Annotated in this window: 65 protein-coding genes and 2 pseudogenes (1 of these 67 running past the window's edge); 15 read left to right on the plus strand and 52 right to left on the minus strand. The window is 40.8% G+C overall.

What is annotated here, in order from left to right; all coding sequences use genetic code 11:
• Nucleotides 1–302: 302 nt before the first annotated feature.
• From ACFWE9_RS00705 to ACFWE9_RS00725, 5 genes are all read right to left on the minus strand, one after another.
• Complete coding sequence (locus ACFWE9_RS00705) at nt 303–1,178, minus strand: superoxide dismutase (protein ID WP_230156902.1); 876 nt, start codon at nt 1,176–1,178, stop codon at nt 303–305.
• A gap of 123 nt (nt 1,179–1,301) precedes the next feature.
• Nucleotides 1,302–1,787 (minus strand): YpuI family protein, encoded by a 486-nt coding sequence (locus tag ACFWE9_RS00710; RefSeq protein ID WP_230156901.1) that lies wholly within the window; start codon nt 1,785–1,787, stop codon nt 1,302–1,304.
• A 22-nt stretch (nt 1,788–1,809) separates the two neighbouring features.
• Nucleotides 1,810–2,226 (minus strand): hypothetical protein, encoded by a 417-nt coding sequence (locus tag ACFWE9_RS00715; RefSeq protein WP_230156900.1) that lies wholly within the window; start codon nt 2,224–2,226, stop codon nt 1,810–1,812.
• Nucleotides 2,227–2,266: 40 nt separating this feature from the next.
• Complete coding sequence (gene scpB / locus ACFWE9_RS00720; RefSeq protein ID WP_230156899.1) at nt 2,267–2,848, minus strand: SMC-Scp complex subunit ScpB; 582 nt, start codon at nt 2,846–2,848, stop codon at nt 2,267–2,269.
• Nucleotides 2,835–3,602, minus strand: coding sequence for a segregation/condensation protein A (locus tag ACFWE9_RS00725; protein ID WP_230156898.1), 768 nt, complete (start codon nt 3,600–3,602; stop codon nt 2,835–2,837). The genes scpB and ACFWE9_RS00725 overlap by 14 nt, the downstream gene beginning before the upstream one ends.
• 216 nt (nt 3,603–3,818) lie before the next feature.
• Here ACFWE9_RS00725 and ACFWE9_RS00730 point away from each other — a divergent pair, with 216 nt between their 5' ends.
• Together ACFWE9_RS00730 and ACFWE9_RS00735 are read left to right on the plus strand one after the other, a co-directional pair.
• The gene (locus ACFWE9_RS00730) at nt 3,819–3,911 is read left to right on the plus strand and encodes a YjcZ family sporulation protein (RefSeq protein WP_230156897.1); all 93 of its coding nucleotides are present in this window, start codon (nt 3,819–3,821) and stop codon (nt 3,909–3,911) included.
• A gap of 164 nt (nt 3,912–4,075) precedes the next feature.
• Complete coding sequence (locus ACFWE9_RS00735; RefSeq protein WP_230156896.1) at nt 4,076–4,609, plus strand: DUF309 domain-containing protein; 534 nt, start codon at nt 4,076–4,078, stop codon at nt 4,607–4,609.
• Between the two features lie 28 nt (nt 4,610–4,637).
• On the opposite strand, the gene ACFWE9_RS00740 is transcribed toward ACFWE9_RS00735, so the two are convergent.
• Nucleotides 4,638–4,982: a GNAT family N-acetyltransferase gene (locus tag ACFWE9_RS00740; RefSeq protein ID WP_230156895.1), complete on the minus strand. Its 345-nt coding sequence runs from the start codon at nt 4,980–4,982 to the stop codon at nt 4,638–4,640.
• A gap of 581 nt (nt 4,983–5,563) precedes the next feature.
• Here ACFWE9_RS00740 and ACFWE9_RS00745 point away from each other — a divergent pair.
• Nucleotides 5,564–6,433 (plus strand): DUF1002 domain-containing protein, encoded by an 870-nt coding sequence (locus tag ACFWE9_RS00745; RefSeq protein ID WP_230156894.1) that lies wholly within the window; start codon nt 5,564–5,566, stop codon nt 6,431–6,433.
• Between the two features lie 37 nt (nt 6,434–6,470).
• On the opposite strand, the gene lysA is transcribed toward ACFWE9_RS00745, so the two are convergent.
• The 5 genes from lysA to ACFWE9_RS00770 form a co-directional block, all read right to left on the minus strand.
• Nucleotides 6,471–7,799, minus strand: a complete 1,329-nt coding sequence (gene lysA / locus ACFWE9_RS00750; protein ID WP_230156892.1) for a diaminopimelate decarboxylase — start codon at nt 7,797–7,799, stop codon at nt 6,471–6,473.
• Nucleotides 7,800–8,086: 287 nt separating this feature from the next.
• Nucleotides 8,087–9,553: a spore germination protein gene (locus ACFWE9_RS00755; RefSeq protein WP_377355333.1), complete on the minus strand. Its 1,467-nt coding sequence runs from the start codon at nt 9,551–9,553 to the stop codon at nt 8,087–8,089.
• Entirely contained in the window at nt 9,534–10,139 is a 606-nt protein-coding gene (spoVAEA, locus tag ACFWE9_RS00760; RefSeq protein ID WP_230156890.1) for a stage V sporulation protein SpoVABEA, read from the minus strand. Before spoVAEA ends, ACFWE9_RS00755 begins: the two co-directional genes overlap by 20 nt.
• Nucleotides 10,140–10,182: 43 nt before the next feature.
• The gene (locus ACFWE9_RS00765) at nt 10,183–10,605 is read right to left on the minus strand and encodes a stage V sporulation protein AB (RefSeq protein WP_063233148.1); all 423 of its coding nucleotides are present in this window, start codon (nt 10,603–10,605) and stop codon (nt 10,183–10,185) included.
• Entirely contained in the window at nt 10,595–11,218 is a 624-nt protein-coding gene (locus ACFWE9_RS00770; RefSeq protein WP_377355324.1) for a stage V sporulation protein AA, read from the minus strand. The genes ACFWE9_RS00765 and ACFWE9_RS00770 overlap by 11 nt, the downstream gene beginning before the upstream one ends.
• Before the next feature lie 315 nt (nt 11,219–11,533).
• Between ACFWE9_RS00770 and ACFWE9_RS00775 the strand changes: the two are divergent.
• Nucleotides 11,534–11,725 (plus strand): annotated as a pseudogene (locus tag ACFWE9_RS00775) (IS5/IS1182 family transposase); the annotation flags it as partial.
• A gap of 275 nt (nt 11,726–12,000) precedes the next feature.
• Here ACFWE9_RS00775 and ACFWE9_RS00780 read toward each other — a convergent pair.
• The 12 genes from ACFWE9_RS00780 to spoIIM form a co-directional block, all read right to left on the minus strand.
• On the minus strand, nt 12,001–13,290 hold the full coding sequence (locus ACFWE9_RS00780; RefSeq protein WP_230157093.1) for an NCS2 family permease: 1,290 nt from the start codon (nt 13,288–13,290) through the stop codon (nt 12,001–12,003).
• A 308-nt stretch (nt 13,291–13,598) separates the two neighbouring features.
• Nucleotides 13,599–14,366, minus strand: a complete 768-nt coding sequence (gene sigF / locus ACFWE9_RS00785) for an RNA polymerase sporulation sigma factor SigF (protein WP_034308137.1) — start codon at nt 14,364–14,366, stop codon at nt 13,599–13,601.
• A gap of 13 nt (nt 14,367–14,379) precedes the next feature.
• Complete coding sequence (gene spoIIAB, locus ACFWE9_RS00790) at nt 14,380–14,820, minus strand: anti-sigma F factor (RefSeq protein ID WP_034308139.1); 441 nt, start codon at nt 14,818–14,820, stop codon at nt 14,380–14,382.
• 1 nt (nt 14,821) lies between these two features.
• A complete protein-coding gene (gene spoIIAA / locus ACFWE9_RS00795; RefSeq protein WP_057914308.1) occupies nt 14,822–15,172 on the minus strand; it encodes an anti-sigma F factor antagonist in 351 nt (116 codons plus the stop codon).
• Between the two features lie 131 nt (nt 15,173–15,303).
• A complete protein-coding gene (locus tag ACFWE9_RS00800) occupies nt 15,304–16,470 on the minus strand; it encodes a D-alanyl-D-alanine carboxypeptidase family protein (protein WP_230156889.1) in 1,167 nt (388 codons plus the stop codon).
• Nucleotides 16,471–16,675: 205 nt separating this feature from the next.
• On the minus strand, nt 16,676–17,980 hold the full coding sequence (locus ACFWE9_RS00805; protein ID WP_230156888.1) for a pyrimidine-nucleoside phosphorylase: 1,305 nt from the start codon (nt 17,978–17,980) through the stop codon (nt 16,676–16,678).
• 64 nt (nt 17,981–18,044) lie between these two features.
• Complete coding sequence (locus ACFWE9_RS00810) at nt 18,045–18,857, minus strand: purine-nucleoside phosphorylase (RefSeq protein WP_230156887.1); 813 nt, start codon at nt 18,855–18,857, stop codon at nt 18,045–18,047.
• Nucleotides 18,858–20,060, minus strand: coding sequence for a phosphopentomutase (deoB, locus tag ACFWE9_RS00815; protein WP_230156886.1), 1,203 nt, complete (start codon nt 20,058–20,060; stop codon nt 18,858–18,860). It abuts the gene before it with no gap.
• A gap of 290 nt (nt 20,061–20,350) precedes the next feature.
• A complete protein-coding gene (xerD, locus tag ACFWE9_RS00820; RefSeq protein WP_230156884.1) occupies nt 20,351–21,244 on the minus strand; it encodes a site-specific tyrosine recombinase XerD in 894 nt (297 codons plus the stop codon).
• Nucleotides 21,245–21,249: 5 nt separating this feature from the next.
• Nucleotides 21,250–21,477, minus strand: coding sequence for a YqzK family protein (locus tag ACFWE9_RS00825; protein ID WP_230156881.1), 228 nt, complete (start codon nt 21,475–21,477; stop codon nt 21,250–21,252).
• Nucleotides 21,478–21,674: 197 nt separating this feature from the next.
• Entirely contained in the window at nt 21,675–22,133 is a 459-nt protein-coding gene (gene fur, locus ACFWE9_RS00830; RefSeq protein ID WP_230157092.1) for a ferric iron uptake transcriptional regulator, read from the minus strand.
• A gap of 119 nt (nt 22,134–22,252) precedes the next feature.
• Nucleotides 22,253–22,900 carry a stage II sporulation protein M gene (gene spoIIM / locus ACFWE9_RS00835; RefSeq protein ID WP_230156879.1) on the minus strand — a complete coding sequence of 216 codons (648 nt, stop codon included), beginning with the start codon at nt 22,898–22,900 and terminating at the stop codon, nt 22,253–22,255.
• Between the two features lie 140 nt (nt 22,901–23,040).
• Between spoIIM and ACFWE9_RS00840 the strand changes: the two genes are divergently transcribed.
• Nucleotides 23,041–23,604: a GNAT family N-acetyltransferase gene (locus tag ACFWE9_RS00840; protein WP_230156877.1), complete on the plus strand. Its 564-nt coding sequence runs from the start codon at nt 23,041–23,043 to the stop codon at nt 23,602–23,604.
• 54 nt (nt 23,605–23,658) lie between these two features.
• Here ACFWE9_RS00840 and ACFWE9_RS00845 read toward each other — a convergent pair whose 3' ends face one another.
• Nucleotides 23,659–24,831 (minus strand): endonuclease Q family protein, encoded by a 1,173-nt coding sequence (locus tag ACFWE9_RS00845; protein ID WP_230156875.1) that lies wholly within the window; start codon nt 24,829–24,831, stop codon nt 23,659–23,661.
• The gene (locus ACFWE9_RS00850; RefSeq protein WP_230156874.1) at nt 24,832–25,383 is read right to left on the minus strand and encodes an NUDIX hydrolase; all 552 of its coding nucleotides are present in this window, start codon (nt 25,381–25,383) and stop codon (nt 24,832–24,834) included.
• Nucleotides 25,384–25,458: 75 nt separating this feature from the next.
• Here ACFWE9_RS00850 and mciZ point away from each other — a divergent pair, with 75 nt between their 5' ends.
• Entirely contained in the window at nt 25,459–25,620 is a 162-nt protein-coding gene (gene mciZ / locus ACFWE9_RS00855) for a Z-ring formation inhibitor MciZ (protein ID WP_230156873.1), read from the plus strand.
• A gap of 56 nt (nt 25,621–25,676) precedes the next feature.
• Complete coding sequence (locus tag ACFWE9_RS00860; protein WP_230156872.1) at nt 25,677–26,585, plus strand: aldo/keto reductase; 909 nt, start codon at nt 25,677–25,679, stop codon at nt 26,583–26,585.
• Nucleotides 26,586–26,607: 22 nt separating this feature from the next.
• On the opposite strand, the gene ACFWE9_RS00865 is transcribed toward ACFWE9_RS00860, so the two are convergent.
• Complete coding sequence (locus tag ACFWE9_RS00865; RefSeq protein ID WP_230156871.1) at nt 26,608–26,859, minus strand: hypothetical protein; 252 nt, start codon at nt 26,857–26,859, stop codon at nt 26,608–26,610.
• Between the two features lie 86 nt (nt 26,860–26,945).
• Between ACFWE9_RS00865 and ACFWE9_RS00870 the strand changes: the two genes are divergently transcribed.
• Nucleotides 26,946–27,371, plus strand: coding sequence for an organic hydroperoxide resistance protein (locus ACFWE9_RS00870; RefSeq protein WP_230156870.1), 426 nt, complete (start codon nt 26,946–26,948; stop codon nt 27,369–27,371).
• A 235-nt stretch (nt 27,372–27,606) separates the two neighbouring features.
• Here the strand turns inward: ACFWE9_RS00870 and ACFWE9_RS00875 are convergent, their stop codons facing one another.
• Both ACFWE9_RS00875 and ACFWE9_RS00880 read right to left on the minus strand, forming a co-directional pair.
• On the minus strand, nt 27,607–28,044 hold the full coding sequence (locus ACFWE9_RS00875; protein WP_230156867.1) for a MarR family winged helix-turn-helix transcriptional regulator: 438 nt from the start codon (nt 28,042–28,044) through the stop codon (nt 27,607–27,609).
• A 186-nt stretch (nt 28,045–28,230) separates the two neighbouring features.
• Nucleotides 28,231–28,491, minus strand: coding sequence for a YqkE family protein (locus ACFWE9_RS00880; protein WP_230156865.1), 261 nt, complete (start codon nt 28,489–28,491; stop codon nt 28,231–28,233).
• Nucleotides 28,492–28,623: 132 nt separating this feature from the next.
• Here ACFWE9_RS00880 and ACFWE9_RS00885 point away from each other — a divergent pair, with 132 nt between their 5' ends.
• Nucleotides 28,624–29,523 (plus strand): alpha/beta hydrolase, encoded by a 900-nt coding sequence (locus ACFWE9_RS00885; protein ID WP_230156863.1) that lies wholly within the window; start codon nt 28,624–28,626, stop codon nt 29,521–29,523.
• Between the two features lie 41 nt (nt 29,524–29,564).
• Here ACFWE9_RS00885 and ACFWE9_RS00890 read toward each other — a convergent pair whose 3' ends face one another.
• From ACFWE9_RS00890 to ACFWE9_RS00900, 3 genes are all read right to left on the minus strand, one after another.
• Nucleotides 29,565–29,888, minus strand: a complete 324-nt coding sequence (locus ACFWE9_RS00890; protein ID WP_230156861.1) for an iron-sulfur cluster biosynthesis family protein — start codon at nt 29,886–29,888, stop codon at nt 29,565–29,567.
• Nucleotides 29,889–30,096: 208 nt separating this feature from the next.
• Nucleotides 30,097–30,429, minus strand: a complete 333-nt coding sequence (locus tag ACFWE9_RS00895; RefSeq protein ID WP_230156859.1) for a YolD-like family protein — start codon at nt 30,427–30,429, stop codon at nt 30,097–30,099.
• A gap of 26 nt (nt 30,430–30,455) precedes the next feature.
• Nucleotides 30,456–31,715 carry a Y-family DNA polymerase gene (locus ACFWE9_RS00900; RefSeq protein ID WP_230156857.1) on the minus strand — a complete coding sequence of 420 codons (1,260 nt, stop codon included), beginning with the start codon at nt 31,713–31,715 and terminating at the stop codon, nt 30,456–30,458.
• A 414-nt stretch (nt 31,716–32,129) separates the two neighbouring features.
• Between ACFWE9_RS00900 and ACFWE9_RS00905 the strand changes: the two genes are divergently transcribed.
• Nucleotides 32,130–32,789: a C40 family peptidase gene (locus ACFWE9_RS00905; protein ID WP_230156855.1), complete on the plus strand. Its 660-nt coding sequence runs from the start codon at nt 32,130–32,132 to the stop codon at nt 32,787–32,789.
• A gap of 88 nt (nt 32,790–32,877) precedes the next feature.
• Here the strand turns inward: ACFWE9_RS00905 and ACFWE9_RS00910 are convergent, their stop codons facing one another.
• From ACFWE9_RS00910 to ACFWE9_RS00920, 3 genes are all read right to left on the minus strand, one after another.
• Complete coding sequence (locus ACFWE9_RS00910; protein WP_230156853.1) at nt 32,878–33,405, minus strand: YobA family protein; 528 nt, start codon at nt 33,403–33,405, stop codon at nt 32,878–32,880.
• A 155-nt stretch (nt 33,406–33,560) separates the two neighbouring features.
• Nucleotides 33,561–34,352, minus strand: coding sequence for an SDR family NAD(P)-dependent oxidoreductase (locus tag ACFWE9_RS00915; protein WP_230156851.1), 792 nt, complete (start codon nt 34,350–34,352; stop codon nt 33,561–33,563).
• 23 nt (nt 34,353–34,375) lie between these two features.
• On the minus strand, nt 34,376–35,344 hold the full coding sequence (locus ACFWE9_RS00920; protein WP_230156850.1) for an MBL fold metallo-hydrolase: 969 nt from the start codon (nt 35,342–35,344) through the stop codon (nt 34,376–34,378).
• A 519-nt stretch (nt 35,345–35,863) separates the two neighbouring features.
• Here ACFWE9_RS00920 and proC point away from each other — a divergent pair.
• Complete coding sequence (proC, locus tag ACFWE9_RS00925; RefSeq protein WP_230156849.1) at nt 35,864–36,709, plus strand: pyrroline-5-carboxylate reductase; 846 nt, start codon at nt 35,864–35,866, stop codon at nt 36,707–36,709.
• A gap of 123 nt (nt 36,710–36,832) precedes the next feature.
• On the opposite strand, the gene ACFWE9_RS00930 is transcribed toward proC, so the two are convergent.
• Nucleotides 36,833–37,264 carry a VOC family protein gene (locus tag ACFWE9_RS00930; protein ID WP_230156848.1) on the minus strand — a complete coding sequence of 144 codons (432 nt, stop codon included), beginning with the start codon at nt 37,262–37,264 and terminating at the stop codon, nt 36,833–36,835.
• Nucleotides 37,265–37,533: 269 nt separating this feature from the next.
• Here ACFWE9_RS00930 and ACFWE9_RS00935 point away from each other — a divergent pair, with 269 nt between their 5' ends.
• Nucleotides 37,534–38,088 carry a MerR family transcriptional regulator gene (locus ACFWE9_RS00935; protein WP_230156847.1) on the plus strand — a complete coding sequence of 185 codons (555 nt, stop codon included), beginning with the start codon at nt 37,534–37,536 and terminating at the stop codon, nt 38,086–38,088.
• Between the two features lie 152 nt (nt 38,089–38,240).
• Here ACFWE9_RS00935 and ACFWE9_RS00940 read toward each other — a convergent pair whose 3' ends face one another.
• The 5 genes from ACFWE9_RS00940 to rnz form a co-directional block, all read right to left on the minus strand.
• Nucleotides 38,241–39,035: an ABC transporter ATP-binding protein gene (locus ACFWE9_RS00940; RefSeq protein WP_230156846.1), complete on the minus strand. Its 795-nt coding sequence runs from the start codon at nt 39,033–39,035 to the stop codon at nt 38,241–38,243.
• Nucleotides 39,010–40,041: an ABC transporter permease gene (locus tag ACFWE9_RS00945; RefSeq protein WP_230156845.1), complete on the minus strand. Its 1,032-nt coding sequence runs from the start codon at nt 40,039–40,041 to the stop codon at nt 39,010–39,012. The genes ACFWE9_RS00940 and ACFWE9_RS00945 overlap by 26 nt, the downstream gene beginning before the upstream one ends.
• A 33-nt stretch (nt 40,042–40,074) precedes the next feature.
• On the minus strand, nt 40,075–41,070 hold the full coding sequence (locus ACFWE9_RS00950; protein WP_230156844.1) for an ABC transporter substrate-binding protein: 996 nt from the start codon (nt 41,068–41,070) through the stop codon (nt 40,075–40,077).
• Nucleotides 41,071–41,276: 206 nt separating this feature from the next.
• Complete coding sequence (locus ACFWE9_RS00955; RefSeq protein WP_230156843.1) at nt 41,277–42,095, minus strand: squalene/phytoene synthase family protein; 819 nt, start codon at nt 42,093–42,095, stop codon at nt 41,277–41,279.
• Nucleotides 42,096–42,167: 72 nt separating this feature from the next.
• Nucleotides 42,168–43,100, minus strand: coding sequence for a ribonuclease Z (gene rnz / locus ACFWE9_RS00960; protein WP_230156842.1), 933 nt, complete (start codon nt 43,098–43,100; stop codon nt 42,168–42,170).
• Between the two features lie 230 nt (nt 43,101–43,330).
• On the opposite strand from rnz, the gene zwf reads away from it, so the two are divergent.
• Nucleotides 43,331–44,830: a glucose-6-phosphate dehydrogenase gene (zwf, locus tag ACFWE9_RS00965; RefSeq protein ID WP_230156841.1), complete on the plus strand. Its 1,500-nt coding sequence runs from the start codon at nt 43,331–43,333 to the stop codon at nt 44,828–44,830.
• 46 nt (nt 44,831–44,876) lie between these two features.
• Here the strand turns inward: zwf and ACFWE9_RS00970 are convergent, their stop codons facing one another.
• The gene (locus ACFWE9_RS00970) at nt 44,877–45,038 is read right to left on the minus strand and encodes a hypothetical protein (protein WP_230156840.1); all 162 of its coding nucleotides are present in this window, start codon (nt 45,036–45,038) and stop codon (nt 44,877–44,879) included.
• Between the two features lie 302 nt (nt 45,039–45,340).
• Here ACFWE9_RS00970 and ACFWE9_RS00975 point away from each other — a divergent pair, with 302 nt between their 5' ends.
• Nucleotides 45,341–45,514, plus strand: a complete 174-nt coding sequence (locus ACFWE9_RS00975) for a hypothetical protein (RefSeq protein ID WP_034308217.1) — start codon at nt 45,341–45,343, stop codon at nt 45,512–45,514.
• Between the two features lie 482 nt (nt 45,515–45,996).
• Here ACFWE9_RS00975 and ACFWE9_RS00980 read toward each other — a convergent pair whose 3' ends face one another.
• The 7 genes and pseudogenes from ACFWE9_RS00980 to mce all read right to left on the minus strand — a co-directional run bounded on the left by ACFWE9_RS00980 (nt 45,997) and on the right by mce (nt 53,920).
• Nucleotides 45,997–46,449 (minus strand): nucleoside deaminase, encoded by a 453-nt coding sequence (locus tag ACFWE9_RS00980; protein WP_230156838.1) that lies wholly within the window; start codon nt 46,447–46,449, stop codon nt 45,997–45,999.
• A gap of 121 nt (nt 46,450–46,570) precedes the next feature.
• Nucleotides 46,571–47,095: pseudogene (locus ACFWE9_RS00985) on the minus strand (sodium:solute symporter family protein); the annotation flags it as partial.
• A 457-nt stretch (nt 47,096–47,552) separates the two neighbouring features.
• On the minus strand, nt 47,553–48,965 hold the full coding sequence (gndA, locus tag ACFWE9_RS00990; protein WP_230157091.1) for an NADP-dependent phosphogluconate dehydrogenase: 1,413 nt from the start codon (nt 48,963–48,965) through the stop codon (nt 47,553–47,555).
• Nucleotides 48,966–48,998: 33 nt separating this feature from the next.
• The gene (locus ACFWE9_RS00995; RefSeq protein ID WP_230156837.1) at nt 48,999–50,273 is read right to left on the minus strand and encodes a DNA polymerase IV; all 1,275 of its coding nucleotides are present in this window, start codon (nt 50,271–50,273) and stop codon (nt 48,999–49,001) included.
• A gap of 328 nt (nt 50,274–50,601) precedes the next feature.
• Entirely contained in the window at nt 50,602–51,723 is a 1,122-nt protein-coding gene (locus tag ACFWE9_RS01000) for a tripeptidase T (protein ID WP_230156836.1), read from the minus strand.
• 227 nt (nt 51,724–51,950) lie between these two features.
• Nucleotides 51,951–53,501, minus strand: a complete 1,551-nt coding sequence (locus tag ACFWE9_RS01005; RefSeq protein ID WP_230156835.1) for an acyl-CoA carboxylase subunit beta — start codon at nt 53,499–53,501, stop codon at nt 51,951–51,953.
• Nucleotides 53,498–53,920, minus strand: coding sequence for a methylmalonyl-CoA epimerase (gene mce / locus ACFWE9_RS01010; RefSeq protein WP_230156834.1), 423 nt, complete (start codon nt 53,918–53,920; stop codon nt 53,498–53,500). Before mce ends, ACFWE9_RS01005 begins: the two co-directional genes overlap by 4 nt.
• A 168-nt stretch (nt 53,921–54,088) precedes the next feature.
• Here mce and prli42 point away from each other — a divergent pair, with 168 nt between their 5' ends.
• Entirely contained in the window at nt 54,089–54,184 is a 96-nt protein-coding gene (gene prli42 / locus ACFWE9_RS01015) for a stressosome-associated protein Prli42 (RefSeq protein WP_155727341.1), read from the plus strand.
• Between the two features lie 42 nt (nt 54,185–54,226).
• Here prli42 and ACFWE9_RS01020 read toward each other — a convergent pair whose 3' ends face one another.
• The 4 genes from ACFWE9_RS01020 to ACFWE9_RS01035 form a co-directional block, all read right to left on the minus strand.
• The gene (locus tag ACFWE9_RS01020) at nt 54,227–54,742 is read right to left on the minus strand and encodes a L,D-transpeptidase (protein ID WP_230156833.1); all 516 of its coding nucleotides are present in this window, start codon (nt 54,740–54,742) and stop codon (nt 54,227–54,229) included.
• A gap of 31 nt (nt 54,743–54,773) precedes the next feature.
• Entirely contained in the window at nt 54,774–55,763 is a 990-nt protein-coding gene (locus tag ACFWE9_RS01025) for an aromatic acid exporter family protein (RefSeq protein WP_230156832.1), read from the minus strand.
• A gap of 192 nt (nt 55,764–55,955) precedes the next feature.
• A complete protein-coding gene (locus ACFWE9_RS01030; RefSeq protein WP_230156831.1) occupies nt 55,956–56,678 on the minus strand; it encodes an amino acid ABC transporter ATP-binding protein in 723 nt (240 codons plus the stop codon).
• On the minus strand, nt 56,671–56,837 hold the end of the coding sequence (locus ACFWE9_RS01035; RefSeq protein WP_230156830.1) for an amino acid ABC transporter permease. 493 nt of this gene lie beyond the right edge of the window; the window shows 167 of its 660 coding nt (coding positions 494–660); its start codon lies beyond the right edge, outside the window — the gene reads right to left on this strand; it ends in the stop codon at nt 56,671–56,673. Before ACFWE9_RS01035 ends, ACFWE9_RS01030 begins: the two co-directional genes overlap by 8 nt.

Raw genomic sequence — 56,837 nt, forward strand, 5'->3', positions numbered from 1 at the left:
AGGCATGGCACTACAAAATAGCATATTTCAAACCTTTCCAATGTTATTTCAAGAGTAAAAAATAAGAATCAAGCTCATTATTTCAAATGGTTTTATCGCCCCCTTTTCAATCAAATAATCAACTTTAAATGAGAATCAATAGCTTTTTTTCATCCAATTTTTTTATTGAAAGGCCATTCCTTTATATCATTGCCATTTTTTCCCTAAACGATTCTTCCGACATGATTTCAGCAAAAAAAACCGAACCATCACGGCCCGGCTCTTTGAATTGGTTATCCAATGTCATTCTTTTATTTTATCCGTTATTGTTTTTTCCAAATAAGCTTCTTCGCTTCGGTGAACCTTACAGCTGTTTGCGGCCAGTTTACCACGTCCCACCATTTATCCACATAAGCTGCCCGATTGTTTTTATATTGCAGGTAATAAGCATGTTCCCACACATCCAGAACAAGGACTGGAATCGTATCCCACTGGGTTAATACCATATGCAGTTCCGATTGAAGTATTTCAAGACGCCGGGTACGTGGAACCCAGACTAAAATCGCCCAGCCAACACCTTCAACCTGTTTGGCCGCTTCACTAAACTGAGTTTTAAAGGCTGCAAAGCTTCCAAAGTCCTGTTCTATCTGTCTAAGTAAGTCTCCCTTTGGCTGCCCGCCTCCTCCTGGAATCATCACTTCCCAAAATAATGTATGAAGATAATGACCCGAACCATGAAAGGCGGCTTCCTTTTCCCAATGTTTCAACAAGGAATAATCATTCGTTTCCCTCGCTTTTTTCATCATCATTTCCGCTTTATTCAGACCATCGACATAGGCTTGATGATGCTTATCATGGTGCAAGTACATGATTTCCCTTGAAATCGTCGGTTCCAACGCTTCATAAGCATACGGTAACGGCGGTAGCGTATGCTTCCCAATTGGTACTGATTGCCTTTCCTGTATACCATAATCTCTAGCGATTTCTTCAATTTCCCCGTAGACCCGAGTCATCTCTTCTTCAATGAGGACCATGTCTTCATAATCTATTTCTTCCGTATCCAAATCTTTGGTCCACTGGGAAAGCCGTTCAATATTTGACAACAAATTCGAATCTGTGATATCGATCTTCTCAAGATATTCCATGATCTCGTCAATCCAATCACTTACCTCTTTTGCGTACTCTCTTTCTTCAGACATCTTTCAACCTCCTTGTAACCTTATGGCACATAAATCATCAAAGTATTTTATGTTTCGATTAAGCGGAGATTCCATTTATATATAAAAAAACAGCAAGGCCTATTAAGCCTTGCTGTTTCTATATCATGACTGTAACATTTTCGTTCGGTAATCCGTTTCATAAAACTCCAATTCTTCACGCATGGTCTGGAATCCACTTTCTACTACCTTCAGAATGGATATTATGCTGTCGGGTACACTTTGGTGAAATTTAATCGAGTTTTTTCCTGTATATGCAGATCTGCTGTCCTCAAACCAACGATCCGATTTTGGGGAAAAGTATTCTTCGATACATTGATGATATACCCTATAAAGAGTCTTTTCAGCTGCCGCTTTATTAAAGACATCATTTTTAAGAACGATTTGACAAGCTTCCAAGCCCTCTTCACAACTGACGAGCAATCTTCTTAAACTGGAAAGGACTCCTTTATAATAGGTTTCATCACCAGGCTTTTCTTCTTGCAGCTTAGAATAGGTCGTCTGATTTATGAATTCTTCTAGCTGAGCCACTGTCGTTTCTAAAAAGCTTTTTACATCCTCAAGCTGAGATTTTACCAATGTATTCCCCAACCGTGAACCCTCCTCAAAATGATTAAGATTGAATATAATAGTCAACATGTGATTCTATATTATATGGTTTAGCTTGGTCAATAGATATAAACACTTTCTCCAATTTTTCAAAATCTATATTTTCGAAATAACTAGCTAACTCTTTTTCTGAATTTATATATATACGTTTTCGGTTGATCAAACTCGGGTCTTTGAGCAGGCAGACCATGGCAATGATATCAGCCAGATAAATATCTCTGTTAAAACTTTTGAATATAGGATTGGCGGGATAGGGTGTAAAACGAGAAACCATCTCATCAAAATAACGAAGATACAGTACATTCAGTGTCTTTTCTTTTCCATCCTTTACGTATTGTATAACGGATCGGTTAAAAAATTCCTCCGGCGAATTTGACTTCTCTTTTTCAAGCTCAAATCCATTGCATGCTACGATTTGCACCCGCAATCCCCCCGCATTCATTTTTTCTATATTATCACAATTATTCGATTGTTTGCTGAAATTTTTCAAAAAACAAATCCGCTTCACCATTTTCGAAGCTATCATCCGAATTATCGGCAAGCGGCGGTAATTCTTCGATGGAATTCAATCCGAAGTAATCCAAAAACTCTTTTGTTGTTCCATATAAGTAAGCCCGACCGGACCCTTCAGCACGTCCGACCTCTTTTATTAAGACTTTGGCGACAAGTGTATGAATGGGACGTTCTGTTTTGACACCACGAATTTCATCAATTTCAGCTCTAGTAATCGGCTGCTTATATGCAATGATTGCGAGTGTTTCCAAAGCAGCCTGGGATAAGCCTTGTGTGCTTGATGTTTCTACAAGTTTTTTCAAGTAATCCGAGTGTACTTTTTTTGTCGTCATTTGATAAACACCCGCTATTTCAATCACTTGAATTCCGCGTGCATCCGATATATATTCTTCCTTTAAACTTTCAACGATGTCCGTTGCTTGATATTCTGTAATTTCTAGGACTGACGCAATCTGTTTGATGGAGAGTCCTTCATCTCCAGCCGCAAACAGTAATGCCTCAAGAATCCCGTTCCAATTAATAACTTCCAACTGGCTCTACACCTTTCTTAGCTGCAATCATGATTTCCGAAAAATTATCTTCTTGTTCAACGTTGATTTCATTTAGTTTCATTAGTTCCAGTACCGCCATAAAGGTGATGACAATATGCTCTTTAACCGGAACCGAAAACAGTTCAAAAAAGCTTTTCTTTCCTTTGATGGATTGTAACTCCATCAGGATTTCATCCATGCGTTTTTCTATCGATATCTCTTGTTTCGTTACTTTCGTGTAAAGCGGCTTTTGTATTTTTTGTCTGCGGAGCAATTTTTGCAGAGCGCCCAACATATCATATAGACTGATATTCAACTCTTGTTTATCACTTTCCGCTTCTTTAACATATCCGGACAAGTCACTTGGAGGTTTAGTGAACATCAAACTGCGTTCTTCTTCCATCCCTTTAAATTCTTCGGCCGCATGCTTATACTTTTTATATTCTAAAAGCTTCTCCACAAGCTCATCTCGTGGATCTTCTTCAAATAGTTCCCCATCTTCATCGATCAATTGTTCATCTTCATGCTTTGGCAGCAACATTTTACTCTTTATAGCAAGCAGCGTTGCAGCCATTACCAAATATTCGCTGGCCACATCCAATTCAAGGTGCTGCATGGTATGGATGTAACCTAGGTATTGATCTGTAATATCTGCCATGGGAATATCGTAGATGTCTATTTCAAGTCGATTTATCAAATGTAGGAGTAAATCCATCGGACCTTCGAAAGCGTCAATTTTTATATTATAACCCATTAAATTACCCCATTTAAATCCAATTGGCCCATAGGCCTATTTCTTTTCCTAATCAAGTATAGTGGATTGCCGCCCTTTATCCAATAATAATAATTTACGGACCTTGAAAAAAGTTCTTTTAATGGAATTGTGACAATTGGGTCGATGCCCAATCACATTCTTAAATACAACATAACCTAGAAATGTAAGAATAGCAGAACAAAGGAGGTACTTATTATGGGTGCAGGTGGTTTTGGACACGGCGGCGGATTCGCCTTTATTGTAGTATTGTTCATTTTGTTAGTAATCGTCGGTGCTTCTTGTTGTTAATGGAAGACTGATGAATCAAGCTGATTGCATTGCAATCGGCTTTCTTTATTTTCCAAGAAAAAATTCTATGCTAAACTTAGAAAGTAAACATTGCAGGTGAAAGGCTATGGAAAAATGGCTTTTCTGCCTTAGATGATACCATCAAAACAAAAGGGGTGCTCCTATTGAATTACGCGGACGACTACCTTTCTTTCCTTGTACATTTCCATGGGACAAGGGATTACTTCGAATGTCATGAAATTCTTGAAGAATATTGGAAGGAAACCGCTCCAAAAGAGCGTGACTCCCATTGGGTCGGCCTCATTCAAATTGCTGTTGCCCTATACCATGATCGCAGGGGAAACAATAAGGGGGCTGTCAGGACCCTAACTAAAGCCCTAGCTAATCTCCACTCTAAAAAGCCCGAGCTCCTAAAGTTGGGGCTTGATTCCGAAGAACTATTCAATTTGCTCGAGAACACCCTCGAACGAATGTTATCCCAAAAGCCATATGAAAGCATTAATCTTCCGATAGCAGATCAAGGGTTGATCGAAAAATGCCAGTCGATGTGCCTGCATGAAGGATACATATGGTGCGCAAAAAGTGACATGGCTAATTCAGCAATAGTTGATAAGCATCTAATGCGCGACCGTTCGGATGTTATTTCTGAAAGGGCTCGACAACTATCCCTTCGAAAAAGAATGGAGGACCGCCCTTAAAGGCTGTCCTCCATTCTCACTTTCATATTCAGATTTCTTCGCACCTGTCAAGAAAGCTTTCCGTAAACTCATTTGCCTTTAATTCTTTGTCAGGATATTGCTCCTTAAGAGCCCTGACCATCATTTTACCGATACCTTGCTTCCGAAAAGATGGATTTACAGATATATGTTGAATCTCAATGTGATTTTGAGAGGCTTCTATTCCGATCAAGCCTATAATCTCTTCATCTTTCCATAAGAACAGCTGTAGATTTTCATCTGTTTCATAATTCTTCATCGTATTCCGAAGCACTTTTATCTCTTTTTCATTTGGCATGAAAGATAATAATCCCATGGCAAATTTCTCATAACTTTTCTTATACTTAATCAACATAATATCCCTCGTTACTAAATAACGTTTTATTATCTACCTGATTCCAATTAATTCGCTTTGAATAATAATCCTCACTTATAACATTTCCATCATACATAAAAACTTCGTACGTTTCAACATCACTTTCAGCACTTGATTTATGGATGTGCTATGTGCTACGCGATAAACAGCCAATATACGATCCCCCACATCAAAGCGATAACAAGCATCATAAGTAAAAGAGTTTTATTACTTTTCCTCATCCCATACTCCCTTTATTAATGGTCCAAATATTTAAATATCGAATTCATTTTACTATAACCTAACACATTCTGACAAATATCCTTGCAATCTTGCTTCGATTTTACTACATTGATAAAGTGATCTTAGGTTCATAGAGTGCCTCTTAGGTATAAAAAACAAGGATGCAATCATTTTTCTCCCTTGAAAGATCATTAGCTTTCTTGGGCCATATTATTTTTTTAAAGAAAATATGTATCTTTTTTATCCTTTGTTTCGTCCAATACTATGAATCTTCATTTAAAGCGCCGCCCTTTAAATGAAAGATACCAATTCAGCAGGAAAAGTTAAGGAGGATTATCATGAAAAAAAGTAATAAATGGGTCATTGTAACTATTTTATTATGTCTATTATTGCCATATAAGGCTTTTGCAGATGCAGCTGTTGGTGAAATGATCGTCACACTTGGTGAAAATTTGACAAACGAACAAAAAAATATGATTTTGTCAGAAATGAAAGCCCCCAATGATGTCGAGGTTTTAACGGTTACAAATGCGGAGGAACATGAATACCTAGGAGATTATATCGCCAGCCGACTGATTGGTACAAAAGCGATTTCATCCTCTGCCATTACACTGGAGGAAAAAGGTACTGGCCTTAAACTGGAGTCGAAAAACATTAACTGGGTCACCGATGAAATGTATATCAATGCTCTGGCCACTGCAGGTGTAAAAGATGCTACCGTTTATGTGACAGCACCTATTCCTGTTTCCGGTACAGCGGCTTTGACAGGAGTCATCAAAGCATATGAGATTTCTTCCGATAAGAAGATTCCGGAAGACGTGAAACAGGCAGCAAATGAGGAAATGGTCAAAACAGCCAAGTTAGGTGATGAAATCGGTACGGAGGAAGCCTCTGCACTGGTAACGAAAATCAAAGAAAATATGGCTGAAAATCCACCAGCCAATACCGAAGAGGTTCGCGATGTTGTCGAATCTTCAGCAAAAGAACTTGGAATCGCCTTAAATGAGGCTCAAGTTCAAAGTTTAATTGATTTATTCAATAAGCTAAAAGAATTGAATATTGATTGGAACGCTGTCGGCGATCAGCTTACTGCTGCAAAAGATAAGCTATCCAATTTTCTGGAGTCCGAAGAAGGTCAATCATTTTTAGATAAATTGAAAGAAGTTTTCAGTAGTTTAATAGACGCGATCAAATCATTTTTCAGCTGATATAAATAAAAAGAGGATGGCCTATGCCACCCTCTTTTTATTCTTTATTCAAGACTGCGGCTTCATGAAGGGCCAAATCCAAATGGATAAGATCATCGAAGGTCTCGCGTTTGATAACTAATCGAGCTTCCCCATTTTCACAAAAGACGACAGCCGGTCTCGGAATCCGATTGTAATTATTCGACATGGAATATCCGTATGCCCCTGTACAAAAGACTGCCAATACATCCCCGCGTCCTGCTTTAGGCAATGGTAAATCCCAAATCAACATATCTCCGCTTTCACAGCATTTCCCAGCTATGGACACTGTTTCTTCTACAGGATCCAGTGGCCGATTTGCAAGAATTGCATCATACTTAGCTTCATAAAGTGCTGGACGTATATTATCACTCATGCCCCCATCAATGGCAACATATTTACGGACATTAGGCACTTCCTTTTCAGAACCGACTTTATACAAAGTCATACCAGCATCTCCGACTAATGAACGACCGGGTTCGATCCAGATTTCAGGCATTCCTAAATCGGATTCGGCAATCAGGTTCTGCACTTCCCTAACGATTTCTTCTACATACTGAGAAGCAGGTAGCGGGTCGTCCTCTTGAGTGTACCGAATTCCGAATCCTCCTCCGAGGTTCAATACCTTTGGTTGAAAACCTATAGTACCATGCCAATCATTCAACTTGCCGATAATTTTTTGAGCGGCAAGAAGGAAACCAGTCGTTTGAAAGATCTGGGAACCAATATGGCAGTGCAATCCTAGCACTTCCAGCCATTCGCTTTGTAGTGCTTGTTTAAGGGCTTCTTCAGCCTGGCCATTAATAAGATCAAAACCAAATTTCGAATCTTCTTGCCCTGTCAAGATGTAATCATGCGTATGGGCTTCGATGCCTGGTGTTACACGAAGAAGGATTTTCACCTTTTGCTCACGATTTGTACAAATCTCTTCTAACAGTTCCAACTCTGAAAAATTATCGACTACTATACAGCCAATTTTATAATCCAAAGCCATATGTAGCTCTTCTTCACTTTTGTTGTTTCCATGAAAGTGGATGCGTTCAGTTGGGAAATTCGCCTTAATTGCCGTATATAATTCCCCTGCTGAGACAACATCGAGAGAAAGGCCCTCTTGATCAGCCAACTGGATCATGGCAATCGAAGAAAAGGCTTTACTTGCATAAGCAACTTGTGCTGATATCCCCAATTCCTCAAAAGTTCTCTTGAACCCTCTTGCTCGTTCACGAATTAGCTCTACATCATAAACATATAATGGTGTACCAAATTTTTCGATCAGTTCGATCGTGTCCACTCCGCCAATCTCCAGATGTCCACGCTCATTGACACCACCGGTTCCGTACAAATGCATGATAGCTTCACCTTCCTGACTTAAAACTAAAAAAAGATTAACAAGAAATGAGGCAGCCTCAAATAAAGAAACCCAGATAGTAGTGAAAAGGGTTCTCTATATGATCAAGCCTCATTCGAATCTAATTGATTATCCCAGTTAAATATTGTTCTCCATGACTGCTTAGTAGTTCGAAAGAAAAGCCAGATTGGTTTTACTTCAAGAAACAAAAGCTCTATCTCTTTGTGAAGCCTTAACTTTATCGCTTTATTCGAATAAAATTAAATTACCACAACTTTTAGACAACATCAACCTTTAGATTTTCTAGGCTGCCTAAATCTATCCTGAGGATGTACAATACTTGGACGCTCCACAGATCCCGGATAAGGTCTTCTAACTATTATATGTGATAAACCCTTCGGTTGAAATGGGAGAAGCGGCCATAAATATGGTGTATTTAACGTTTTTATGCTAGTTAGCAAAATAATGTAGAGTGTGATGCCTATGACTAAGCCAGGTACTTTAAATATAGCAACCAACACTAGGAGCGCTAAACGGGAAATTTTATTCGCAACCCCTAGTTCTAAACTCGGAGTGACAAATGTACCGATTGTCGCTACGGAAGCATAGAGAACCACTTCAGGAACAAATAAACCAACATCTATCGCAATCTGTCCTATCAAAACGGCAGCAACCAAGCCCATTGCCGTAGAAAGCGGGGTCGGAGTATGTACGGCTGCCATCCTTAAAAATTCGATCCCAATATCGGAAATGAAGATTTGGACCACTATCGGTATATGCGTTTTGTCATTTGGACCGATATACTCAAACTTTTCAGGCAGGAGGGAAGGCTCTAAACAAAACAGCAACCAAATCGGCAGCAAGTATAAAGAAACGAAAATCCCCAAAAAACGTACCCAGCGTACCAAGGATCCAACTGCAGGTGCCTGCCGATACTCCTCAGCATGTTGCATATGATGAAAAAGAGTGGACGGGGTAATGATGACACTCGGTGAAGTATCGACATAAATAAGGACATGCCCCTCAAGTAAATGTGTTGCCGCTACATCAGCCCGTTCCGTGTACCTAACCATCGGGTATGGGTTATATCTTTGCTTGACGATGAACTCTTCGATCGTTTTATCAGACATCGTTATGCCATCAACCTTAATACTATTCAATTCCTTACGAACGATTTCTATTAAATCGGGATCGGCAATATCTTTAATGTAACCAATGGATATGTCCGTTTTCGATCGTTCCCCTACATGCAACATTTCGAAACGTAATCTTTCATCCCGTATTCTCCGTCTGGTTATAGCCGTGTTAACGATGATATTCTCAACAAAACCATCCCTTGATCCACGGACGACTTTTTCCGTATCGGGTTCTTGTGGCTGTCTCCCGGGATAACTCCTGACATCCACAACCAATCCTATTGGTTTACCATCAACAACAATGACTATTAAACCGGATAATACCTGATCAACAAGCTCATCCATCGTCTTTATTTCCTCAACGGATTGGTGTACGAGCAAGTCTTTGACTACATCAAAAACTTTAGTAGTCAAGATTTCAGCATTTTTGTTATGGATTAGTGAGTCGAGGATTTCAATGATGAATTCTGTATCCGTCAACCCGTTTATATAGTAAAGATGCACATCTTTTCTAAGGACCTTTATCTTTCTTACCCCTAAGTCAAAGCTGACGCCAAGACCTACTCTCTCTTCCATGAACGCATCTACTTCCGCTACCCTACTCGGAATCGGTTTCATTTCTTCTGGTTTTTCTGAAGTCATCATGACCACTCCTTTCCAATATAATTTCCACCGCTAGCTTCGTTATCGGTGCTCCTCTTTTATAATCGTCCTGATGGGACATTTTACCGATATCCCCTATCCCAACTACTATAGGTACATGTAATTGATCGATGCAATACACCGTATCTCCTGTTATCTTGCCCAGTTCAAATTCCTCGGCGCCGTATTTATCCACCCCGTTCGGTGTCAAATTCCCATCCCGGTCGATACAGATATCAACCTTGGTCCATTCTTCCCTTCTAGTCTTTGAAGCAACCGCAATCACTCCAAGGACAATAATATCAGGATGTTCGGCAACTACTTTCATCGCTTGTTCACCGGATCCTTCACCGATAAATCCGCTATCATCAAACATGACCAGAACAGGATCATTCTTCGCCTTCTTTATTAGTCCAACAAGCTCCAAGCCCGTATATCGTGATGGATTACCTTGCGACATGGAGATACATCGTCCCCCAATTTCCTTGGCGACAAGTTCGACAGCCCGTTTAGCATACTCATCTCCATCCGTAATCAATATCACTTTTCGTTTGGTCACCATCTTGAGCCTACCTTTCATAACCAGGAATAGTTACCTTAAAAACTTATAAATCGACAAAATAAATCCATTGGAATAAAGAACCCGCTATCTTCCCCAATACGAGTGCCATTAACAGATAAATGATTTTCTCTTGTATACCGATTCGTTTAGACAGAACAGGAAATACATTCAGAACTTCAGTTAAGGCAGCAGCAAGCATCCCATTAAAGATCCCGTCAGCCAAACCGATCGGAATTAATAAAAAATGCGGAAGGGAAAATTCCGTTTCCTGCAATCCGAACCATGTTCCCGCGACAACCCCGGCAATGATAGCTCCTTCGTAGTAATGTATCATTTTCATTGTTTTGGTCAGTTGAGTCAGTCTCGGAATCACCCCAAGTACAGTTAAAAACGCTACAAAACCGGCACCTGTAGCAAAACCTCCAGCTAAACCGACAAAGATTCCGAAGATAATTTTACCTGTCATCAAGATGGCGCACGTTCTCCTTATTTTCATTCATAGCTACATAACGGTCCAAATCCTGCTGATAGTTGAACATTTCAACTTCGAGCGGACTGGGTTCCTCATTGAAGCGTTTTTTAAAAAAGTGATTAAAAAATAAAATCATGCCTAAACCAAGGCCGAAGCTATATGGAATTTGAATCAATAGCGGCTTTTCATCCACTTTTCCGGTTATGAGCGTGAAGATTTTTTGATGCACTTCCCCCATACTGACATCAACATGAAAATTCATGATGGTTATACCACCGCCGATAAACAACAAGAACCAGACTAGGGTGAAAGCCAGGATTGACATTTTCTTTTTCGAGAGGATGACTTCAATGATGGTTTGGGACGGTCCGAATGTCTCCACTTCAATACCCGGATCCACTTTGCGGATGGCCATGATAACTTGAGCCAAATCAATGACAATAATATTCTTATCTTCCTTCTTTACCGTTAATAATAAGATTTCTTCAATTATTTGAATCTCTTCTTCAGGTCCGATTATCCTTGCAATATCTTTTATCCTCACCGGTTGATTTCCATTTACTTGTACACGGTTCCTCATCCTGATATATACAACTGCCACTATCATCACATCCCGACCTTTTATTTCCTTATGCTAGTAGTATGGATTGTAAACAGATTGAAAATGCAGGAAGTGACTGATGTCCAAATATTACTAACTGCAAACAAAAAAGGACAAGCTGCAATAACAGCATGTCTCTTTAAAATTTGACCGTTGATTGGAACGTAGGGCACTTGCTTTCCGCGGGCGGTCCGAGAGCCTCCTCGGCGCCTTTGCGCCTTGCGGAGTCTCCCTTGGGCGCGCTTTTCCCGCAGGAGTCTTGAACACTCGCTCCAATCAACTTTGTCTTAACATTTAGATAGAACTCCTTTTACCTACAGCGAAAGTTCAACTGATCCTGAGAGCTGCTACTATGTGAAAGATGAACGAACAAATCAGTTTGCCTATTTGTTTCATGCGACAGCAGAGCGCAATGGATTTGTGTTGGTGGGCGATAGTTCACCCGTCAATATGCAAGATAGTCTAATCTTAGAGCCTCTGGTTGAACAAGTGATTGATAAAGTAGGAAAACCATAAGCAGTTGCCGCAGATGCAATAGAAAAGCATGGGCGTTGGACCACTTTAAGGGGACTTAAAATACTTTCGCTGCCATGAATGTAAAGAAGATGGCCAACTGAACTTGGCGGGCCAGAAAATGACCTAAATAATGACGTCAGAGGGTCAATATTCTCTATACCTGCTTCAAATCCAAAAAAAAGGTTTCGGAATGAGATCATTCCGAAACCTTTTTGTCTAGCACCTGAGACACGCTTCCATGACAGCATGTCTCTTTGATTTACATCCATAAATTAATGGGTTGGGAAGAAAATCAGTTGAACCAAAAATATTAATCCAAAAATATAAATGAGTGGATGAACCGATTTTCCTTTCCCACTGAATACCTTCATTAGTGGATAGGTAATGAACCCTATGGCAATCCCCGTTGATATGCTTGAAGTAAGCGGCATCGTTAAAATGATTGCAAAAGCTGGAAATGCTTCATCGAAAATTTTCCAGTTGACCTTAGCTAGCCCCTCCATCATGAAGCATCCTACGATGATCAAAACAGGAGCAGTGATTGCTTGAACTGAAGAAATCGCAGATATTAATGGAGAAAAGAAAATCGATACAGCGAACAGGATCGCCACAACTGTAGCCGTCAACCCGGTGCGCCCACCTGCAGCCACACCCGTGCTCGATTCAACATAAGCAGTTGAAGGACTTGTTCCAAACATTGAGCCGACTGTCGTTGCAATCGCATCACCTAAAAAAGCTTTTTTGGCACGAGGGATCTTTCCATCCTTCGTCAGTCCTGCCTGTTCCGTTACACCGATCAATGTACCTGTCGTATCAAAGATCGTCACAAGTAAAAAGGCGAATACAACTGAATATAAAGAATGGGTGAAGACTCCAGCAATATCGATATCGAAAAATACCGGTGCAGGAGGTACGGATAAGACGCCATCAAAATTTAGCAAACCGATAAAGTAGCCGATAACTGCCGTAATGATCATACCAATAAAAATGGCCCCTTTGATATTGCGGGCCATAAAAATCAAGGTAATGAATAAACCTACCAACGCTAAAACGGTTCCAGGCTGATGCAAATCGCCAAGAGTCACCATCGTTGATTCATTAGATACTACGATTCCCGCATTTTTCAAACCGATAAACGCGATGAATAAACCAATTCCGGATGTGATTCCATATTTCAGTGAGTTAGGAATCGCATCAATTATCATTTTGCGCAAGCTCGTTACGCTAATTAATAAAAAGAGCAAACCGGCGATGAAAACCGTTCCAAATACAGTCTGATATGAGAGGCCCTGTGCCCCCACTACGCTAGCAAAATAAGCATTCAAGCCCATCCCCGGTGCTATCGCAATCGGGTATTTTGCTACGAGCCCCATGATAAGGGTACCTATGACCGATGATATGACCGTTGCCATGAAAACTTGTTCAAATGGAATCCCGATTGAAGACAATAAAGCCGGATTCACAATTAGGATATAAACCATAGTCAAAAATGTCGTAACGCCCGCCATGACTTCTGTACGGACACTCGTTCCATTTTCTTTCAGGGAGAAAAACCTTTCCATAAACATATTTAGACCTCCAGATCTAAAGGAAACACCGACAACCGTTTGCACGAAATAACAAGGTGTCCTAAAATTGTACTGCATCGTCGCTTTTCCTGGTTAAATATTCGTTGAATGAAAGATAAAAAAACGAATGAAAAACGCGACCTTTACTATAATATTCGTTTTTAATTGTAAATTCAACTAAAAAATTTGATTCCCATACATATTTCCATAAATTTGACTCCTAACTATTCACGAGGGTCCATTACTTTTACTTTTTCCTAAAATCGTGATTTATCTTCAGCCAAATAAAAAAACCACATGAATCACTGATTCATGTGGTTTTTCATTTGCTGAAGAATCTTCTTTTCCAGCCTTGACACTTGAACTTGAGATATACCAAGCCTGGCCGCTACTTCCGACTGTGTCTGATCTTTATAATACCTCAGGAAAACAATCAGCCTTTCACGTTCATTCAATTCATGAATCGCTTCTTTCAATGCGATTTGATCAAACCAAGATGTTTCGTTATGGTCGGCAATCTGGTCAAGAAGAGTAATCGGATCTCCATCATTTTCGTAAACCGTTTCGTGGATGGATGAAGGGCTCCTGCTAGCTTCTTGAGCCATGATGATTTCCTCTGGCGACAGCTCAAGATGTTCCGCCAATTCATTGACAGTCGGGACCCGACCATACGTCTTGGAAAGTTCTTCTTTGGCCCTGCGAATTTTATTCGCCATTTCTTTCAAAGACCGGCTCACTTTTACCGTTCCGTCATCACGGATAAAACGTTGGATTTCACCAATGATCATTGGTACAGCATACGTTGAGAATTTCACTTCAAACGATAAGTCAAATTTGTCCACGGACTTCAAAAGACCTATGCAGCCAATTTGATAAAGGTCATCCGGTTCATAACCTCGATTGAGGAATCTTTGCACTACTGACCATACAAGCCTGAGATTGCTATTGACAATCAAGTTCCTTGCATCTTGGTCACCGCTCTGGCTGCGTTGAATCAAATTCCTCAATTCCTCATCTTTTAAATGGGGCTGGCCTTTTTTGCTCTTCTCGTTTTTAACCTCCACATCCATATGCAAGTCTCCCTTAATTGCACAAAGCTCTGCTTGTAGTTAAGTGCTTTTTTAATCGAATGATCGTGCCTTCACCCTTATGGGAAATTATATTGATTTCATCCATGAAGTTTTCCATGATGGTGAATCCCATACCGGAACGTTCAAGTTCGGGCTTTGTCGTAAATAACGGCTGTTTAGCCTCCTCGACGTCCTCAATGCCCAGTCCTTCATCCCGAATGGTCAATTCTACTGTATCACCTTCGATGACCACTGAAATGTAGACCCAACCTTCCGGATCACTCTCATACCCATGGATAATCGAATTCGTAACGGCTTCTGACACGACAGTTTTGATTTCTGTCAATTCATCCATCGTCGGGTCCAATTGGGCAATGAAAGCCGCAACAGTTACCCTGGCAAAAGATTCATTTTGGCTTAGTGCGGAAAATTTCGTTTCCATTTTATTTTTCATTTTAGGCAACCCCCAGTCTTTGCAAAGCGTTTTTTTCGGATAGTTCCATTTTAACAATTTTAAACAACCCTGACATCTCAAATAACCGCTTTACTGCTGGAGAAATTGCACAGACCACCATTTCACCTTGCTTTTTGTTTACCTGCTTATAACGCCCTAAAATAACTCCGAGCCCTGAACTGTCCATAAAATGCAATTCTTCCATGTTGAGAATAATATGCTGGATGTTATGCTTTTGAATGGCTGCCTCTGCCTGGTTTTTCAATTTTTCTGCTGTATGATGATCCAAATCACCTTTGAGACGAATGCACAATACGCGATTTTTCGCCTCCATATTAATCGTAAGACTCACTATATACAGCCTCCTTCACTGTCTTGTAATGAGTCAAATTCTCTTTTTTACCTGCCGATTCCTTCTTAACAGCAAAACTAGTGGAGTTTCGCCTAAATTAGTACTATTACCAGGCATTGCGACAATTTATTCTATTTTGCTTGAGAAAACATGCCGAAAGCACGTTTATACAATTGCCACCAGCTGGCATTTTCAACAGATTCCTTCGCGATAATTGGAGATTCGACATACACCTTACCGTTTTTCTTCAATTCAAGCGTACCAATTTGATCACCTTTTTTTATAGGGGCTTTCAAATCTTTATCAAGAGTGACTTTTTTTGTGAAGTCCTTTGCCGTTCCGTTCTTGGCTGTCAAAACTGAAATAGGTTCACTTGTCACTCCCACCACCGCTTTCTTGTGGCCTTTACTCACCCTTGATTCACCTAACACCTCGCCGCGTTTATAAATCGGATATGTGATGTATTGTGAAAATGCATAATCTAGCATCTTGGTGACCTGAGCGTTTCGTTCCTTTGGAGTATCGGCTCCAAAAACGACTGCAATGACACGCATATTCCCTTTTTTTGCAGTGGCTGTCAGACAGTATTTCGCTTCATTAGTGAACCCTGTCTTTAGCCCATCCACTCCAGGATAAAATTTTACTAATCTATTCGTGTTAACAAGCCAGAACTTCTTATCGGTGTTTTCACGGAGATAATCTTCATATGTACCCGTGAATCTTGTAATCGTATCGTATTTCAATAGTTCCTTCGCCATGATCGACATATCATGGGCCGAGCTGTAATGATCTTTAACTGGAAGGCCTGTCGCGTTTTGGAACTTTGTATTTTTCAAACCTAAGTCTTTCGCCTTTTTGTTCATTTTTTTAACAAACTCTTCTTCGGAGCCGGCAAGACGTTCAGCCATCGCAACCGATGCATCATTCGCCGAACCAATCGAGATGCCTTTAAGCATTTGTTCTGTGGTCATTTCTTCACCTGGCTCGAGGAAGATTTGGGACCCTCCCATCGATGCTGCATACTCACTTGTCCTGATTTTCTCCTTCATGCTTAGTTCGCCTTTATCGATCGCTTCCATGATCAGCAGCATTGTCATGATTTTCGTCATACTAGCCGGTGAAAGACGAATGTCTGCATTTTTATCATACAGAATGGCGCCTGTATCCCGTTCAATCAAAATAGCGGATTTAGCATTGGCCGCCAAGTCGACTCCTTTATCTTTAGCTGCTTCTGTATGTGGGATGCAAAAGCCTATTGCTATTAATACGGTTATAAATAGAGAAAGAATCCGCTTCATCTCCATACCCTCCAATCTTGATATCATTTATTTTTTCCATTAAACCCATTTTTATACAATTAAAGATGAATTTTGAACATACATTGAATATCAGTACCAATTAACAAAAAGCAAAAGAGGATGCGCATGGGCATCCTCTTTTTTAACATTCATTGGAAAAACACAAAAAGGTCACCCTGAAAAAGGGTGACCTTTTTAAAATCATTTATTCCATGATTTCTTTATAGATTAGGGTAGGTTTTTCGACCTTCTCTTTTGAAATCGCAATGCTTTCATACAATTTTTCTTTTACTTTTGTAACATCTTCAAAATTGCTGTAAATCGTCACAAGGGATTCACCTTTTGCCACTGTTTCCCCGATTTTTTTACGGAGTACAAGCCCGACTGCCAAATCGATCTCTGATTCTTTTGTAGCTCTCCCGGCGCCTAAAAGCATAGCTGCCGTTCCCACTTCATCGGCGATGATCTCCGATACATATCCATCCTCTTTCGCTTCTAGCTCGAAAGTATGAGCAGCCTGTGGAAGTTTTTCCGGCTGATCTACAACCGAACCATCGCCTCCCTGAGCTTCTAAGAAAACCTTGAATGAGTTTAGTGCAGAACCATCTTTTATCGCATTTTCAAGCAAGGTTCTTGCTTCTTCCAGCGAACTTGCCTTTTTGGCAAGGTATACCATATGACTTCCTAGTGTTAAAGAAAGTTCCGTTAAATCTTCCGGGCCTTCCCCTTTAAGCGTATCGATGGCTTCCTTCACTTCTAATGCATTTCCGATTGCGTATCCCAGCGGTTGGCTCATATCGGAAATGACAGCCATTGTGTTACGCCCGACATTGTTCCCGATGCTCACCATTGCATGCGCTAATTCTTCAGAATCTTCGAGAGTTTTCATGAAAGCGCCAGCTCCTGTTTTAACATCGAGTACGATTGCATCAGCACCAGCGGCGATTTTCTTACTCATGATCGAACCAGCAATCAAGCCGATACTGTTAACGGTAGCCGTAACATCGCGCAATGCATATAACTTTTTGTCCGCTGGAGTCAGGTTACCACTTTGTCCAATGACAGCTATTTTATTTTTATTCACAAGCCGAATGAACTCGTCATTTTCGATTTCAACATGAAAGCCCTTTACAGATTCCAACTTATCGATCGTTCCGCCTGTATGGCCAAGACCCCGTCCTGACATCTTTGCAACCGGAACACCTACCGCAGCAACTAATGGCCCAAGCACGAGTGTTGTGGTATCCCCAACACCGCCCGTTGAATGTTTATCGACCTTGATTCCTTCAATCATCGATAAGTCGATTTGATCGCCTGACTCGACCATTGCCATGGTTAAATCAGCACGTTCCTGCTCATTCATCCCTTTGAAATAAACAGCCATTGACCAAGCACTCATTTGGTAATCAGGTATCGTTCCATCAGTAAACCCTTTGATGATGAACTGTATTTCTTCTGTAGAAAGAGCCTTTCCATCCCGCTTTTTCTCGATTAAATCTACCATTCTCATAATAGAATCCCCACTTTTTTAAGACACCGATACTCTCAGGTGTACTTGTATTTTTTTGATCATTTTATATGTCTTTAACGATGTGCTTCACAAAATCCAGAAAACTGCTTTTCACTTTTTCCGTCGTTTCAATTACCTCTACATGCGACAAAGGCTGATCGAGAATGCCTGCCGCCATATTGGTAAGGCATGATATTCCGAGCACCTTCATATCGCTATGTCTAGCCACGATAACTTCTGGAACCGTTGACATCCCAACTGCATCCCCGCCAAGGATTCTTGCCATTTTCACTTCTGCAGGCGTCTCATATGTCGGACCTGAATTCCCGATATAGACACCTTCTTTAATATCCAACCCGAGTGTTGATGCGATTTTTTTAGCTTGAGTCCGCAGCCCCTTGTTATAAGCTTCTGACATATCAGGGAACCTAGGCCCAAAACGCTCTTCATTAGGACCGATCAATGGGTTTGCCCCCATTAAATTAATATGATCCGTAATCAGCATCAAGTCGCCTGGTGCGAAGCTTTCATTAACACTTCCAGCAGCATTGGTTACAATTAATTGCTCAACGCCAAGAAGTTTCATAACCCGTACAGGAAATGTGACTTTCTCCATGGAGTAACCTTCATAAAAATGAAAGCGTCCTTGCATGGCTACAACTTTTTTGCCACTTAATTGACCAATGACAAGTTGTCCTGCATGTCCTTCAACAGTCGATACCGGAAATTCCGGGATATCGTGGTATGGGATCGTTATGGGATTTTCAATTTCATCTGCCAATACTCCAAGTCCAGAACCAAGAATCAATCCTATCTCCGGGGAGCCTTCAATCTTATTTTTTATAAATGCAGCAGCTGTCTCTATTTTATTAAACATCTATTTAATCTCCCCTTCATTTATATCGCCCAATATATTTTTCCCGAAGGCAGGCATTTTCACATCAAAATTAGCAGCGACCGTCGCTCCGATGTCAGCAAATGTATCTCTTACTGGAAGCTCGGCACCTTTAGTAAATCGTTTGGAATAGACTAATAATGGCACATATTCACGTGTATGATCGGTTCCTTCATGAACCGGATCATTCCCGTGATCGGCAGTTATGATCAATAAATCATCCTCATGTAGTTTATCGAGAACTTCCGGCATCCGAGCGTCGAATTCTTCCAAGGCTTTTCCGTATCCCTCTGGATCGCGGCGATGTCCGTATAAAGCATCGAAGTCGACTAGATTAAGGAAGCTTAACCCTTTGAAGTCCTGTTCTATCGTTTGAATTAATTTATCCATTCCATCCATATTAGATACGGTCCGTAAGGATTCAGTTACACCTTCTCCATCAAAAATATCTGAAATTTTCCCGATTGCGAGAACATCATATCCGGAATCTTTCAATTCATCCATAACTGTCCGGTTAAAAGGCTTCAATGCATAATCATGACGGTTAGGCGTTCTTTTGAAGCTGCCTGGCTCACCTGTGAATGGTCTAGCAATAACGCGTCCAACCTTATACTCATCAGCCATTGTCACTTCACGTGCAATTTCACAAACCTTATATAATTCGTCTATCGGCACGATGTCTTCATGTGCAGCAATCTGTAAAACGGAATCAGCTGATGTATATACAATCAATGCACCCGTCTTCATATGTTCCTCGCCAAGTCTTTCAATGATCTCCGTACCGCTGGCTGGGACGTTCCCAATAATTCCACGACCCATTTTCGCCTCAAGTTCATTCACTAATAACTCAGGAAAACCATTTGGAAATACACGGAATGGAGTGGATATATTCAACCCCATGATTTCCCAATGTCCAGTCATCGTATCTTTACCTGTAGATGCTTCTTTCATTTTCGTATAGTATGCGAGCGGTTGCTGAGCTTTATCAATCCCTTTTATTTCACGGATATTTCCTAAACCCAATTTTGCAAGATTCGGCATGTTCAAACCATTCATTTTATCTGCGATATGGCCGAGAGTATCAGCCCCTTTATCACCAAATAAATCTGCATCAGGTGCTTCGCCAATCCCAACTGAATCCATAACGACTACAAATATTCGTTTAAATGCTGAATTCCCTTTCATGTTCATTCCTCCTAAAATAGTAAATCACTTTTATACTCTCTATTTTACCCTTATATCGCTCCGTTACTCTTCAATAAAATGAAATCACGAGAACGTCAGAAGTCTGACCTCTCTACATTGTAAACGATTACTATGTTGGAAACAAATAATATATTTCAGAAAAAAAAAGCTAATACATGTATGACCAAGAACCATTAGCTGCCTTATAGTCCAGTCCATATTGTAAAAAGGCCGATCCTTTAACTGCCTTTCAGTTAAATTCACAGCCTCTCTATCATTCTGCCATTCTTCTAAGCTCGCGGATGGAATTTGGAATATACATCCTTGATCCTAACGTTCGTAATATGTGTATAAATCTGTGTTGTTGAAATATCCGCATGCCCCAGCATTTCTTGGACGGCACGTAAGTCTGCCCCATTCATCAATAGATGTGTCGCGAAAGAATGTCTTAGTGTATGCGGTGTGATTTCTTTTTCTATTTGTGCCGATTTTACAAGTTTTTTTAGAATCTTCCAAAATCCCTGTCTTGTCAGCCTGTTACCATGATGATTCAAAAAAAGTGAATCTGTTCTGTGCTTGTGACTGGCTAATTTCCCTCGGGAACTCTCCAAATAATGTTCAATCGCCCCCAATGCCGTTTGTCCAATCGGAATGATTCTCTCCTTATTTCCTTTCCCGACACAACGGACAAACCCCATCGATGCATGTACATCACTTACATCCATGGATATCAACTCACTAACGCGCATCCCTGTCGCATACATCAATTCAAGCATCGCCTTATCGCGCAGGCCGAATTCGTCCATGAACTTCGGGGCTTCCAATAACGCTTCAACCTCTTCCATGCTTAATACTTTCGGAAGGGTTCGTTCCGGTTTCGGCGTTTCTATATGTATGGACGGATCCTGATCGGTTACTTTTTCCCTTAGAAGAAATTGATGAAAGGACCGGATCGAGGCAATATGACGTGCTACCGTCTTCGATGATTTTCCTTGATCCTTCAATTGAACGAGAAAATGCAAGATGTTCACACGCCGGGAATCATTCCATTCGGTAATGGATTCAACATCTTTCAAATAGCTCCAATATGATCTTAAGTCACGCTCATAGGAAACGAGCGTATTCTTGGCCAGTCCTTTTTCAATGGTTAAAAAATGAATAAAATCCCTGATTTGATTCTCCATATTCATTACTCCCCGTTTAAATAAAACAACATTAAGCGTTCCAGCCATGCATCCTCACCCGTATCAACAGCCTTCGATACTTTCACAGCCATTCCTTTGGGTTCATCATAACGATGATAATTTTGATATTCCTGATTTAACCATACCATTCCTATATAAAAAAGAACAGTGAAGCCAACAAAGAGAACCATCACTTTAGCCGTATGCAAAACAAGCGATAATGTCGTTTTCATCTTCTTTCCCCTCCCATTCAATCCTTTGTATCAATCTATGCCCAACAGGACAAGTTTTATACGCGTTTCGGTAAGGGGAAAGGAAAAACTGCCTTTACGTGAGAAAATTCATTCCTTAAAACGGTTTTCTTGATGCCTTTGCAAAAGATTCTAAAAAACGCAGAAAACCTTCTCCATTAAATGGAAAAGGTCACACTTCATTCACCTTTATTTTCTTCTTTGTCATGGCATCGATGACAAATGCCATGAAAGGTTAATCTATGGTCTTTTATCTTGAAGTTCCATTCGCGTTCCACAATGGCTTCCACGTCTTCAAGTAAGTCTTCCTGGATCTCATCTACCGCACCACATTCCACACAAACAAGATGATGATGGAAATGCGCAGCTCCTTCTTGTCTTAAATCATAACGGGAAACCCCGTCTCCAAAGTTAATTTTATCTACTATCTTCAATTCAGTCAGCAACTCTAGCGTACGGTATACTGTTGCCAATCCAATTTCCGGCGACTTTTCTTTGACAAGGAGGTAAACGTCTTCTGCGCTTAAATGATCCTCTTCGTGCTCAAGTAAAACGCGGACGGTCGCTTCTCGCTGAGGCGTTAATTTGTAGCTGGACGAGTGCAACTGCTTTTTTATCCTATCAATTCTGTTTTCTATTTCCATACCTAATATTCCCTCCCGCGCCGCTATCTTATCCATTATATCAAAAGAGGGAAAACTGTCAAAATAGATTTCTTGTTAATGATAAAAAAATTTGCGATAAAAGCAAATCTCCGTCAATGACCCAATAAACTTACGACGTTTTTCATTAAAGAAGGTGATAGATACGCTTCAAATGCTGCAGCTGTAATCAAAAACAATCCTGACAAAATCAATGAGAAAATATACCGTGAAATTATTGGCTTCAGCGGCTCACGGATCTGCTTAAGGAAAATCCTGCTGATCATTTTCATTGATAGTGAAACAGCAAGGACGGTTATCACGATGAATATCGGCACGATGAATATATTTTGGGGCAGAATGGAGACAAATGATAATAAGAACCCGCTCCATCCCATTTGATTGACTAAAAATCCGACTGTAAATCCAACAACCATTCCTTTTATAAATAACAAAACCAAAATGACCGGCAAACCGATGACCGAAATTCCCAGAATCCAGATGAGGCCAATATATTTTATATTATGCATAATACTTTGGCTGAACATATCATGCGAAGAGGCAAATTCACCTTTGGATACTTGTCCGAAAAATTGAGATAAATAATAGAACAAGTCCTCCTTTTGGGTAAAGCTCAAACTATTCACAAGTACTGCTCCAAAAATGACACCCATCAAAAAAAGCACAGTGATAAAGACATATAATGAGGAATGTTCGTTAATATGTTTCATTACGGCATTTTGTACGACAGATTTTTTTTTCATCTTTCATCCTCCCAACTCCGCTTACTAGAATCTATGTTTTCACTCTCTCATTTATGCTAAGAAAACATTCTCCGTCCGGCAGAACATTTTCAATTGAATCCATGTTATAATTTTCCATATCTATTACGAGGAGGTAGGCGATGAAAGCTATATTAATGGATTTCCCAGAAAAAATTGAAACCCAACGATTATATCTTAGGCCCTGTTTGCCTGGCGATGGCCATGATGTTTACGAAGCCCTCGTTCATTCTAAACCCGAATTAAAACAATGGCTGCCATTTGCCCATCAGGATGCGTCCTTGGAAACGTCCGAACAGAACGTTCTAAAATCACATGCGGACTTTATTTTAAAAGAGGATATCAGACTTCATATTTATAGGAAGGAAGACGATCAATTCGTTGGCTCCACTGGTCTGCACCGAATTAACTGGGATATCCCAAAATTTGAAATTGGTTATTGGATTGATACGAGGTTCAGTAAAAAAGGATACATAACGGAAGCGATAGATAAATTAACCAAATTCGCTTTTTATCATTATGGCGCAAAGCGGGTCGAAATCCGTTGTGACCTCAATAATATTGCCAGCAAACGTATCCCCGAGAAGCTAGGGTATACCCTTGAAGGAACTTTGCATAATGACTGCCTAAGTGCAGACGGCAAGGAATTGCGGAATACCTCCATTTACGCAAAAACAACAAACTAAAAAGTCCTGACAGATGACAAGCTCATCTACAGGACTTTTTTTGTTCGATTATATTCAACTTTCCCTTTTGACCTTTCCGTATTTGCCTCCGCCCCCTACTTCAAAAGAAAGGGTCCCTTTTCTTGCAGAATCGATGTAGGAGGCCAATTTTTCAGGAACGATTTCCTTGAGCTGCTCAAGCGTAACTTCATGAAGGATATTCATCTCGGTCCCAAATGCCTCCAGTAGTTTTTCCATGGATTTAGGTCCCAATCCAGGGATGAAGTCGAGTGGTACTTGATGGATATAAGGCGGTCTTTCCCTTCGATGGCTTCCATTCATATTGGAAAGTTCTTCAATCCGTAACGATACCCCTTTTATAATGGATTTATTCCCACATTCAGAACATGGTTCACTATCCCTCAATACCTGGTGTAAACAAGCTGAACATACGGTTTGATGATATTTTCCCAATAATGGGTTCAATCCATAATTGGCGGTCACCTTACGATTTTCTTTTTCTCTAAGGGCTTTTTCCAGTTCATTGAAGCTTGGTTCTTCAAGTCGGATTTTTTGATATTCACGAGCAATTTTCCCAAGCGAATGCGCATCGGAATTTGTCACGAATACATAGGATTCCAACTCTTCGATATCCTTGACCATCTCTGTATCTGAACTTAAACCAAGCTCGATGGCATCAATCAGTTTCGGATCGAGTACTTCGGTCAGACTGGATCGCACCCCTTTTCCATATAAGCTTTTAAATGGTGTGAAAACATGGGCCGGGATAAATAGGCCTCCCAGTGACTTGACGATTTTTTGTAACGTTCTCCCATCACAATAAATCCTTTGGGAGCTTAAGGTGATATTTTTAACATGGCCGCCCATCCATGTAGAGAATTCCTTCATTGCTTTTAAAGTTGGAAAATAGGCGAGGACATGGATTGGTCCATTACAATTCTGATCATAAATCTCAATCTCCGAGCCTGGGATGATTGTTGTATTCCTGTACAGAAGGCCGCCTTCAATCTTTTCCGTAACCTCCCCTTCCAGAATCCCCTCTTCGATTTCTTCAATGACTTCAGGAGAATGGCAATCGATGATCCCGATTAAATCAAGACCCTTCCTTTCACTTGCAACTTGCAGCACTTTACTGAAGGTTAATGTTTTAGCACCGGTTATTTTTACGGACCTTCCGCTTCTCGTTCTGCCTATATGGATATGAAGGTCTGCGTAAAACTCTTTCATTTATGAAGTCATTGCCTCTTTCAAAAGCAGATACTGAACAGCATATGCCGTTTTGGCATCCTGGATTTTCCCGTCAGCCATATATTTTTGAGCTTCCTCCAGCGTGAGTTCAATCATCTCGACAAATTCATCTTCATCAAGTGGTGCCGCATTTTCTTTCTTTTTCAAATTGTGGGCCACATAGAGATGGACCAATTCATCTGCAAACCCTGGGGAAGTATAAAAGGATATGATGTGCTCCATCTTTTCGCATTCATAACCTGTCTCTTCTTCCAGTTCCCTTTTAGCCGACAGAACCGGTTCTTCGCCTTTTTCCAGCTTTCCTGCAGGGATTTCCACCAAGCTTCTCTCCAGCGCTTTTCGATACTGTTCCACCAAGATGATTTTATTTTCTGCCGTAAGCGCTATGATGGCAACCGCCCCCGGATGTTTGACTATTTCACGTTTTCCCGTTTTCCCATCAGGAAGCTCTACATCATCCACTTGCAGGCTGATTACCTTTCCTGTAAAGATTTTTTCCGAAGATAGCGTTTTCTCTTCAAATTTTTTCATCTTGACCACTCCTCTGTTCTAATTGCCGCATGATTCCTCATACATTTTACCATAATAGAGATGGAGGGCGATTTAATGAAAGTTTATGTATTGGAAAAAAGCGTTACTTTATCCGGAAAGAGTTGGGAAATCATTCAAAAACTAAAACAATTGCAAAATCAATATGTCTATATCAATGATTGGATTGCCGACATACACCCACAGGCACCACCCGCTCCTTTAAAACGGATAAAGTGAATTCTTTGAGTGAAATGGTTTTCTCCTTTACAATGAATGTTAAAGGAGTGGATAACATGAAAAAACGCAGACTAGGCAGTTCCGAATTGCTAGTTTCTGAAATCGGGCTCGGATGCATGTCATTGGGAACTGTTGAAAATCAGGCATCTGAAATCATACAGGCCGCTTTAGATGAAGGAATCAATTATTTTGATACTGCTGACTTATATGATTTCGGTGTGAATGAAGAAATCGTCGGAAAGAATTTAAAATCTGTCCGCGATAAGGTATACATAGCCACCAAGGTTGGAAACCGCTGGAACGACAATAAGGATGCCTGGAGCTGGGATCCTTCTGGCACTTACATTAAAACGGCAGTAAAGGATAGCTTAAAACGACTGGGGACTGATTATATTGATCTTTATCAGTTACATGGCGGCACCATTTCAGACAATATCGGAGAAACGGTAGAAGCATTTGAAGAACTAAAAAAAGAAGGCTATATCCGGTATTATGGAATTTCCTCGATTCGTCCGAATGTAATCGAGGAATTCACTGAAAAGTCTGAACCCGATTCCGTTATGATGCAATATAACTTACTAGACCGCCGTCCGGAAGAGTGGATGTCCCTTTTGGCCAACAAACAGATCAGCATCATCGCACGCGGTCCCCTTGCTAAAGGGCTGCTTAGCGAGAGAATGCTTGAAAAGGCAAATGCCGATGGGTACCTTGACTATAGCTATCACGAACTTAAAGATTTGCTTCCGCAATTAAAGGACAAACTTTCTGATAGGAAGTTGAATGAAACGGCGCTTCAATATGTATTATCACATCAAAGCGTCGCTACCGTTGTACCCGGTGCAAGCTCAATACAGCAGCTGCGTGAAAACTGCAAGGCCGCAAACAGCTCTTCACTGTCTAAAACGGAACTTGCTATCTTGGAGCAGTTGACCAAAGCGAACAAATATGAAAGTCATCGGGATTAAAATGATTCAATCAAACTAAATATCATGGACATCGGTAGGCTGCCTTATCTCCGTTTAACCAGCGGGATAGGCAGCCTATTTCCGTTTCCCTCGCTTTTTCTTCGCCATACTGCTCTTCTGTACCCTCTTTCTGTTTTCTATCACTTATCGCTTTGCTTCCCCCAACAGTTTTACCTCCTTTTTCTAAAATATTTGCAAACCAGCAGAGATGGAAAAGTGACGGAGAGCTTAGCCTCCATGTTACCGAGAGTATGCCATTCGAATTGTTTTTCAACTATTCTTTTTCATTGCTATTCTAAAAATGATGTTGTACAATTCAATTGTGCACAATTAAAATACAAAGACAAGGGAGAAATAATGATGACAAAAACTTTATTTACAACGTCTGTAACGGTTGATGGCGGAAGAGAAGGAACAGCAATCTCTGCTGATGGTAACTTTACGGTTGATATAGCGATGCCTGGAACACCAAGGGCCAAACAGATGCCTGAAGCATCCAATCCGGAACAGCTTTTCGCTGCTGGATATGCTGCATGTTTTGATAGTGCTTTGCAATCAGTCGGTAAAATTGAACGCCTTTCATTTGATTCCAAAGTCACCGCCAGTGTCAGTTTATTGATGGGGGAAATGCACCAGTACAGCTTAGCTGTCACTTTAGCTGTGAAGGGATCTGGAATCGATAAAGTGACATTTGAAACACTTGTTCATAAAGCGCATCAAATGTGCCCTTATTCAAAAGCCATCAACGGCAATGTGGACGTCACTATTGAAGTCGATGTAGATTAATAATTTTAAAAAACACTTGGGCTCCCCAAGCGATTCAGACTGTGGACAAACTCGATAATAATGGAGTTGATCTGACCCAATAAATCGCCTAAATAATGACCTTGGAGAGGTCGCTATTCTCTATAACTGCTTTAAACCAATAAAAAATCAAAAAGGTTTCGGAATGAGACCAATCCGAAACCTTTTTGTCTACAAACTAAACGCTTGAGCTATCCCAAGCGTTTTTTTCTTTTCGCTAAAATTTCTGTAATGTTTTCAATAGTTGGAGCAGCGAGGCTTTCAAATCCTCGACCACCTTCTTATCCTCACCCGACATAGCTGAAATGCGATCGGGAATGAAACAAGCCTCTTCATGTAAACCCATTCCTTTTTCCGTCAGCTGAATCATGACAGACCGTTCATCTTGAGTGGAACGTTCACGGACAATCAGACCATTCTGTTCCATTCGTTTTAACATGGGGGTAAGCGTCCCTGAGTCCAGGGCAAGTAATTCCCCTAGTTTTTTGACTGTAAGTGTATCCTGCTCCCATAGTAGAAGGAGAACGAGGTACTGTGGATATGTCACTTCGAGTTTATCAAGCAGCGGTTTATATTTTTTCGTCATTTCCCTTGAACTTGCATAAAGCAGGAAACATAATTGGTCTTCCAGTACATTTTCTATTTTACTTTGCATCAAATCACCAGCTAGTAGTAGTCCATCCGATATGAATGCATATCGAACTTACCTCTAATATAATCGTTATACTTTATAAAATAAAGGAATAGTCTGTTTTTCTAAAGAATGGTTCTTTTTATCGATGAATCAAGTCCAAAAAGGGAGACAGCCCTCTTTCTTATGCCGCTCCTTTTTTTCTTTATTTTATTTATAGTTCTTCCAGTTCAGATTGCTTTCACCCAATAGCTCTTCGAATGATTTGTTTTTCTCACGCTGTTTTCTTTCTGCACGTTTTTTTTCTTCTTCCGCTGCCTTTTTCTCCACTTCAGCCTCATTCAATTCTTTTTGTTTTTGACGAAGCTGGGACATGATATCTTGATTGAGCATATCACCAAGTTTCAATGATGATGAATCTTTATCTTGGTTTTTACTTTGATTTTGATTGCGCGGCTGTTTCTTTTTCATCCTTAAAACCTCCTAGCCAGTATAATGAAATCATTATATCACGATTGCCGTTTTTCTCGTTAGGTTTTCAAAACAGTGTTTTCCCATTTCCCTCATGGTAAAATAAAGAAAATCAACCAAGGAGGAGCATTCATGAAAAAATGGTGGCTCGTAATAGCTGGAATTCTAACCTATATCATCGGCGTCGGCATTTATTTTTCCAATCGGATCATGTACATGAAAAAGAAGGAAGATGATTTTATCCAAAATCGTGAAATCCTGGCTAAACGCCTGATTAGGGAGGATTTCGATAATCTGCCTAAAACGGAAATATGGATACCTTCACCATCCGGATATTCCTTGAAATGTTTATTTATCGAACCGTATGAAACCAATAAGTGGGTAGTCATTTCTCATGGTGTGACGGAGAACAAAGTCAATTCGATTAAGTACATGAATATTTTTCTTAAGCGGGGCTTCAATGCCATCATTTATGACCACCGCCGTCATGGGGATTCTGGTGGCAAGACGAGCAGTTATGGACATTATGAAAAATTCGACCTGAAGGCCGTTATCGATGAATTGAAAAGACGTAAAGGTCCCGATCTTCACATTGGCATTCATGGGGAATCCATGGGGGCGGTAACCCTTCTTTTATATGCCGGAATGCTTGAAGATGGCGCTGATTTTTACATTGCCGATTGTCCATTTTCAAATTTCGAGGATCAGATCAAACACCAGCTCAAGCTGAAAATCCCAATTCCCGCTTGGACCGTGTTTCCGCTTGGGCGTACGTTCATCAAACTTCGTGACGGATATTGGACAAATGAAGTGTCCCCGATCAATTATATGAAAAACATCCGAAACCCCGTGCTCTTCATCCATAGTGAAAATGACAGCTTCATCCCCGCTTCCATGACGATGGAATTATATGCAGCAAAAGAGGGCCCAAAGCAGCTGTATATTGCTAAAAAAGGGGCCCACGCTCAATCTTATAATGAAAATCCACAAGAATATGAAAATCAAATCGATCAGTTTCTCAAACTTGTCTGAGAAGGAAAAGAGAGGGTATCCAAGATTCCCTCTTTGCTGCGTTAGATTTTATTAAAATAGCTCATCCTCGGATTTAAGATTTGATTCGGACTTTTTAACTGAAAGCTGTTCGCTTCCGGCACAAAGTCTATTTTCATGACTTCATCCAGAAAAATCATTTTTGATGTTTCTACGTACAGAGGGAGTCCGTTCGTTTCCGCTTTTTCGGTACCTTCTTCAAGTTCGTTGACCAGCCATAGCGCCGTCACGCCACTTACAACGCAGCCACAGCCATCCGTATCATATTTCAACTGTAAATATCCTTTTTGCCCCTGTACCTTACTGGCTATTTTCTCTGCCGCTCTTTCCGTCCATTCAATATACATGATTACATGCCTCCCGAAGTCTTTGCATTTCCTCATTATAAACGATAAAAACGTTTCTGTTAACGAAACTGCCTGCTTCCTTTTCCTCCGCTAACTGTGCTAACAAGTGCGGATTCTCTTATACCCCGATGATTTCCTTCCATTATGAAAGAGGACGGAAATTGTTTCGAAAATGAAAGGCCGGCTCCGGGAACAGCTCTTCGCTTCATTATTCCATTATCCTTACATCCGCTATATCAGAAAGCCTGATATAATGAGCCTGCTGAAAACGATCGACGACATGAAGCTTTTGGGTGAGCTCATTATAATAATGGATCCTGCCAATTAACAGCTGATACCGGTTTCCTTCATAATGAGCAACCGTGACATCCTTTCTTTCCTCCATCGCTTCCCCCATCACCACATTCATTTCTTCCAGTTGCTGCTCATCCACGATGCGCTTCGCTTCATAGCCATCCTCCACCACCCAATCCCGAAGCATTTTCACATGCTCCGGCAACATCATCGATGTCCATTTGATACGGCCGCGATCACGAATCATTCTTTTCCCTCCCTTCAAATTCAGCCTCACGCCTTATGCCCGCCAAGCAGCCTGCTTCGGTAAACAGCTGTGCCTGCTTCGGTATACGAAACTGCACGCAATAACGATTTGGATCCATATTTATGGCGGATTCGATCAACCGTGTAACTCAACTCCCGCTTCTTCCAGCGCGAAGCATCAAATAAAGTCAGCTGCATCTCGTTATCATCCACAATATTCGAGAGTCTGACCTCTATGCTCCGAACCGTTTTTTGCTTATAGTTCTCACGAAAAAGCTCCAGGCAAACTTTATATAACTCCATCGTAATGTTGGTCGGTTCGCTAATCGAACGCGAACGATGGAAACCTCCGCCAAACTCATCCTTGCTGTAACCAATACTTAAACTGACCGTCCTTCCTGCCTTGCGGTGGGTGCGTGCCCTTCTTCCAACTTCTTCGCAAATTTCCAGCATAACCTGCTTTACCTCATGCTCCTCCTTATAATCCCGCAGCAGAATCTGACTTTTGCCAAAGCTGACCTGTCCTTCGATGATCACTGCCCCCATGTCCGATAAATCTATTCCCCACGCATGATGGTAAAGCTGATTGCCCATAATTCCAAACTTCGCTTCAAGTAATTCAAGATCATAATTGGCAAGCTGCCCAACCGTAAATATTCCCATTCCATGAAGGGTTTTTTCTACGCGCCTGCCGATTCCCCACATTTCACGAAGTGGGGAAATCGGCCATAATTTGCTTGGCACATCCTCATACTTCCATTCGGCAATCCCTACATGTTTGGCTTCCAAATCAAGACAAAGTTTTGCCATAAGCATGTTCGGACCAATTCCAATGGCACAGGGAAGCTGTAATTCCCGTTCGATTTCATCTTTTATCTTTTCAGCTATCACCCGGGCATCTCCCCATAAAGAAGCGGCACCATCGACTTTCACAAAACTTTCGTCCACACTGTACACGTGAATCGCTTCTTTGGGCACATAACGGTTAAACAAACGGGTGATTTCCGTCGCAACCCTTAAATAGGTCGCCATTTTGGGTTCAACGACGACAATTCTTGGATCATTCGGAATCTCGAACATCCGCGAACCTGTCTTGATGCCAAACTCCTTCTTCATCTTTGGAGAAGCCGCAAGCACAATGCTCCCCGTCCTCTTCAAATCACCAACCACCGCTAAATAACAATCAAGTGGGTTCAAACCAAGCATGACCGCTGAACAGCTTGCATAAAAACTTTTCATATCGATACACATAATTGATTGTTTCGGCATCGTCCCATAATCCATCATTTCTTCACCCTAACAAGAATATATGTTCGCTTTTATTATATTCATAACTTTAACCGAATATACGTTCTTATTCAATGGAAGTTTTCATACAAATTTCTACTTTTTAATGTAATTTCCTCGAAAAATATAATCAAACCTAAAAATTGATAAAATAACAAAATATCCCTTAGTATCCATATAGTTTTTTTAAAATAGATAAATTCGTAGCTTGAATAATTTAAACCATGCCCAAATACTTAGTTTTATTAAATTTTTTTACCCATTTCAACAGACTTTCGTCCACATTAACTTTAGTCTTACTACTCATTTTTTGTAATGAAATTGTAACCAAAATTATGTCTAATTGTCATAATGGTATTGTAGGATAATATTGTTAAGAATAATAGATAGATAGATAGAGAGGAAATGAAAATTATGAAGAAATGGATCGCTTCAGCTGCTGTTGCATCTGCCATGATGCTAACCCCACTGCAAGCCTTTGCAAATATCGGAGATCAAACCCTCAGACCCGGAATGACACATAGCGATGTCAAACAACTACAACAACTTTTAAAAACCAAAGGTTATTTCACATATTCAGGTTCACTGACTACATATTACGGCACCTATTCTGTATCAGCAGTAAAAAAATTCCAGAAAGCTAAAGGATTAACTGCCGACGGAATTGCCGGCCGCGGCACATTTAATGCGCTTGGTGTTTATAAGGTCAATAATACCAGCTTGATCAGCTATGCAAAAACCTTAATCGGCAAACCCTACAAATGGGGCGGGACAACACCAACTGGATTTGACTGTTCAGGCTTCATCTATTATGTATTCCAGAAATCACAAGGAATTACCTTACCGCGTACAGCATCATTACTCTATTCCAATACTGGTTTAAAAGTATCTTCACCATCTAAGGGTGATCTTGTATTCTTTGATACTTCTTCTGGAAGAACAGGAGTATCACATGTTGGGATCTATATCGGAAATGGTCAATTCATTAGTTCTACGTCTTCAAAAGGAATAACCATCACTGATATGGATAACTCTTATTGGAAACCGAAATACCTAGGTGCAAAAACTTTATAAAATCCAGGACATGAGCTCTTTCTTGTGAGCGAATCCCCATAAAATAACCGGACAGAATTCATAAATGATTCAGTCCGGTTTTATTGATTTATTTTATATATAATATTTCATCCGTTAAATCTTCTACAGTCACCATGAATGATGAATCCAAGTTGGAGCGATTCATCATTTCAATATTATACACATGCTCAGAGGGTAAATGGACGACTTCGAGAACCATGAATCGCTGACTTTCCGCTTTGCTGACATGCTCGATGGCAGCAGTGACCACCCTTTGTTCTGCTAAGCTCTTTTCGTCCGTCAAAACAAGAATCAACACCGCTTCCGCTTTCCCAGGAAATGATTCCATGACCCCACCACGGTGCCATGGCTTTACTTTCATCCCGATCTCCAAGTCAGAATAATCGAGGTCTTTACCATGCTGATCTTGAATATCTGTATGGTTGGTCACCTTATAGTACGTCCCTTTAATCAAAATCTTTTTATCGTCAAGATCGGTAATGAAACCATCTTCCCCTTTATCAACAGCCTCATGCATGCTCCAATCAGAGGATTGACTGCTCCCCAGAATAAAGGAAACTAGTATATATATAAAAAGGTTTACTACCATCTTCATGAAAATCCCTCCTAAGAAATAGACGGATTTCCCGATGAAATGGTTACCAATTTATTCAAATAAATTCCTTTTTATTTTCGCACAAAAGGGGAATGTCATTAGACACTCCCCTTTTAGGCTAGACTTTCGTCTTTTTGCGCTATCGAAAGTCTAGCCTATTTTTTAAAAAATGCTTTTTTTCCTAAAGTTTCGGTGATCTTTGGAAACATGTTATACCATTTCCCAGCGAAATCCATCCAGCCAGGGAGATTGATTTCCCTCTTATTGGTCAGCATCACCGCTACGATTTTAGATGCGACATCCTCAGGCTTAAGCATGAATTTTTCAACATTCTTTAAATATGTTCCTGATTCATCCGCAATGTTAAAGAAATTCGTTTCTATAGGCCCAGGATTGACTGTGGTCACAAAAACATGATCTTCCATCAACTCAAGCCGAAGTGCGTTTGAATAGCCAAGAACTGCAAACTTGGTCGACGAATACAAAGTGGATTTAGGCGTGGCAATTTTACCGGCCTGTGAAGCGATATTGATGATATGACCTGATTTTCTCTGCTTCATATACGGAAGCACTAATTTTGTACAGGCCATCAATCCAATCACGTTGACAGCAAACATGGCCTTTGTTTCGTCTAATTCCGTATCCTGGGCTTCTTTAAACGTGCCGAAACCAGCATTGTTGACCAATACATCCACTTCACCTATTTGGGTATGGATGTCATTAAATACCCTATTCACCTGATCGGTGTCTGCAACATCAAGCTTATATGCATATGCATCAACCCCAAATTGGTTGATTAGCTCATTCTTTAGCTGTTGTAATTTATCCAGGCTTCTAGCCAAAAGAACGAGACGGCCTCCCTGCTTTGCCGCTTTGATTGCAACTTCCTTGCCAATTCCTCCGGAAGCTCCGGTAATAACAATTACTTTCCCTTGCAACTTATTCAAAAAAATGAGCCTCCTTAAGAACATTAAGCGATTGAATATAGAATGACTCCAGATTGGATTTCTGTTTCGACTTCACCCAAATCTTCTAAATAGTCCAGTTGACCGACTGTTTCCGAAAGTGTAAGACCGACTTCCTGTAGGTATACTTTCGGAAACAGTTGCTGACACACTTCAAAGACCGATAAAGGCTTATCTTGAAGCATGCTTTTCACCTGCATGGCCCGATTATGCTGCCGTTCGAATCTATATTGAATCAAGTCGGCAACCGCATCACCTGCAACTTCGGATCCATGTCCGGAGTACACGGTGGATATGGAGAATTCCAATAATTTCTGAAGTGATGCGTTATATTGTAGTAACGGACGAGGCCTCAAGCCGCCGGGAAGGAGCGGAGGTTCCATTAATGGGTTAGGTGAAATCTTAGCAAGTAAGTGATCACCTGCAATCATGACACCGTCACTTTCCCGGTAGAAGGATAAATGGCTTTGTGCATGCCCTGGAGTCTCGATCGTTTTCCAGCCTGGAAGGCCAGGAAGCTCATCCCCCTCAGCCAAGTATCCCTGCAACTTCCGTTCACTAAGGAACCTGATTTCATCGCGGTTATGGATCAGTTTACTTTTCAGCTCTTCTGCCACTCCAAACTTCGTGGCATAATCAAGGAAAAAACGATTATGGATTTCAAGGAATTCATCACTGATAGTCAGCCAGCGTTGATTATTTTTATGTCCATAAACCGGAATTTCCTTATCAAAGAAATCAAGAGCACCAGCATGATCAGGATGATGATGGGTCAAGATGATTTGTTCGATATCAGACAGTTTTAGACCCAAATCGCCAAGCCCCTGAATCAAAGCTTCCTTTGATCGTTTCGTTTTGACTCCAGTGTCAATTAACGTTAAAGCATCCCCTTTAACTACGTAAACATTTACATCACCCACTGCAAACGGCGTGGGCAAAGCAATTTTTGCAATATCTCCATTCCAATTCGCCATAATCATTTCCACCTTAGAAGTTATATTTATATAAATCTTTTTATACGTAAGACCGGATTCTTGGAGCACTTATCAAGAAAATGAATGTATAATTACCATTTTACATGTATTTTTAATTACTGTCATTATTTTCACATAATTCATGTCTATTTTTTGACGTCCATGCATATATTATCATTGACATAGTACTGATCTATCCTTCATAATCACAAGTAATTAAAGACGGCATGGCTTTGATTAAGGCCAAGTAAATTTATTGATGGCGTAAAGAGAGTGAAGCTCGGAATGTGCTGAAAGGCTTCACCGCCCCCTCATTATTGAACCTACCTTATGAGCCTTCAGGAAAACCTGACGTAATTCCCGCGTTAGAGGAATCAAGTGCAGCTTTTCTGTTTATTTGTTATGGAAAGGTTGAACAAAGGTGGTACCACGGAAGCTAGACCTTTCGTCCTTTATTGGATGAGGGGTCTTTTTATTTTTCAAAAAAGACCGTAAACAAAAGAAAAGGGAGCGAGAAATATGAAAAAAATCGCATTTATCGGAGCTGGATCGATGGCAGAAGCAATCATTTCGGGGCTGGTGACTCAACAGGTAATTGAACCAGCCAATATTTTTGTAACAAATAAATCAAATGATGACCGGTTTGATTATTTAAAGAAACAATATGGTGTAACCACAACAAGATCGCTTCAACGATTATTACAAGATGCAAACCTTGTCGTACTGGCTGTGAAACCGAAAGATATTTTAGAAACGATGCAATCAATAAAAGAATACATTCGCGAAGAAATGCTGTTCATATCTGTTGTGGCCGGTGTTCATACATCCAGCCTTGAAGGAATCGCCAACAAGGAGTTCTCCATCGTCCGTGCCATGCCTAATACATCAGCAACAGTAGGAAAATCAGCAACCGCCATTGCCGCTAATGGTCATACGAACGAATCGCAATTACAAACGGCCATTACCCTTTTTGAAACGGTTGGGACAGTGGCAATCGTAGAAGAAACTCAGCTCGATGCGGTAACGGGCTTATCAGGAAGCGGACCGGCTTATATTTATTACTTGGTGGAAGCATTGGAACAATCAGCTGAAACAATAGGCCTCGATTCCGAAACCGCGAAGCAACTAATTCTCCAGACGCTGTTGGGTGCAGCCGATATGTTACAAAAATCACCTAAAACACCTGCCGTGCTTAGGAAGGAAGTAACTTCACCAGGCGGAACGACGGAAGCCGGATTGAAGGCACTACAAGCACATCAAGTGCAGGAAGCATTCATTGCCTGTGTACAAGAAGCGACTGAACAATCGAAGCGAATGGGCAATCAAATAAGTAAAGAGCTTGCCAAGTATGTAGTTTCGCAGTAAATGAACATGATGATTTGGCTGTTGACTAGCACGCCGTATAGGCAGTGGCAAGGCAACAGCCTATTATGATTCGAACTGCTTATATAGGAATACAGGAGGCCTAATTTCTTCCGAAGTGAACGTTCACTTTATAATTAGCATATCATTTTCATCAAAACTCCAATCCTTCGAATACGCAACCTCCCAATAGTAACCATCGGGGTCTGAAAAGTATCCGCTGTATCCTCCCCAAAAAACATCTTCAGGAGATTTCTCGATCGTTCCTCCGGCCTTTTCTGCCTTGTTGATCACATCATCCACTTCATCACTTGATTTAGCGTTATACGCAAGGGTAATACCCGAAAATCCACTTTGCTTAGGCGGTTCTTTCTCATTGATGTCTTTAGCCAATTCCTCCAAAGGATATAAAGCAAGTTTCGTCCCCGTATTATTAAAAAAAACAATGGAGGGCTCGTCCTCTTTAATGGATGTATGAAATCCTAATCCATCCCGATAAAACCTTAAGGATTTATTCATATCCTTAACTCCTAAAGTTACAATGTTAATCCTGTTCATACTAGTCCTCCTTTTTTTGTTGTTCAAATGGTAATTCGACATCTAGTTCGAATTTCCTTTTCGCCTTAAATTGACCATAAGAAATACGCCTCCCACCTATTGAACTATAACAAGGAACGTCAAATGCCTCCAAGAAATTTCTTCATTGACCGTTTGCATGCAAATTACGTAGGAAATCCACTTTCTTTGCCGAATGAATACATGTTTTGTCATCTGTAAAGGAATTCCCTCTTCCTTATCGAATTCAACAACCAAAAGGGGGAATCTCGATGAATACAAGTGCAGTTGCCCGGTTACTGAATGTATCCCATAGTACGATTCAACGCTGGGTTACCCAATTGAACATGGAAGTAGAGCGGAATCAACTAGGCCACTACCAATTTTCAGATGATGACATTGCCTTATTGAGAAAAATCCAAGATCAGCTGAACGAGGGTATCATTCTCCAAAAGGTCAGTATATCAGAGAAAAAAATTAGGAAAGCCTCCATCCCGAAACACTCCGAAATGAATAAAGAGCATGAACAACTGATAGAGCGGGTCGTCAGGCTTGAAAATGGACTGAAAACAAAAGCGGATGATGTTGTATCCTATCAACTTTTACAGCATAGAAGTGAAATGGAAGAAATGCATAAACTCGTGAAAAAGCTCGAAGCTCGTATCGAAGCGTTAGAAACACCAACAGTCCAGCCATTTGATTATTTCCTCGCAGCTGAAGAAACTGCCGCCACTAAAAAAACGAAGAAAATACCATTCATAAAAATGATTTTTGGAAATAACAGAAAGAACGATACTTCTTCATGGAACACAGCCGACAGCGATTAATTCGATTCAAGGTCCGATCATAGCCATCTTTCCTATTCCAGGTTCTTCAAGGGATATACATTCGCTTCAAGAACACTACGGATTAATTGCCCCCAAAATAAAAGGCCCTGATCCAAGGTTAATCTTCCACTTGGGTCGGGCCTTTTCATCATTTAAATCAACACTGCACGGTCATTGAGCATTTTTTCACCTTTGATGCGTTGGAATTCGTTAAGCAGTTTTTCAACGGTAAGCTTCTGCTTTTCAGCACCTCTTGCTTCAAAAATGATTTGTCCTTTATCCATCATGATCAAGGAATTTCCAAGATCGATTGCCTGCTGCATATTGTGAGTCACCATCAACGTCGTTAACTTGTTCTTTTCGACGATTTCCTTCGTCAGTTTTGTAACAAGCTCTGCCCTGGAAGGATCGAGAGCGGCTGTATGTTCATCAAGAAGCAGGATTTTAGGATCGGTGAAGGTCGCCATCAACAATGATAATGCCTGACGCTCCCCTCCTGATAATAATCCGACTTTTGCCGTCATGCGGTTTTCCAATCCTAAATGCAAGGTACCCAAACTTTCTTTAAAAAGCTCTTTCCGTTTTTTTGTCACCCCGAAGCCTAACCCTCTTCTATTGGTTCTGCCATAGGCGATCGCCATATTTTCTTCAATTGTCATATGGGGTGCCGTACCAAGCATGGGATCCTGAAAAACGCGGCCAATCATTTTAGCACGAGCATGTTCCTCAATAGCCGACACGTTTTCCCCATCAATGATGACTTCACCGGCATCAGGGAGAATTTTGCCGGATATCATGTTCATCAGCGTCGATTTACCTGCTCCATTACTCCCAATGACTGTTACAAATTCACCTTTTGTCATATGCAATTCCAGGTTCCCTAAGGCTAGCTTTTCATCTGGTGTCCCTTCATTAAAGACCTTATAAATCTGATTTAACTGAAGCATATCCTTCTCCCCCCTTCGTTGAAGTCCCACCATGGCGCATCTGTATTTCTTTGAGACGCCTTTTCTTTCGGCTTTTTTCCTTTTGTTTATCGGTAATTTTCGGAATGACAAGTGCCCCGACCACAATAAGTGCCGTAATTAATTTAACATCACCCGTATCAAGGAATTCCACGCGTAGTGCCAATGTTACGACAATTCGGTAAATGATCGCTCCCCCAATGACCGCAAGTGTCGCACGTGCAATCGTTTTTGAGCCAAATAATGCTTCGCCAATTATGACGGATGCCAATCCGATGACGATGATTCCAATCCCCATGCCAATATCGCTAAACCCGTTATATTGGGCAACCAAGGATCCCGAGAAAGCCACAAGTGCATTTCCAATCGCAAGTCCCAGGATCTTCATGTTACCTGTATGGGCGGAAAAACTCTTGACCATTGCTTCATTATCACCCGTCGCACGTAAAGCAAGTCCGATTTCCGTTTTTAAAAAAGCTGACATTCCAGCTTGAATGATTAAAGCCACAATCAACATAATAATTAGTATGGCCCACGTTTTTGGCAAGCTATCACCGAGGCCCACGATCGATAAAAGACCATTCAACATATTGTCCAGGCCAGTGCCAGCCCAGGCATCCTGAATATTCGTGATAATGGTCGTTTGAGAAAGCAACGGAATGTTAGATGCACCCATAATCCTTAAATTGATGGAATAGAGGGCGATCATCATTAATATACCTGCCAGGAGTGGATTGATTTTCCCTTTCGTATGCAGGAATCCCGTTATTGTCCCAGCGATGAAACCTGCCACCATGGCACAAAATGTGGCCATGACTGGCGAGAAACCGTTAACGATCATAATGGCGGCCACAGAGGCCCCTGTCACAAAGCTACCTTCCACTGTCATATCCGGGAAGTCGAGAATCCTGAATGTTAAATAGACACCTAGTGCCATGATCGCATAAATCATTCCCGACTCAAAAGAGTTGAATAAAGCTGAGAACATTTTTTTTCTTCCTTCCCCGAACAAAAGCAGAGTTTATTTTACAAACTCAGCATCTGCTTTCCATTCTTCTTTTATTTCAACACCCATATCTTTTGCTGCCTTTTCATTGATGACCAATTTCAGTTTTTGTGGATATTGAACTGCGATATCTCCAGGCTTTTTGCCATCCTTCAAGATTTCAACCGCTTTTTGCCCCGCTTCATAACCAATATCATAGTAACTAAAGCCATATGCTGCAAAACCACCAGCTTTCACGGAATCAAGCTCACCGACAAACAATGGGATATCTTTATCATTTGCCACCGAAATGACCGATTCTAATGCGGATACAACGGTATTATCCGTAATGATATAGAAAGCATCGGCTTTTCCGATTAATGATTCCGTTGCCTGTTTAACCTCGGCTGAAGTGGAGACGGATGCTTCCACGACTTTCAATCCCGCTTTTTTCGCTTCCGCTTTCACGTTTTTTATTTGGACGACGGAATTTTGCTCCCCTGTATTATAAACGGTTCCAATTGTCTTGGCGCCAAGTTCTTCTGCTAGGAATTTCATGGATTTGGCAATGGCTTCAGGATGTGAATCCGTCGTACCCGTCACATTTCCGCCTGGCTTATCCAAAGATGTAACAAGCTCCGCCGCTACAGGATCGGTAACCGATGTAAAAACGATTGGTATATCCTTTGTCGCATTCAAAGCGCTTAGAGCACTAGGAGTAGAATTGGCAAAGATTAGATCCACTTTATCCCCAACAAAGTTATTGGCGATCGTTTGACTATTATTTTGATCACCCTGTGCAACTTGAAGGTCATACTTGGCATCAATGTCACTGTCCTTCAATGCAGCCTGGAATCCTTCATAAGCCTGATCCAGCGAATCATGCTGAACGATTTGTGTTACCCCAATGTTGAAGGTATCCTTTTCGCTTTCATCCTTCGCCGTATCTTTTTCCTTGTCATTTCCACACCCAGCCAATAGTAACCCTGCAACCAATGTCATCGCTGCAGTCGAATATAATTTCTTTTTCATATTTTCCCCCCGCTTTTCTCTTATTTTTGATAGGTCTTTTTAACGACACCAACTTTTTGGTTTTATGTCCTAAATTATAATCGTTTAGTCCCAATTATTCCAATATATTTTTTTACTTTTTAGAATTTTTCGAGTTCTTTTATGAAAAACATCAAAAAAGCTGCTGTGAAAGGAATGTTAACTTTTCACAGCAGCTTAATGAAATATCAGTGTTCGACTACTTGGGTAACAATTTCGGTAACCGTCGCACGATCGATTTTTTCTTTGCCTTCTTTTAATGCCTTCAATGTTGCTTTTGCCAACTCCAAGGGAATTTTACAGAATTGGATGATCTCTTTCGTTTCGATCTGTTCAATATACGCATCAGCTAAAACAAGATTATGTTCCGTATGGGCAAGCATTTCATCGAAACCCCATCCATCCGGATAAAAGTTTACACCGCGTTCTGCATCTTCCACACGGTTACGCAGGATATTGACCGTTTGGAGTCCACGGCCAAATGCGATGGCAAGTTCACGGTCCGTTTCCGTTCCATCGTACCAGTTCCAAATATCAGACAGCATGACTCCAACCAAACCCGCAACATAATAAGTGTAATCATCGAGTTCTTCTTCATTATGAATTTGCCAGTCCTTCGTAACCCATTTTGCCATGCCATCGGCCATTTCCCTCGTGGACTCCAATACTTTCGCTTTTGCACCAGGAGGACAATATTGAATCCAGTCCGATAGAAGCAGGGTCACTTCCGGCAAATCTTCCTTATATGGTTCAAATAACGATTGAAATTCACCTTCACTAAAATCAGTTAAAAGCAGCTCACTAAGAGCCTGTAACAGGGAAACCTTGGTATTGGCAGGAATACCAGGGTGATCCTCGATCTCATCGATAGCGCGCATACAAAGGTATGCTGCCCCAATGGCCTCCTGTAATCCCTTTGGAAGGTAGCTGATTGGAATGAAAAAAGTCCTGCTTGTTTTTAAGAGAAAATCCATTGCTTTATTATGTAGGTTACTTTGGTCAGTCATAGGTTACACTCCTTTAAATATCCAATGAACAATTGATTCATTATATCAAACATTCGCTTTGATTTCAGCTTCCTATTCCTCTGCATATAAAGGAACTCTTATCGCCATTAAATCTTCTGCCATGATTGTGTTTGCGAAGATCGCTTTACTTTCCTCTTTTAACCTCTCAGAATCCTCGACAGTATACCGTGAGCTGATATGTGTAAGGATTAGATGCTTAGCTCCCGCTTTCAAAGCCGTTTCAGCAGCCTGAAGGGTGGTCGAATGATAATAGGCAGATGCCATTTCAGCTTCTGCTGCTGAAAATGTAGCTTCATGAACAAGATAATCTGCAGATTCAGCAAGGATGAGTGCATTACTGCAAACTCTTGTATCACCAAGAATCGTAATGATCCGACCTTTTTGAGGAGCACCAAGATAATCTTTCCCGTTTAAGACACGGCCATCATCGAGGCTTACATTTTGTCCATTTTTCAATGCTTTAAAAAGCGGACCCGGTTTCACACCTTCAGACAGTAGCCGGTCGACCAACAGGCTTCCTGGACGTTCTTTCTCCACAATCCGGTAGCCGACACTGTAAATGCCATGATCAAGCGACATGGCCGTAACTGTGAATTGTTCGTCCTCGAACACGATGCCTTCCTCTATTTCGATGATTTCCAATGGATATTTTAAATGCGTGCCACTCACCTGTAAGCTTGTATTAATATAAGCATCAATGCCTTTTGGACCATATACGGTCAGTTTATCCACTCCACCCTGAAAGGATCTGCTGCTTAATAAACCAGGAAGTCCGAAGATGTGATCACCATGTAAATGGGTGATGAAAATCTTTTCTATCTTCCGAGGTTTGACTGCCGTTTTTAAAATTTGATGCTGTGTTGCTTCACCACAATCGAATAACCAAACCGTCCCTCGTTCTTCCAATAATTGAAGTGCGATTGACGTCACATTACGCGCTTTAGCCGGAACCCCAGCCCCTGTACCCAATAAAACAAAATCCACTCATCCTACCTCCGTTGCAAATACGTTATAACTTAACTATAGCATAACCAAGGGTGTTCTTTCATATATGACTCATTAAAACAGGATCCACTTTATACTTTTCATGAAAAATGAGAAAAAATACGCAAATTGTTTGCTTTGAGGGAAAGCTAACCGTAAAATTAGAAGTTGGTACACATACGGGAATTCCAACTTTAGAGACAGAATTAACGGAAAGTTGAGGTTTTAACATGACAGATAACAATAAACCCACAGCATTGATCATGATTTTTGGTGCGACTGGAGATTTAGCGAAAAGGAAATTGTTTCCTTCCATATATCGACTATTTCAAAAAGAGAAAATCAATAAATTCGCCGTTGTTGGCGTAGCGAGGAGACCTTTGACGAACGAGGAGTTTCAAAAAAGTGTCAAAGACTCCATACTTACGTTCGGACATGCGGAAGAAAAGGTCGACGAATTCATTTCTCATTTCCATTATCACTCCCATGACGTATCGAGCTCAGAATCATACCTGCAATTAAAAGACATTGCAGAAAAATTAGATGGACAATATCAATTAGAAGGAAACCGGATCTTCTATTTGGCGATGGCACCTGAGTTTTTCGGAACGATTGCCGAACAGATAAAAGCTCAAGGCCTGACTGATACGAATGGTTATAAGCGCCTTGTCATAGAAAAGCCATTTGGACACAGTTTCGAAACAGCTCAAAAATTGAATGAACAGATCCGAACTGCTTTCGCCGAAGATGAAATCTACCGAATCGATCATTATTTAGGTAAAGAAATGGTTCAAAATATTGAAGTCATACGTTTTTCAAATGCCCTATTCGAGCCGCTATGGAACAACAGATACATATCAAACATCCAGGTTACCTCAAGCGAAACACTTGGCGTTGAAGAGCGTGGGCGCTATTATGAAACCAGCGGTGCCCTTAGGGATATGGTCCAAAACCATCTATTGCAAATGGTTGCCTTGCTTGCCATGGAGCCTCCAATCGCGTTGACAACGGAGGAGATCCGTAGCGAAAAAGTGCGGGCATTGCGTTCACTGCGACCAATGAAAGTGGACGAAGTCAATCAATACTTCGTCCGTGGCCAATATGGTGAAGGAACAATAGATGGTCAAACTCTTCCGGCATACCGCAATGAACATAACGTGAATCTGGAATCCAACACTGAAACCTATGTAGCGGGTAAATTGATGATTGATAACTTCCGTTGGGCAGGTGTACCTTTTTATATCCGGACTGGTAAAAGAATGGATGTCAAATCTACCAATATCGTTGTCCAATTCAAAGATATCCCAATGAATCTGTATTATAAAACGGAAGAAACTTTGAACCCGAATCTTCTCGTTATCCATATCCAACCTGACGAAGGTATCACACTTTACTTAAATGTCAAGAAATCCGGGACGACATCCAATACTAAGCCCATGAAGCTGACCGTCTCCAACAAAGGAATCGAACACATCAATTCTCCGGAGGCATATGAAAAGCTATTGTTTGACAGTATGCGCGGAGATGCTACAAACTTCACCCACTGGGACGAGGTTGCCCTCTCATGGAAGTTTGTCGACACCATTTCCAATGCATGGGAAAACACTAAAGAAGAGTCTTTCCCTAACTATGATGCAGGATCCACAGGTCCACTTGCATCCGATGAACTTTTGGCAGAAGATGGACATATTTGGTGGCAAATCAAGAAAAACGAAAATAGTGATGATTGATTAAACAAAGAAGGGATGCAGATTTGAATCTGCATCCCTTCTTCATTCATGAAACACTCTTCCTGACTAATTTCCTCCGGATAAAATGAAACATTTCCTTGGCCTTGGACATGACTCCATCCGTTTCTGAATTTAGCCAAAATGAAACACCACATTCTAAGGCAATAAAAAATAAAAAAATGGCTACAGCCAACCAGATGATGAACATAAGTCATCCGCTCCTTCTCTCCTATCTGCCTACTGTATTCTACGGTCCGTTCATCTCTTTCAACGTTCATATTCCTTTTTCCGCAGGTGTTTAAACCTAAATGCCATGGATGAATGACATACATCATACTACGTTTTCCATATAAAAGGAAAATGAATTGGCACTATTTACAACTAGTTCATTTTCACCATTTTTAACCTTTTGATCACCTCATGGAAAAAGAATGGTAAGGCCTGGCTGAGGTTACACTAGAAAAGGTGCTGGTGACGGCACCACTAACTTCGATGTGGAGGGATTAAACGATGGACATTCGTGAAGGATTAATTCCAACAGCGTTGGGCACAGCCGTGACAGCTGCGGGTTATGCAATGAAGCAGACCCGGGGCTCAAACAAAATGGTAGCTAATACGGTTTTTGGTTTCGGTTTGGCACATGTTGTATTAGGGGTCATTGACCTCGTAGAGCATCGGAGATAGTAAAAAAGAGGGCGCATTGGACCACCCTCTCAGTTTGTAGACAAAAGGGTTTCGGAATGTTCTCATTCCGAAACCCTTTTGATTTTTTATTGAATTTGAAGCAGTTATAGAGAATAGTTGATTATATTTCCAAAAATCGGTATTGCTATACTATATAGTCCTTACTCAACTGAGTAGCTCCACAGTAAATCCACCTGGGCTTAAACATAGAATGTCCATCGATGAGCCATTTTGGGCAGTTTCACATCAAATCCTTCATCCTTCAAAAAAATAGATTCAGAAATCAATAAATGGAATGAAGTTCCCTGCAGCTTTAGATTGATGTTAAGACTTCGGTTATTGATCGTAATTTACTGTTAAGGCTGCCCTTATAAGCAAAACGGGCACTTATCCTTATTTAGGAAATGCGCCCGTTTGCTGAGAGAATGAATAAACTTATATTAACTTATATGTGGAATCATTTAACCTAGAGTTTCCAAAGACTACGTTCTCTCCTCCCAAAGCTTCATTGGATCTTTTTGTCCTTCATTTAATGGCATTTGTATCATCGAAAGTGAACGTTCTGCTTTTGTTTTTTGTAAATCCTCATATATAATTTTAGATTTCCCTAATCCCACTTCAACCGCATTCTCAACTGAAGCACAATAAAAAACCTTTTCGATTCCAGCAAGGTACATTGCCGTTAGACACATCGGACAAGGCTCCCCACTTGCATACATTGTATAGCCTGATAGATCATTCGTCTGTAATTGCTCTTGCGCGCGCCGGATAGCCAGTAATTCCGCATGTCCACTAACATCATAAGTTTTGTGCAGCTCATTAACACCTTCAGCTACAACATCGTTATTCTTCACAAGTACTGCACCAAAAGGTTGTCCACCCTCACGAACATTTTCTACCGCCAGTTCTACTGCTCGTTCCATGAATTTATCCATTTTCAAACCTCAATTACTGATTAAAATAAATACTGTTAATGTAATTATAAGACATAAACATGGCCTTTCTGAATAGTTGTTCACCTAAACACCGGTGTTCTTAACAAATGGCTTATCAACATCACGATGCAACTTGTTCAGTCTTCTTCTTAGAAACACTATAATTCTTTGTGACCATGCTTACAACGGTCATAACTATTACATTTATAGTAAGTGCTATTATCCCTACATTTATATCCTTCACCCACTGAGGAAATAAAGGAAACAGGGTTGCAATAGTGGTTTTTGAAAGCGTAATGTATGCTACCGTTGCTTCCCCCATGATGATTCCCGCAAATGCCCCTTGCTTTGTCACGAAATTATTCCTCATTAAGCTAAATATCATAGCTGGAAACAACTGTGTTACCAAACTAGACCCCATTAATAATAAAGCCACAATCGTACCACTTTTAAACGTAAAACATAAGGAAACAAGAGCAATGACAGGTACTAAATACTTAGCTAAACTTACAATTTGCTTATCGGTAGCAGAAGGCACAAATACACCGTATACATTTTTGGCCAACAAGGTAGCAGCAGACATTAAAAGCATCGAACCCGGCACTAAGGCTGTGAGCACTCCTGCAGCACCAATCATGGGAAGGATAGATATTATTCGTACTGAAAAAAGTTATCACCTCCAACGAAACTTCAAAAACTACACCCATTGATTTAGTACGTAATTAACCATGTTGTTTAAAATCCATAATTTAATAAAATAGCTCCCTCTCATTATTTTACAAATTTTGTTATATAACTATAATATCTCGAGAGATATACATACATGGGTAGAAGCTTTCTTTAAAGGATTTTTTAAAAAATAATTTTCCATACCATGGATAGACTTAGAACTTTTCTCATTATAAGAAATATTAAGATGATTCACTTTAAAAATATTTACTTGTATTTAAATTATCTTTACTATATTGGAATCCTTTCCTTCCAAGTACTGCAAAACCACTTCTACTTTATTTCAAAAAATCTCCCCATAAAAAATACACCTCCAATTGCTAGACTTTTGTCTAACAATTAGGGTGCAGTTCACTTTTAAGCCGGCTTGCTTTTTATTTTTCCATCCATTCGGTATGGAATGTTCCTTCTTTATCAATGCGTTGATACGTATGGGCTCCAAAATAATCACGTTGAGCTTGAATTAGGTTAGCTGGCAGTGTTTCTGTACGATAGCTGTCGAAATAAGCAAGTGCTGATGACAAGCAAGGAACCGGAATTCCGTTCATCACTGCTGTTGATATCACCTCACGTAAAGCTCCTTGGTAGCTTTCAACGATCCCTTGGAAATAAGGATCAAGAAGCAAGTTATTCAAGTTCGCTTCACGATCGTACGCTTCCTTAATTTTTTGTAGGAATTGTGCACGAATGATACAGCCGCCACGGAAAATCATTGCGATTTCACCATATTGCAAGTTCCAGTCACTTTCTTCGGATGCTGCCTTCATTTGTGCAAAGCCTTGTGCATAGGAACAGATCTTGCTCATATAAAGTGCTTTACGGATACTTTCAATCAAAGCCTTTTTATCTCCAGTAAATGATTCGGCTTTTGGACCGCGAAGGATTTTACTCGCTTCAACACGCTCGTCCTTGATTGCTGAAATAAAGCGTGCAAATACGGATTCCGTAATGATTGGAAGTGGAACACCAAGATCAAGCGCACTTTGGCTTGTCCATTTTCCTGTTCCTTTTTGGCCAGCTTTATCTAAGATGACATCGACCATTGGCTTGCCGGTTTCTTCATCATATTTTTTGAAAATATCAGCAGTAATTTCAATTAGATAGCTATCAAGTTCCCCATTATTCCATTCCGTAAAGACTTCATGGAATTCTTCAGCAGATAGTCCAAGAAGATTTTTTAGAAGGAAATAAGATTCGGAAATTAACTGCATGTCACCGTATTCAATACCATTATGTACCATTTTCACATAATGACCTGCTCCATCCGGTCCGATATATGTACAGCAAGCATCACCATCGACTTTAGCTGAAATATCCTTCAAGATCGGTGCAACAAGTTCATATGCTTCTTTTTGGCCTCCAGGCATGATGGACGGACCCGTTAGAGCTCCTTCTTCCCCACCTGAGACGCCTGTACCGATGAAATGGATGCCCAACTGGCTTAACTCCTCATTGCGGCGCTGAGTGTCCTTGAAGAACGTATTCCCTCCATCAATAACGATATCTCCTTTTTCAAGCAACGGTTTTAATTGCTCGATTGTTGCATCTGTTGCAGCACCGGCTTTAACCATCAATAAAATTTTGCGTGGTGTTTCCAGAGAATTGACGAATTCTTCAAGCGTATAAGTGGCATTTACGTTTTTGCCATCCGCTTCCTTCATCATTTCGTCTGTTTTTGCCCCAGAGCGATTATAGACGGAAATGGAATATCCTCTGCTTTCAATATTAAATGCAAGATTCTTACCCATTACGGCTAGTCCGATAACACCAATCTGTTGTTTTGTCATGATCATCTTTCCCTTCTCCATATCTTTACACAGCTATTCTTTGTCAAAAGAAGGATCGTTTCTCCTAGATTGCTCAAAGAAATCTTTACTGAAGCTAGTGTCTGTTCCAATCGAACGGTTCTTCAAGGGTAATCCCTTTTTAATAATATTTTCTCCGTACTTATTTTGCAAGTGTTCCATCGCTTCATACAGCGGTTCTTTTTCTGCATCCTCTTGAAAGGAGAAAATATCCAGTTGTTTGAAGGCCGAATCTTTCTCGATGACATCATAGGCAGTGACACCAAGAAGCCTGATTCCATCGCCATTCCAATTTTTCATGAAAAGATCGGTAGCTCCATCCAAAATATCCTTTTTTTCAAAAACTGGATTTGGAACCGTCCTGCTTCTTGTAATTGTGCGGCGGTCTTTGTAACGGATCGTCACACCTATTTTTTGGCCAAGCAGCCGCTTATTTTTCAATCTGACAGCAACCTTCTCTGAAAGCTTTTCCAATACACCGATCAGTTCTTTTTGATTGGTGGAGTCATGTGGAAGAGTTGTCGAGTTCCCAATGCTTTTATGGTCAAAAATCGATTCTGGATCTACAACCCTGGGGTCAATTCCATTCGCCCTATCTTTCAAGCGGATGCCATTGATCCCAAGTAATTGTTTCAGCTGGCTCTCATGTGCTTCTGCAAGGTCCCTGATCGTCATTATGCCGATTGTATGAAGTTTTTCCGAAGTCTTATCGCCGATGCCATGCATTTCAGCCACTCGTAAAGGCCAGAGCTTCTCATAAATATCTCTTTTCCTTAATACGGTGATTCCCATTGGCTTTTTCATATCAGAAGCAGTTTTGGCCAAAAATTTATTAGGGGCGATCCCTATGCTGCAAGGGAGATCCATCGTATTAAAAATTCTTTCCTGAATGCTTTTGGCTATTTCTAAAGGTGAACCCAATTCGGCGCATTCACTGATATCCAGATACCCTTCATCAATTGAAACGGGTTCAACCATCTCTGTGTATTGCCTCAAAACATCAAAAATTGCCAGTGATGCCTTTCGATAACGCTCGAAATTCGGTTTCTGAATGACTAATTGAGGACATAGTTTTTTCGCCTGCCAAATCGGCATGGTCGTTTTAACCCCGAACTTCCTTGCCTCATAGCTGCAAGTGACAATGATACCTCTTCGCTCTTCTACATTCCCTGCAATGGCAAGCGGTTTACCTTTCAATGAAGCATCATACGACATTTCCACTGAAGCATAGAAACTATTCATATCTACATGGAGAATGACCCTGCCATTTTTGGGATACATGTCCTTCATGCGTGAGCGTCACATCCTTGTAAAAATAAAAACCGCCGGATAATAGGACCCAAAAAATATTAGATCCCCACTTATCTTTGGTAACCACCGTAAAGAAGCTTCTACTCCAAGAAAAACAGCCATCATGTCATTGATGACTGTACATATATTCCTGCAATACTTTAACGCCTTCTAGAGATACGAGTTTTTGCGGATCAATGATAGTAATCAAACGGCTGCCCACATGGCAACCCCTGCCTATATCCAGTTTTTTTGTTTGTCTAATAAGTCCATCCGTTAAATCAAGTATTTCACGGGCTTGTACAACAAGTCACAGCGAGAAGGTTAATTATTCCCCGGATACTTCCTTAATGATGCTGACAACCATTTCAGCAAGCTTCGTTAATTCTTCAACTGGAATTCTTTCATTCGTAGTATGGATATCTTCATAGCCAACTGCAAGATTGACAGTAGGAATTCCAAAACCGGCAATGACATTCGCATCGCTACCGCCTCCGCTTTTAACCAACTCGCATGGACGACCGATTTTCTCCGCAGCCTTTCTTGCAACTTCGACAACATGATCACCAGCTCCATATTTAAACCCAGGATACATGACGGTAACTTCAACTTCAGCACGTCCACCCATTTCAATAGCTGCAGTCTCGAATGCTTCTTTCATTTTCGCTACCTGTATTTCCATTTTTTCAGGAATTAAGGATCTTGCTTCAGCCAGGATTTCAACATGGTCACAAACAATATTGGTTTGCTGTCCGCCCTGGAAACGTCCGATGTTGGCTGTCGTTTCTTCGTCGATTCGGCCTAACGGCATTCTTGAGATGGCTTTGGCAGCAATCGTAATCGCCGAAACTCCTTTTTCAGGAGCAACACCAGCATGAGCCGTCTTGCCTAAAATTGTCGCAGAAACTTTCGCCTGAGTAGGTGCAGCAACCACCACATTGCCCACTTTTCCATCACTGTCAAGTGCAAAACCGAATTTAGCCGTTACAAGGGAGCGGTCCAGTGCTTTTGCCCCAACCAATCCAGATTCTTCACCAACTGTTATGATAAATTCGATTGTCCCATGTTCGATATTCTGTTCTTCCAACACTTTAAGCGTCTCTAACATGACCGCTAATCCAGCTTTGTCATCCGCCCCTAAAATAGTTGTTCCGTCCGACACTATGTATCCATCTTTGATGGAAGGCTTGATTCCATTACCAGGGACAACCGTGTCCATGTGGGAGGTGAAATAAATGGTATCTACGCCTTCTTTCGTTCCTTTCAAAGTACATATTAAATTGCCTGCACCATGACCGGTAACTGCTGTTGTATCATCTTCAAAAACCTCTACACCTAGTGCCTTGAATTTTTCTTTAAGCACTTTGGCGATGGCAGCTTCATTTTTCGTTTCGGAATCGATCTGTACCAATTCCATAAATTCACTAACTAAACGTTCTTCATTAATCATAAAATAAAACCTCCAAAAAAGTTTTCCTCTTTAATTATACTGCTAAAAGCGGCGCTCCGGCAAATAATGTGAAACTGAAGAGCCCCCCGTTAAATAGAATGACGGCTATTCGCCTTCCAAACATTCGTTTAAAAATGGTGAACTAATGCCTAAGATTTCCTTCAAGAATGATAATTCCCCGTATAGCAAAGAGCCCCAAACAATTGTTTTGGGCTCCAGCAATCAAATCACAACGGAATATTGCCGTGCTTTTTCCATGGACGCTTTTCTTTTTTGTTGCGAAGCATTTCCAGAGATTGAATGATCTTAATCCTAGTTTCACGAGGATCAATGACATCATCCACCATACCAAGACTTGCAGCTACATACGGATTAGCGAACTTCTCACGGTATTCTTCAATTTTAGCTTCACGAGTCGCTTCCGGGTCTTCACTATTTTGAATTTCACGGGCAAAAATGATATTTGCCGCCCCCGCTGAACCCATTACCGCGATTTCGGCATTTGGCCATGCAAACGTAAGATCAGCACCGATAGATTTACTATTAAGCGCCACGTAAGCACCTCCGTAGGCTTTACGAAGAATGATCGTCAATTTTGGCACTGTTGCTTCGGAATAAGCATATAGCAGCTTTGCCCCGTGGCGGATAATCCCGCCATGCTCTTGCTTGACGCCTGGAAAGAACCCTGAAACATCTTCAAATGTAATTAACGGAATGTTAAACGAGTCACAGAAACGAATAAAACGGGCAGCCTTATCGGATGAATCAATATCCAGTCCCCCTGCCAATACTTTTGGCTGATTACAGACAAGTCCAACTGATTTCCCTTTGATCCGCGCTAATCCTACCACTATATTTTTCGCAAAGCCCTCTTGGACCTCCATGAATGAATCCTCATCGACAATTTGCTCCAATACTTTCCGAACATCATATGGCCGGATCCCTTCATAAGGGACAACATCCGTCAAGTCCGGACGATAGTCATCTCCATCGTCCGCTTCCAGAACCGGCGGCTTCTCTTCATTATTTTGCGGCAGATAGCTCAGAAGACGCCTGACGTCTGCCAATACTTGTTCTTCAGATGCTCCCTTGAAATGTGCATTACCGCTAATAGTATTATGTACAGTGGCTCCACCCAATCCTTCAGATGAAATCTTTTCTCCTGTAACCGTTTCAATGACTTTCGGTCCTGTGATGAACATTTGACTTGTTTTTTCAACCATGAAGACAAAGTCCGTTATGGCTGGGGAATATACGGCTCCACCAGCACAAGGTCCCATGATAACGGATATTTGAGGGATGACCCCTGAATATATGGAGTTCCGATAAAATATTTGACCATAACCGTCTAGAGAAACCACACCTTCTTGAATACGTGCTCCACCAGAATCGTTCAATCCTATGAAGGGGGCTCCGTTTTCCGCTGCCAAATCCATAACATTGGCAATTTTCAGAGCATGCATTTCCCCTAGAGCTCCGCCAAATACAGTAAAGTCCTGTGAAAAGAGATAAATGTCGCGGCCGTTTACTTTTCCATAACCAGTGACAACCCCTTCTCCCGGTCCTTCTTCCTTTTCCATGCCAAAATTGGTGTTACGGTGCTTGATAAAAGGATTCAGTTCAATGAAAGTTCCCGGATCAACCAAGAGTTCGATTCTTTCCCTTGCCGTAAGTTTCCCTTTTTCATGCTGCTTATCGATTCTTTCTTCACCGCCGCCCATTTCCACTTTACGGCGTCTGTCATATAAGTCATTGATCGTTTCATATATGTCTGTCATTTCTGCTCCTCCTTTGATTCAGCTCGTTCACAAAGCTCATATAAAACACCCGCAGTAGACTTGGGATGAACGAAAGCAACATCAGCATGATGCGCTCCCTTTCTCGATGAATCATCAATCATGCGTATTCCGGATTCTTTAATTTCTTTAATTCGATCTTCGATATCATCGACGCCAAGTGCAACATGATGGATGCCCTCCCCGCGTTTTTCAATGAATTTAGCGATCGGGCTCTCCGGTGATAACGCTTCCAATAACTCCAAACGGGTATTGCCTGCCAAGATGAAGGCCACTTTTACTCCTTGGCTCTCCACTGTCTCAATTCCCTCGAGTTCCAACTTCAGCGTTTCCGTATAAAGTGGCAAGGTTTCATCTAGTGACTTGACGGCAATACCGATATGATCAATATTTTTTATCATCTTTTAAACCCCCATGTTATGTATGCTTGAATGATTCTATTAAAATACTTCTATTCTTGCATGAAAGCCTTTAAGATTCGAAATAATATGAACATTATACTTTTACTTGTTTCTCCTAAATGTTCAAGTTAAAATGAAATCAATTAATCTGTTTGAGGGAGAGAGCATATGGGAAATAAAAAAATAAGAAAAATCGTTGTGTATTTAATGCTTATCTCAATGTTATTAACGACCCTATTATCAGGTATCGCATTTCTTTTGTAATAGATATCACAATGGGGAGGGGAGCTAAAAGCTTCCCTCTTTTTATTTTATCGCTCCGTTTTTCTTTGCCAAGGTCTTAAAATCCTCTTTCGATATGGTGATTAACACCTTTGTACCGATAGGGACTTCTTCGTACAATCGCTCTACATCGGATTTATGCATCCGTACACAGCCATTTGAAATGAATTTCCCCACTGACCACGGCTGATTCGTTCCATGTATTCCATAAATCCTGCCATCGGTATTTCGTGCGTCAAATCCAATCCACCTCGATCCCAAAGGGTTCCTGGGATCGCCGCCCGGAATATTCTTTTTTCGATAATAGGGATTGACCGCTTTGACCTTGACCGTAAAAATCCCTTCTGGTGTCAATTCCTGACTCTTTCCCGTACCGACAGGCAAAATCTCCTTGACCTCGTTATCATCAATGAAAGCCAATTTATTGTTGGCTTTATTGATGATGATAAAAGGATCGCCAGGCTTAACCGAATGAGGTTGAGCTTGTACGTGTAGAGGCAACAAAGATAGCATAAGCATTAAAGTAAGGATCCATTTCATTCGCATCCATTCCTTTACTTTTTTGCTTAGTTTAAGCCAAGTGCCTCTTTTTCATTCGATTATTGACTTGCTTAGGCAATCCTTTGAAGGAATGCTTTAACAATAAATAGCGTTCCATTTCCTTCATGAGCTGCAGTAATGCGGCCCTTGATTCAAACTCTTCCCGTGTATGCGGAAGTGCCATTCCCCTAAAAAACAGCTCCATTTTTTCAAGCTTTTTCAGATAAAGAATGGCCGTATTTTGAGGATGGACGTTTTCTGCCAGATCTTCTATAAAATCAGCCAATATCCCGCTTTGCTTGACGACCAACGGAATATTTGTGACTAGAGGAAGAATTCGCTCAATTATTTCAAATTGCTTTTCACGCATTTTGAAATAATGGTAATACAGGTCTTCTTCCCTTAAAAAATGATTTTCCACGTCCCTGAAAGCAAGGCTTTTGGCTTGATTAAGAAGATTGGCCGTTTCAGTTATTTCCTTTCCATCCCATGTGTGATCGTTATCCCTTAAATAGCGGACAATCCCCATCAAGATCACACTAAAGTTAGTTTCGATACTTTCCTGATAGGCAAGCAATTTTTTATCAACGCTGGGCATGTACAGATTCATCACAAGCGCCACTCCAACCCCAACGGCAATTAATATCGTTTCATTGAGCAGCAGAGCGAAAGTGATGTGACCCGCCCCATATAGATGCAAGATGATTACACTGCTTGTTACGATCCCCTCATTAATCTTCAAGGCAACTGTCGTCGGAATGAAAATCAAGAGGATCAACCCTATTATCAGCGGATGGAACGCGATGAACTGAAACAATAGGGATGCATAGGCCATTGCGATCAAACAAGCTAAAAACCGGTGCCAGGAGGCATACACCGACTTCTTTTTTGTAACTTGAATGCATAAAATCGTAATGATTCCCGCAGCCGAAAAATATTCCAGGTTAAGCATTTGTGCAATAATAATTGCCAAGGTAGCCCCCAAAGCAGTTTTAATCGTTCTGTATCCGATTTTAAACATTGTTATGTATCACCTGGCTCTTTCACTATCTATTATAATACTATCAGGATTTCAGATATTTTTACAGACCTTTGTTAATGAATTTCCTTATTTTTCAGCATAAATTCACCGAAAGTTACATTATATGAATAAAATAAAAAAAGGTAACTAATTCGTTACCTTTTTTTCATTATTATATAGTATATGCCTCGGCTATAAAACTTTTTCCAAGAAGTCTTTTGCACGCTGGCTTTTCGGATTGGAAAAGAATTCTTCCGGAGCACTTTCCTCAACGAGCAGGCCCTGGTCCAAGAATAGTACACGATCTGCCACTTCTTTAGCGAATCCCATTTCGTGCGTTACGATCAACATGGTCATCCCTGTATGTGCCAGTGACTTCATGACATCTAGTACTTCTTTTACCATCTCGGGGTCTAGCGCTGAAGTCGGCTCATCGAACAGCATGACTTCCGGATTCATTGCCAATGCCCGTGCAATGGCGACCCTTTGTTTTTGTCCGCCTGATAGACGGTTTGGATAAGACGATTCTTTATCGGCCAAACCGACTTTAGTCAAGAGCTCACGAGCTTGCTTCACTGCCTCGGCCTTTGATAATTTTTTCACCTTCATGGGTGCATATGTCAGATTCTCCAGCACGGTTTTATGAGGAAATAAATGAAAATGTTGAAATACCATTCCGACATTTTCACGCACTTTCATGATGTTCGTCTTTTTTCCAGTGATCATTTGATCTTTAAACCAAATTTGACCATCAGTTGGAGTTTCCAGCAGATTGATGCAACGCAGGAAAGTTGACTTTCCCGAACCGGATGGACCGATAATGGCTAACACTTCACCCTGTCCTATCTCGGTGCTGATTCCTTTTAAAACCTCGAGCTTACCATAATTTTTTTTGAGTTCATCAATTTTAATCACTGCGTCTCATTCTCCTTTCAATCACTTTGCCCAAGATGGTAAGAACCATAACCATCACATAATAAATGAGACCGGCAAATAAAATCGGCTCGAAGAATTTATATGTCTCACCGCCGACAATATACGAACGGCGCATGATATCCCCCAATCCAATAATTG

Source organism: Peribacillus sp. NPDC060253 (assembly GCF_042727425.1).
In the GTDB taxonomy this organism is placed as follows: Bacteria; Bacillota; Bacilli; order Bacillales; family DSM-1321; genus Peribacillus.

Coding starts and splice junctions, on each gene's coding strand:
- ACFWE9_RS00940 (WP_230156846.1), bottom strand. CDS start 39,035: ATGCTTCAGTTAAATCAGATTTATAAGGTCTTTAATGAAGGGACACCA.
- ACFWE9_RS00895 (WP_230156859.1), bottom strand. CDS start 30,429: ATGATTCGTGATCGCGGCCGTATCAAATGGACATCGATGATGTTGCCG.
- ACFWE9_RS00880 (WP_230156865.1), bottom strand. CDS start 28,491: ATGAAAAAGAAACAGCCGCGCAATCAAAATCAAAGTAAAAACCAAGAT.
- ACFWE9_RS00970 (WP_230156840.1), bottom strand. CDS start 45,038: ATGTTCATCATCTGGTTGGCTGTAGCCATTTTTTTATTTTTTATTGCC.
- ACFWE9_RS00730 (WP_230156897.1), top strand. CDS start 3,819: ATGGGTGCAGGTGGTTTTGGACACGGCGGCGGATTCGCCTTTATTGTA.
- ACFWE9_RS00875 (WP_230156867.1), bottom strand. CDS start 28,044: ATGCAAAGTAAAATAGAAAATGTACTGGAAGACCAATTATGTTTCCTG.
- ACFWE9_RS00935 (WP_230156847.1), top strand. CDS start 37,534: ATGAATACAAGTGCAGTTGCCCGGTTACTGAATGTATCCCATAGTACG.
- ACFWE9_RS00745 (WP_230156894.1), top strand. CDS start 5,564: ATGAAAAAAAGTAATAAATGGGTCATTGTAACTATTTTATTATGTCTA.
- spoIIAB (WP_034308139.1), bottom strand. CDS start 14,820: ATGAAAAATAAAATGGAAACGAAATTTTCCGCACTAAGCCAAAATGAA.
- ACFWE9_RS00945 (WP_230156845.1), bottom strand. CDS start 40,041: ATGTTCTCAGCTTTATTCAACTCTTTTGAGTCGGGAATGATTTATGCG.
- ACFWE9_RS00850 (WP_230156874.1), bottom strand. CDS start 25,383: ATGAAAAAATTTGAAGAGAAAACGCTATCTTCGGAAAAAATCTTTACA.
- deoB (WP_230156886.1), bottom strand. CDS start 20,060: ATGAAAGGGAATTCAGCATTTAAACGAATATTTGTAGTCGTTATGGAT.
- ACFWE9_RS00900 (WP_230156857.1), bottom strand. CDS start 31,715: ATGATGGATTATGGGACGATGCCGAAACAATCAATTATGTGTATCGAT.
- proC (WP_230156849.1), top strand. CDS start 35,864: ATGAAAAAAATCGCATTTATCGGAGCTGGATCGATGGCAGAAGCAATC.
- spoIIM (WP_230156879.1), bottom strand. CDS start 22,900: ATGAAAAAAAAATCTGTCGTACAAAATGCCGTAATGAAACATATTAAC.
- ACFWE9_RS01005 (WP_230156835.1), bottom strand. CDS start 53,501: ATGACAGACATATATGAAACGATCAATGACTTATATGACAGACGCCGT.
- ACFWE9_RS01025 (WP_230156832.1), bottom strand. CDS start 55,763: ATGTTTAAAATCGGATACAGAACGATTAAAACTGCTTTGGGGGCTACC.
- gndA (WP_230157091.1), bottom strand. CDS start 48,965: ATGACAAAACAACAGATTGGTGTTATCGGACTAGCCGTAATGGGTAAG.
- ACFWE9_RS00810 (WP_230156887.1), bottom strand. CDS start 18,857: ATGTTTAATAAAATAGAGACAGCTGCTGCATTTATAAAAAATAAGATT.
- ACFWE9_RS00890 (WP_230156861.1), bottom strand. CDS start 29,888: ATGTATATTGAATGGACGGAAAGAGCGGCAGAGAAAATAGCCAGTAAG.
- prli42 (WP_155727341.1), top strand. CDS start 54,089: ATGGGAAATAAAAAAATAAGAAAAATCGTTGTGTATTTAATGCTTATC.
- ACFWE9_RS00870 (WP_230156870.1), top strand. CDS start 26,946: ATGACAAAAACTTTATTTACAACGTCTGTAACGGTTGATGGCGGAAGA.
- ACFWE9_RS00950 (WP_230156844.1), bottom strand. CDS start 41,070: ATGAAAAAGAAATTATATTCGACTGCAGCGATGACATTGGTTGCAGGG.
- mce (WP_230156834.1), bottom strand. CDS start 53,920: ATGATAAAAAATATTGATCATATCGGTATTGCCGTCAAGTCACTAGAT.
- spoVAEA (WP_230156890.1), bottom strand. CDS start 10,139: ATGGTGACCAAACGAAAAGTGATATTGATTACGGATGGAGATGAGTAT.
- ACFWE9_RS00910 (WP_230156853.1), bottom strand. CDS start 33,405: ATGAAGATGGTAGTAAACCTTTTTATATATATACTAGTTTCCTTTATT.
- ACFWE9_RS00955 (WP_230156843.1), bottom strand. CDS start 42,095: ATGACTGACCAAAGTAACCTACATAATAAAGCAATGGATTTTCTCTTA.
- ACFWE9_RS00825 (WP_230156881.1), bottom strand. CDS start 21,477: ATGAAAACGACATTATCGCTTGTTTTGCATACGGCTAAAGTGATGGTT.
- ACFWE9_RS00805 (WP_230156888.1), bottom strand. CDS start 17,980: ATGAGAATGGTAGATTTAATCGAGAAAAAGCGGGATGGAAAGGCTCTT.
- ACFWE9_RS00885 (WP_230156863.1), top strand. CDS start 28,624: ATGAAAAAATGGTGGCTCGTAATAGCTGGAATTCTAACCTATATCATC.
- ACFWE9_RS00905 (WP_230156855.1), top strand. CDS start 32,130: ATGAAGAAATGGATCGCTTCAGCTGCTGTTGCATCTGCCATGATGCTA.
- ACFWE9_RS00840 (WP_230156877.1), top strand. CDS start 23,041: ATGAAAGCTATATTAATGGATTTCCCAGAAAAAATTGAAACCCAACGA.
- ACFWE9_RS00995 (WP_230156837.1), bottom strand. CDS start 50,273: ATGAAGGACATGTATCCCAAAAATGGCAGGGTCATTCTCCATGTAGAT.
- lysA (WP_230156892.1), bottom strand. CDS start 7,799: ATGCATTTGTACGGAACCGGTGGTGTCAATGAGCGTGGACATCTGGAG.
- ACFWE9_RS00980 (WP_230156838.1), bottom strand. CDS start 46,449: ATGGATAAATTCATGGAACGAGCAGTAGAACTGGCGGTAGAAAATGTT.
- ACFWE9_RS00705 (WP_230156902.1), bottom strand. CDS start 1,178: ATGTCTGAAGAAAGAGAGTACGCAAAAGAGGTAAGTGATTGGATTGAC.
- ACFWE9_RS00770 (WP_377355324.1), bottom strand. CDS start 11,218: ATGATAGTGGCAGTTGTATATATCAGGATGAGGAACCGTGTACAAGTA.
- ACFWE9_RS00860 (WP_230156872.1), top strand. CDS start 25,677: ATGAAAAAACGCAGACTAGGCAGTTCCGAATTGCTAGTTTCTGAAATC.
- sigF (WP_034308137.1), bottom strand. CDS start 14,366: ATGGATGTGGAGGTTAAAAACGAGAAGAGCAAAAAAGGCCAGCCCCAT.
- ACFWE9_RS00740 (WP_230156895.1), bottom strand. CDS start 4,982: ATGTTGATTAAGTATAAGAAAAGTTATGAGAAATTTGCCATGGGATTA.
- ACFWE9_RS00920 (WP_230156850.1), bottom strand. CDS start 35,344: ATGGCGAATTGGAATGGAGATATTGCAAAAATTGCTTTGCCCACGCCG.
- ACFWE9_RS01020 (WP_230156833.1), bottom strand. CDS start 54,742: ATGAAATGGATCCTTACTTTAATGCTTATGCTATCTTTGTTGCCTCTA.
- mciZ (WP_230156873.1), top strand. CDS start 25,459: ATGAAAGTTTATGTATTGGAAAAAAGCGTTACTTTATCCGGAAAGAGT.
- ACFWE9_RS00930 (WP_230156848.1), bottom strand. CDS start 37,264: ATGAACAGGATTAACATTGTAACTTTAGGAGTTAAGGATATGAATAAA.
- ACFWE9_RS00755 (WP_377355333.1), bottom strand. CDS start 9,553: ATGAAACCGATTCCGAGTAGGGTAGCGGAAGTAGATGCGTTCATGGAA.
- ACFWE9_RS00800 (WP_230156889.1), bottom strand. CDS start 16,470: ATGAAGCGGATTCTTTCTCTATTTATAACCGTATTAATAGCAATAGGC.
- ACFWE9_RS00975 (WP_034308217.1), top strand. CDS start 45,341: ATGGACATTCGTGAAGGATTAATTCCAACAGCGTTGGGCACAGCCGTG.
- ACFWE9_RS01000 (WP_230156836.1), bottom strand. CDS start 51,723: ATGATTAATGAAGAACGTTTAGTTAGTGAATTTATGGAATTGGTACAG.
- ACFWE9_RS00725 (WP_230156898.1), bottom strand. CDS start 3,602: ATGGGTTATAATATAAAAATTGACGCTTTCGAAGGTCCGATGGATTTA.
- ACFWE9_RS00845 (WP_230156875.1), bottom strand. CDS start 24,831: ATGAAAGAGTTTTACGCAGACCTTCATATCCATATAGGCAGAACGAGA.
- ACFWE9_RS00780 (WP_230157093.1), bottom strand. CDS start 13,290: ATGGAAAGGTTTTTCTCCCTGAAAGAAAATGGAACGAGTGTCCGTACA.
- xerD (WP_230156884.1), bottom strand. CDS start 21,244: ATGGAGAATCAAATCAGGGATTTTATTCATTTTTTAACCATTGAAAAA.
- ACFWE9_RS00765 (WP_063233148.1), bottom strand. CDS start 10,605: ATGACAGGTAAAATTATCTTCGGAATCTTTGTCGGTTTAGCTGGAGGT.
- zwf (WP_230156841.1), top strand. CDS start 43,331: ATGACAGATAACAATAAACCCACAGCATTGATCATGATTTTTGGTGCG.